The organism is Streptomyces sp. NPDC026589 (assembly GCF_040638385.1).
Classification (GTDB): Bacteria; Actinomycetota; Actinomycetes; order Streptomycetales; family Streptomycetaceae; genus Streptomyces.
Genome location: NZ_JBEZYG010000023.1, coordinates 1 through 57,671, shown reverse-complemented (window position 1 = coordinate 57,671; position 57,671 = coordinate 1). Strand labels below are relative to the sequence as shown.

Here is a 57,671-nt window from a genome sequence, read left to right as displayed (position 1 = left end):
GGGGCCAACGGCGGTACAGGGCGCGCAGGGAGCCTGCGTAGCCGGCGACGGAGGCCTCCCAGGCCGCGGGGTCGAGCGGGGGCGGGTTCCAGGAGGTCAGCATCAGGTCGACGGCCAGGCTGACGACTTCCCCGCGATCCTCGACGTAGTTGTACAACGCCCTCACGGTCACGCCCAGTTCGGCGGCGAGAGCCCGCATCGTGAGAGCCGGGAACCCTTGTGCGCCTGCCATCTCCAGAGCCTTGGCGGCGATGATCCCGCGAGTGAGGACGGGGCGGCCCTTGCGTGTGACGGGTCGGCGGCGAGGCGTGGCAGGCATGGCGACAGGGTACGGCCCGCTTGAACTACACGTGTGTTGACTTTAGTGATGGGGGGAGCCAGGCTGGCCATGTCACGGGCCGCAAGGGCTCGTTCGCCTGCTCTCGCCGTGCGGGCCGTCCACGCCCGTTCGAGCCCGGAGGCCGATTTCGCATGCCTGCTCAGAAGTCCCGACGCCTTCCGCCGCTGAGCGGGGTGCTGGTGCTCGTGATGGCCTCCACGGGCCTGGTGGTCGTCGACCTGACGATCGTGGCCATCGGGCTCCCGCTGATCAGCGCCGACGTCGCGGACGGAGCCTCGGCCGAGTCCGTGGTGGTGACGTACATGGTCGCCATGGGCGCGCTCACCCAGGTCGTCGGAAGCCTGTCGGACCGGTGGGGCCGACGGGCCCTGTTCCTCGCCGGGATCGCCGTGTTCACCCTGGCCTCCCTGGCCGCGACCGTGGCGCCGGATCTGCTGTGGCTCAACGCCGCACGTGTGGTCCAGGGGGCGGGGGCCGCCGCGATCATGGTGAACGGCATTCCGCTGCTCTCCGACCGCTATGAGGGCGAGGAGCGCGACCTCGCGATCGGCGCCTGGGGCTCGTTCGCGACCGCGGCGGGCCTGCTCGCGCCGACCCTCGGCGGGGTGCTGGCCGAGACCTTCGGCTGGCGTGCGGTCTTCGCGGTCAACCTGCCCCTCGGCGTGGCCGCCTGGGTGCTGGCCGTACGCGTGCTGCCCCGCTCCCCGGGGGCGCCGGGGGCGGGGCGGACGGACTGGCTCGGCAGCCTGCTGCTCATGCTCGGCCTCGGCGCGGCGACGCTGCTGATGCTCCGCTCCGGCGACGCACCCTGGTCCGGGCGGGAGACCGCCGTGCTGCTCACCGCCTGCCTGGCGCTGGCCGCCTTCCTGGCCGTCCAGCTCCGGGTGCCCGCGCCGACGCTGGAGCTGCGGATGTTCGGCCGGCCCGCGTTCTCCGGTGCGATGCTGGCCGTCCTGCTCAGCCGCGTCCTGACCATCGGCGGCTCGGTCTACCTGGTGCTGTACTTCTCCGACGGCCTCGGATGGGGCCCGACCGGGGCGGGCCTGCTGATGACCCCGATCTTCCTCGCCCAGATCGTCATGGGCCTGGTCGGCTCCCGACTGATCGGCCACTCGGCACCCGGCCTGGTCATCGGCGCCGGCTACGCGCTCAAGGGCGTCGGCCTCGCCGCTCTGGCGCTGCTGATCACCCCCGACACCCCGTGGTGGGCGCTCCTGGTGCCGCTGCTCGCCTGGGGAGCGGGCGGCGGCATCGCGGGCGCACCCGTCATGGCCGTCGCCGTGCGGGTCACGGCCCCCGAACGGGTCGGCATGGTCGCCGGGACCGTCGCCACCCTCGCGTCCCTCGGCGCGGGGGTCGGAACCGCGGCGCTCGGCGCGGTCTTCACCCTCCACGGCGGCCACGGCGCCCAGGCGGTCACCGACGGGGCCCGAGCCGTGCTGGGCGTGTCCGCGGCGCTCGCGATCGTCGCCGTGCTCACCACCGTCACGCTCATCGGACCGCGCCGCGTCCCCGGCCCGCGACCCGCCCCCACCCCCGCCCCGGCCTCGGCGGAGGAAGACGGCGGTCCTTCGGCCGCCCGGACCTGAGGACCGCCGGAGGCGTCTGCCAAGGGCCCGGCAGCCGGGCAGCCCTCAGGCGGCGTCCTGCCGGCGCACCATCTCGGCGATCCAGACGGGGGCGAACGGGGACGTGCAGCCCGGAGAGGTCGGATAGTCCTTGAGCACCTCCAGCCGCTCACCGATGCCGACGGCGCGGGCGCGGAGGCCGGGGTGATCGATCCCGATCCGTGCCAGGCAGTGGTTCATCGCCCATTGCAGACGGTCCGGAGCGTCCTTCATGCGTGCCTCGATGACGTCGAGCAGCCCCGGGAGGTCGACGTCATCGGGCTTCTTCCCGACGCGCTCGGTGGTGAGCGCCCAGCCGGCGCTCTCGACCACGGGTTCCGGGTCGGCGGTCCAGGCCAGGCGCAGCTCCTCGGCGTGCGGGCTCTTCTTCACCACGTAGTTCACGAGCCAGTCGTGCACCTTGGGCGCGCGGGCCTCACGCACCATCGCGTCCAGGGCGTCACGCTCGAACGCCTTCGGCCGGCAGATCAGGACGGCCAGCAGCATCGCCGCGGTGTCCTCCGTCTCCCACAGCCGGCCCGCGAGTTCCTGCCGCGTCCTCAGCCGCTTCGCGAGGGCACGCAGCTTTCCGAGGTTCACCCCGTGATCGTCGCCGTGCTTCTCGTTCACCGCGCGCGCCCTCGGATCCTCCAGTGCGGCCAGTTCGGCCATCACCTCGGCCACCGTCGCGTCGGCCGGCGTCTCTGCGGCCACCTCGGCCTCCTGTAGCTCCGCTCGTCCGTTCCCCTGCCGGTCCGAACGTCGGATTCAGCGTACGACGGACCTCCGGCGCACGGCCGGTGCCCCCGGTGCGGCGAGCGCCGCAGGTTTGGCGGGGCCGTTCGGGGTCACTCCAGTACAGCGGCGCGAGCCACCGGGAACAGACACGCCCGGATAGCGGACCCTGAGGGGCGCGCCGGGGGCGAGGAGACCTGAACCGATCGATGGTGGAACCACCACTGACCGCACAGGAGGAACACGATGCGTGACGTACGCAGGATCTTGCGGGCCAAGGTGCTGAAGGCCCGCGGACTGGCCATGGAATCGGACGGCAAGGCGCTCGACGACCAGGACCGCAAGGAGGAGGGCCGACGCCGGCAGGCCGAGGCGCGCCGCCAGGAGCAGCGGGACCGGCCCGACGGGCGTACCGGCCGTTGAACGGGCCGGAGGTTCGGGTACCCGAGGGCGAGGACGGCCCGATGGCGCGGCCGACCCTGCCCGACGAGTCCGGCAGGGCCGGGCGGCAGGCCGCGGAAGCTCCTCGGCCGGGCCGGGTCGTGCGGCTGCCCGGCGTCTACCGGCCACAGACCGACACCCTTCTCCTCGCCCTGGCCATGCGCCGCGAGGGGATCGGCCCGGGCACGGACCTGCTGGACCTCTGCACCGGGAGTGGCGCGCTGGCCCTGCACGCCGCCCGGCTCGGGGCCCGCGTCACCGCGGTGGACATCAGCCGCCGGGCCGTCGCGTCCGCACGGCTGAACACCGCGCTGGCCCGCCTGCCCGTCACCGTACGCAGGGGTGACCTGCTCGGGGCCCTGCCCGGCCGCACGTTCGACGCCGTGGTCAGTAATCCTCCGTACGTTCCGGCTCCCGGCCTGTCGGTGCCACGGCACGGGCCCGGCCGCTCCTGGGACGCGGGCCCCGAAGGGCGGGTGATCCTCGACCGCATCTGTGACGACGCCTTCACCGCGCTGCGCCCCGGCGGGCTGCTCCTGCTGGTCCAGTCGGGGCTGAGCCGCCCCGAGGAGACGGTCGGCCGGCTTTCCGCGGCCGGACTGGACGTCACCGTGACCGACCGGGTGACGATCCCGTTCGGCCCGGTCACCCGACGCCGGGCGGCCTGGCTGCGGGACAAGGGACTGCTGCGGGACCGTCTGGACAGGGAAGAGCTGGTGGTGATCCGTGCCCGGAAGAAATGAGACGCCCCGCCGCGTGGTGGTGAACCGGGAAGGCCCGATCCTGGTGGAAGGGCCGGTCGAGGTCGTGGGCGACGACGGCACGACGACCCGGTCCGACCGCTTCGTCGTCGCCGTCTGCACCTGCCGCCGCAGCCGCGCCTACCCCTGGTGCGACACCAGCCACCGCCGCCGCAAGCCGGCTGGGCCCTCCGGGGCGCCGCCCGGCGGCCGACAGCCCCAGGAGGGCGAGGAGGAGTCCCGACCGTGACGACCCCGGACACCACCATCCACAGGAGCCCCGTGGCGTCTCCCGGACTTCCCCGGGCGCGCGGCCCCCTGAGCGAGAGCGTCCTCGCCGTGCTGGCGGGCGGCGGAGCACCTCTGCCCGAAGCCGGTGCGGTCCGCCGCTCCGACCCGTACGGGGACGACCTCCAACTGCTCCTGTACGTCCTGTACGAGCTCCACTACCGGGGCTTCGCGGGCGTGGACGAGCGCCTGGAATGGGATCCCGCACTGCTCGCCGTGCGCGCGGCGGCCGAGGATGTCTTCCTGGACGCGCTGCGCCGCGACAGCGGCCCCGGCGGGAAGGACGTGGCGCAGGCGGTCGACGCGCTCCAGTTGGAGCCCGTGGGGGACGACGGCCGCAGCGTCAGCCACCACCTCCGGCGGGAGGGGGCGCTGTGGCAGCTGCGCGAGTACGCCGCCGTACGCTCTCTCTACCACCTCAAGGAAGCCGACCCGCACCTGTGGGTGGTGCCCAGGCTCCACGGCCGGGCGAAGGCGGCGATGGTCGCCGTCGAGTTCGACGAATTCGGCGCGGGCCGGGCCGAGGACATCCACGCCCAGCTCTTCGCCGACCTGATGACCGACCTCGGCCTCGACGCGCGGTACGGCCGCTACCTCGACGCCGCGCCCGCCCAGGCCCTGGCCACCGTCAACCTGATGTCCCTCTTCGGTCTCCACCGGCGGCTGCGCGGCGCGCTCGTCGGGCACTTCGCCACCGTGGAGATCACCTCGTCCCCCGGGTCGAGAAGGCTGGCCGAGGCCCTGCGCCGCGCGGGCGCGGGCCCCGCCGCCCAGCGGTTCTACGACGAGCACGTGGAAGCCGACGCGGTCCACGAACAGGTGGTGCGCCACGAGGTGATCGGCGGCCTGCTGGACGACGAGCCCGGCCTGGCGGCGGACGTCGTCCTGGGCATCGAGGCGACCGGCCACCTGGAAGACCTCCTCGGGGATCACCTGCTGGCGGCGTGGCGCGAGGGCCGCTCGGCCCTGCGCACACCGCTGACGCCCTGAGGAGGGGCGGGGCCGAATCGGCTGTGTCCCACACCGCCACACCGTGCCCCCTCCACGAACACCGCCTGTGCCGCGCTGACTCCGGCCGGCCGGTACGCCGGCTCCACGGGCTCGGGAGAGGGCGTGCCCCGGTCGACGTCGTCCGAACGCGCCGTGGCCCGGATCGCCGCGTCCGCGTCCACCGCCCGCTGCGGTGCCGCGAGCTCCGCCCCGCCCGCGGCATCACCGGCGAGGCCCCGCCCGGGGGTCGCACGAGGCCCCGGGCCTGACACCCGCCCCGGCCCCCGGCCTCGGGTGACTCCGTTTGAACACAGGCACACGGGTAGACGGCGCAAGTCCCCGCCGATCGACCGAAAGAAGAGCCCGTGTCCCGAGACCAGCGCAAGAACATCTTCGTCGTCGGAATGGACGAGGCGAACCTGCGAACGCTGGAAGCCGTTCCGGACGCCCGCCACCACCGCCTCCACCCCCTGCTCAGCATCAAGGAGTTACAGGAGGACGAGACGAGACCACCGTCGACGAACTGATGACCCGCGCCCGCGCCGTCCTCGACGCGCACGAGGGAGGCATCGACGCGATCGTCGGCTACTGGGACTTCCCCGTGAGCACGCTCGTACCCATGCTGAGCAGGGAGTACGGCACGACGAGTGCCGACCTGGAATCCGTCGTCAAGTGCGAGCACAAGTACTGGAGTCGGCTGGAGCAGCAGAAGGTCATCGACGAGTACCCCCGCTTCGGCCGGGTGGATCTGGAGAGCGACGATCCCCGGCCGCCGGACGGCGTGAACTTCCCCATGTGGCTCAAGCCCGCCCTGGCCTACTCCTCCGAGCTGGCATTCGGCGTCTCGGACATGACGGAATTCCGGTCGGCGGTCACGGAGATACGCGAGGGAATAGCCAGGGTGGGAAAGCCCTTCGAAGCCATACTCGATCTTCTGGAACTCCCGCCGGACATGGCAGGGGTCGGCGGGCAGGTCTGTCTGGCCGAAGAGGCCATGACGGGTATCCAGGTGGCTGTCGAGGGGTATGTCCACCGTGGCGAGGTCACCGTCTACGGCGTGATCGACTCGATCAACTACCCCGGCTCCTCGTCCTTCCTGCGCCACCAGTACCCGAGTACCCTCCCGGCCCCGGTGATCCAGCGGTTGCACGAGGTCAGCGAACGCACCATGCGGCAGATCGGCATGGACGCGGCGACCTTCAGCATCGAGTACTTCTACGACCCGAAGACAGCCGACATCAGCCTGCTGGAGATCAACCCCCGGCACTCCCAGTCGCACGCGGAGATGTTCGACTTCGTCGACGGCGTGCCCAACCACCATCGGATGTTCCGGCTCGCCCTGGGCGGCGACCCGGCCCTGCCGCCCGGCGGCGGCCGCTACAAGGTGGCCGCCAAATGGTACTACCGCTGGTTCGGCGAGGGCCGAGTCCACCAGGTGCCGACCGCCGAGGACATCGCCGCCATCGAGCGGGAGATCCCGGGTGTCCGGATCGACATGGTCCCCTCCGAGGGCCAGCGGCTCTCCTCGGTCAGCGGCCAGGACAGCTACAGCTACGAGGTCGCCCACATCTTCACCGGCGGGGACGACGAGGACGACCTGCGCCGCAAGTTCGACGCCTGCGTCGCGGCCCTCGGCCTGAGCTTCGACGAGACGCGCCCGGGCGGGCGCGGCCGGAATTCCTCGTGACGCCCCGGGTACCCGCCCCCACCGGACCCGACGCCAGGAAGGACCCTGCCACCCGTATGCGATGTGTCGAACACCTTCCGTACGAGACGGGGGAAGAGGACCACGTCACCATCACCATGGCGGACGGAGTGCGCCTGTCGGCCAGGATCTGGCGGCCCACCTCGTCCGACGGGGACCCGGTCCCCGCGGTCGTGGAGTGCATCCCCTACCGCAAGAACGACCTCACCTCGACCCGCGACGCCATCCACCACCCGTACATCGCAGGCCACGGCTACGCATGCGTACGCGTGGACCTGCGAGGGACGGGGGAGTCGGAGGGCGTGCTCCTGGACGAGTACCTGGAGCTGGAGCAACGCGATGCCGAAGAGGTGCTGGCCTGGGTCGCCGCGCAGCCCTGGTGCGACGGGAGCACCGGCATGATGGGCATCTCCTGGGGCGCCTTCGCCGCGCTCCAGACGGCGGCCCGGCAGCCCGAGAGCCTGAAGGCCATCGTCATCGCCTCGTTCACCGACAACCGGTACGCGGACGACATGCACTACCTCGGCGGCGCCATGCTCTCCGACAACCTCGCCGAGGCCGGCACGATGTTCGCGTACGCCACCTGCCCGCCCGACCCCGCCCTGGTGGGGGAGCGGTGGCGCGCCATGTGGCGGGAGCGGCTGGAGGCCGCCCGCCCCTGGGTCCTGGAATGGCTCCGCCACCCACGCCGCGACGCCTACTGGCAGCACGCGTCCCTCAACGAGGACTACGCGCGGCTGCGCTGCCCCGTCCTCGCCTCCAGCGGCTGGGCGGACGGCTACTCCAACGCCGTCACCCGGCTCCTGGCCAACGTGGACGTCCCCCGCAAGGGGCTGATCGGACCCTGGTCCCACACACTGCCGCACCTCGGCGAGCCCGGACCGGCCATCGGCTACCTCCAGGAAGTCGTCGCGTGGTGGGACCACTGGCTCAAGGGTATCGACAACGGGGTCATGGACGGGCCGATGCTCCAGGCCTGGATGCAGGAGAGCGTCCCGCCGTCCACCTCCTACGAGGAGCGCCCCGGCCGCTGGGTCGCCGAGCCCTCCTGGCCCTCGCCGCACATCAAGGAAGTGGCGCACCCGCTGCGGGGCTCCACCATCGTGACGCCGGACGACGAGGAGCCGCTCCCGCGAGGCCGGACCCGTACCGTCCAGTCGCCGCTCTCCGTGGGCCAGTTCGCCGGCAAGTGGGCCTCGTACAACGCTCCGCCCGACCTGCCCTACGACCAGCGCGAGGAGGACGGCGGCTCCCTGGTCTTCGAGACCGAACCGCTCACCGAGCGGCTGGAGATCCTCGGCTCGCCGTCCGTCGCCCTGGAGGTCTCGGCCTCCGCTCCGGTCGCCCAGATCACGGCCAGGATCTCCGACGTCGCACCCGACGGCCGCGCCACCCGGGTGACATACGGAGTGCTGAACCTGACCCACCGCGAGAGCGACGAGCACCCCGAACCACTGGAGCCCGGCCGGCGCTGCCGCGTCCGCGTCCCGCTGAACGGGGTCGCGCAGGCGTTCCCGCCCGGCCACCGGGTCCGGCTCTCCCTCTCGACCTCGTACTGGCCCCTGGTGTGGCCGGCGCCGGAACCCGTCCTGCTCACCGTTCATGAGGACGGCGGTGAGCTGACCCTGCCCGTACGCCCCACCGAGGAGCCGGACGGCATGCCCCAGGCGGAATTCGGGGAGCCGGAGGGGTGCCGACCGCCGCCCGTCACCCGGCTGACCGAACCCGAGCAGGCCTGGAACGTCTCCAGGAGCCTGGTGGACTACCACTCGGCCCTCGACATCGTGAAGGACCGAGGAACGCAGCGGTACGAGGAGAACGGCATCGAGGTGGGGCTGCGGGCGTGCGAGAGGTACACCTCCGTGGCCGACGACTTCACCTCTCCGAGCGGCCGGTCCGCGTGGACCATGCGGTTTTCCCGGCCCGGCTGGGATGTGCGGGTCGAGACGAGCACCGTCCTGACCGCGAACGCGGACGAGTTCATCGTCGACGCCACCCTGGACGGCTATGAAGACGGCCGCCGGGTCTTCTCCCGCACCTGGAACGAGACCGTTCCCCGCGATCTGGCCTGACTACACGACAGGAGGGTGACACCGCACGTGTCGATCACCACCGAAGGCGCGGTGTACGCGTGCCTCGGCATCGGAGCCTTCCTCGCCGCGGTGCTGCCCCGGCTGCTCTCCCGTCTGCCGGTCTCCGTGCCGATCGTCTTCCTGGCCGCCGGAGCGACCCTCTACCTGACGCCGCTGCCGCTGCCGGAGGTCGACCCGGTCGCCGACCGCCTCTGGGTGCACCACCTCAGCGAGCTCTGCGTGATCGTCTCGCTGATGGGAGCGGGGCTGGCCATCAACCGCCCCTTCGGGTGGAGGTCCTGGGCCTCGACCTGGCGGCTGCTCGGGCTGGCGATGCCACTGACGATCGGGGCGACGGCGCTGGCCGTGTGGGGGCTGCTCGACTGGCCGGTGTCCGTGGCGCTCCTGGTGGCCGCGGTCCTCGCGCCGACGGACCCCGTGCTCGCCTCCGAGGTGCGCGTGGGGGAGCCGTCCGCCGAGAAGAACGACGAGGACGAGGTCCGCTTCGCGCTGACGAGCGAGGCCGGACTCAATGACGGCCTCGCCTTTCCGTTCGTCCTCGCGGCCATCGCCCTGGCCGCCGCGGGGGAGAGCGGGGCCGGGGGCTGGCTGACGCACTGGCTCTGGAGCGACGTGCTCGTCCGGGTCTCCGTGGGCGTGGCCGTGGGCCTCGCCATCGGCCTCCTGCTGGGGCGGGTGCTCTTCCGGTCCCGCGCCAGATCGCTGCGGCTCGCCGAACAGGGCGAGGGGTTCGTGGCGCTGGCGGCGACCTTCCTGGCCTACGGCCTCACCGAGGCTCTGCACGGCTACGGCTTCCTCGCGGTCTTCGTCACCGCGTGCGCCCTGCGCCGGTCGGAGCACAGCCATGGCTACCACCAGGTGATGCACGCCTTCGTCGAGCAGATCGAACGCCTGCTGATGGCCCTGCTGCTGTTCGGCGTGGGCGCTTTTCTGGCATCGGGCGGTCTGGCCGCGCTCACCTGGAGGGGCGCGGCGGTCGGCGTGCTGCTGCACCTCCTCATCCGCCCGGCCGCGGGCTGGCTCGCCCAGCTGCGGGGCCCGGGCCGCCCGGAGGAGCGCGCGGCCATCGCCTTCTTCGGGATCCGGGGCATCGGCTCGCTCTTCTATCTCGCCTACGCCTTCGGGAAGGGGGACTTCGGGCCGTACGAGAGGGAGATGTGGGCGGTCGTCGTCTTCTCCGTCCTGATCTCCGTGGTGGTCCACGGGGTCGCGGCGGCCCCGGTGACCTCCTGGCTCGACCGGCGCTCGGCCGAGTCCTCCCGACGCGACGCCCGGACACGCCCCGGCCCCGGGTCCGGGTGAGCCGTGTCTCACCGGGGCCCCACGACTTGTCTATGCAACGAGTTGCATAGAAGGATCGCGGTATGGCCCTCGACCACGCGATCCTCGTCTCCCTGCTGGAGAAGCCCGGCTCCGGCTATGAGCTGGCCCGGCGGTTCGAACGGTCCATCGGGTACTTCTGGACCGCCACCCACCAGCAGATCTACCGCGTGCTCGGGCGGATGGTGACCGAGGGCCAGCTCCTCGTCCGCGCGGTGGAGCAGCAGAGGCGGCCGGACAAGAAGGAGTACTCCGTGACCGGGACCGGCCGCGCGGCCCTCGCCGCGTGGCTGCACAAGCCGATCGAACCGGAGAGCCTCCGGCACGACCTCGCCGTGAAGATCCGGGGCGCGGCCTTCGACGACCCGGCCGCCCTGATCCGCGAGGTCGAGCGGCACCACCAGGCGCACCGGGACCGGCTCGCGCACTACCTCGCCGGGGAACTGCGCGACTTCACCGGGCCCGATGCCCCCGCGCCCGCGGACGCGGGCCAGGAGCTCCAGCACGTCGTGCTGCGCGGCGGCATCGCGTTCGAGCGCATGACGATCGCCTGGCTCGACGACGTACTCGACACCCTCAACCGGCTCGCGGCTCCGGGGCCGGACGCCTGAACGGCGCCCCGACCGCCCCTCCGCAACCACCACGACCCCACCCTTCCCGGAAGGCACCGCCATGGCTGAGTCCTTGCTGTTCAACCCGCGTACCTACGACCCCGAGCACTTCGACCCGGAGACCCGCAGGCTGCTGCGCGCCACCGTCGACTGGTTCGAGGAGCGCGGCAAGCGCCGGCTGATCGAGGACTACCGCTCCCGCGCCTGGCTGGGCGACTTCCTCGCCTTCTCCGCGAAGGAGGGGCTGTTCGCCACCTTCCTGACCCCCGCCTCCGCCGCGGTGGACGGGGCGGGGACGGACCGGCGCTGGGACACCGCCCGGATCGCCGCACTCAACGAGATCTTCGGGTTCTACGGCCTGGACTACTGGTACGCCTGGCAGGTGACCATCCTCGGTCTCGGCCCGGTCTGGCAGAGCGACAACGCCGCCGCCCGCGACCGGGCGGCCGGACTCCTCTCCCAGGGCGAGGTGTTCGCCTTTGGTCTCTCCGAGAAGACCCACGGCGCCGACATCTACTCCACCGACATGCTGCTGGAGCCGGACAGCGAGGTCGACGGCGCCTTCCGGGCCTCCGGCTCCAAGTACTACATCGGCAACGGCAACGCCGCCGGTCTCGTCTCCGTCTTCGGCCGGCGCACGGACGTCGAGGGCCCCGACGGTTACGTCTTCTTCGCGGCCGACAGCCGCCACGAGGCGTACCACCTGGTGAAGAACGTCGTCGACTCCTCCAAGTACGTCAGCGAGTTCCGCCTCGACGGCTATCCGGTGGCCCCCGCCGACATCCTGGACACCGGCCGAGCCGCGTTCGACGCCGCGCTCAACACCGTCAACGTCGGCAAGTTCAACCTCTGCACCGCCTCCATCGGCATCTGCGAGCACGCGATGTACGAGGCCGTCACCCACGCGAGCAACCGCATCCTCTACGGCCGCCCCGTCACCGCCTTCCCGCACGTGCGCCGCGAGCTGACCGACGCCTACGTCCGGCTCGTCGGGATGAAACTGTTCAGCGACCGCGCCGTCGACTACTTCCGCTCGGCCGGGCCCGAGGACCGCCGCTACCTGCTCTTCAACCCGATGACGAAGATGAAGGTGACCACGGAGGGCGAGAAGGTCATCGACCTCATGTGGGATGTCATCGCCGCCAAGGGCTTCGAGAAGGACAACTACTTCGCCCAGGCCGCCGTCGAGATCCGGGGCCTGCCGAAGCTGGAGGGCACGGTCCACGTGAACCTCGCGCTGATCCTCAAGTTCCTGCGCAACCACCTGCTGAACCCGGTCGACTTCCCGGCCGTCCCGACGCGCCTGGACGCCGCCGACGACACGTTCCTCTTCCGGCAGGGACCCGCCCGCGGCCTCGGCTCCGTACGCTTCCACGACTGGCGCCCCGCGTTCGACGCGTACGCCGAGGTGCCGAACGTCGCCCGCTTCCGCGAGCAGGCGGACGCGCTGTGCGCCTTCGTCGAGACGGCCGCCCCCGACGAGGAGCAGAGCCGCGACCTCGACCTCCTCCTCGCCGTCGGCCAGCTGTTCGCGCTCGTCGTCCACGGCCAGCTGATCCTGGAGCAGGCCCGTCTGACCGGCCTCGACGAGGAGCTGCTCGACGAACTGTTCGCCGTGCTCGTGCGCGACTTCTCGGCACACGCCGTCGAGCTGCACGGCAAGGACTCCGCCACCGAGGACCAGCAGAGCTGGGCGCTCGGAGCGGTACGCCGTCCCGTCGTCGACGCGGCCCGTTCGGCGCGGATCTGGGAGCGCGTCGAGGCGCTGTCGGGGGCGTACGAGATGGCGGAGTAGCCCGCTTCCGGCGGGGCGACGGCCGGGGCGGCGGGCCGGGCCCGTTCCGTTTGCGAAGGAACTGGCCGTCGACGGCGGCGTCGCGCGCCGGCCTGGTCAGCCACGGCACCAGCATGGACCCGGTACAGGGGAGCGACAAGGCCCTCCGACGGGCGGGCGGGAGGGCGCCGGCCCCGATCCCGTACGGGTCGTGCACCGCCGCGGTACGCCTCCGATGCGGCCACGCCAGGCCCTGACCCTCGCCCCCGGCATTGGGTACGCTCTCGTCTGATCTTCGGGGCGTGTGCAGGCTCCGGACTGCCGTGACCAGGGGGATGGTTTCTCATGAGCAGTGCACCTTCGACCGACCCGTTCCAGCCGCTCAAGGCCGACGATCCGGCTGTTGTGGGGGGTTACCGGCTGGCCGCCGTGCTGGGCACGGGCGGGATGGGGAAGGTGTACCTCTCGTACACGCCGGGCGGTCGCCCTCTCGCGATCAAGGTGATCCGGGCGGAGTTCAGCGAGGATCCGGAGTTCCGGCGGCGGTTCCAGCAGGAGGTGCGGGCCGCGCAGCGCGTGCAGGGCCTGTACACCGCACCGGTCATCGACTCGGACACCGAGGGGGCGCAGCCGTGGCTGGCGACGGCGTATGTGCCGGGCCCGTCGCTCGCGCACGCGGTGGCCCGGCACGGCGGGCTGCCGTTGCGGAGCGTCCTGCTGCTGACCGTGGGGGTGGCGGAGGCGCTCGGTGTCATCCATGGTGCGGGCATCGTCCACCGCGACCTGAAGCCCGCGAACGTGCTGCTGGCCGCCGACGGGCCCCGGGTGATCGACTTCGGTATCGCCCGGGCCGCCGACACCACCGCCCTCACCGGCACCGGCGTCAGCGTCGGCACCCCGGCGTTCATGTCGCCCGAACAGGCGGCGGTCGGCACCGTCACCCCGGCCACCGACGTCTTCGCCCTCGGCCAGATCGCCGCCTACGCCGCGATCGGCGCACCTGCCTTCGGCGACGGCCCCTCGCACGCCGTCCTCTACCGCATCGTCCACGAGGACCCCGACCTCAGCCGGCTGCCCGACGCACTGCGCCCCCTGGTCACCCGCTGCCTCAGCCGCGACCCCGCCGACCGCCCCACCCTCACCGACATCATCCGCATGTGTCACGAGATCTCCCCCGAACCCCTGCGCCAGGGCGAGGACTGGCTCCCGCAAGCGGTCGCCGGCTCCATCACCGAACGCCACCAGCTCCCCGCCCCCGCACCCACCCCGCCGCCCCGGCCCACCATCGGGCCCATGCCCACGCCGACGCGGTACGCCCCGCAGCCCCCGGCACCGGGCCCCGCCCAGCCGTACACCCCGACCGGTTACGCCGTGGCCGCCGCACCCACACAGACCGGACCCGCCGCACCCGGAGCGCCTGGGGCGCCGGGAACCGTGCCGGCCGGTCACTGGCAGCAGAACACCCACCCCCAGGGCTACACGACCCCGCCGCCCCACTACCCGTCCGGGTTCGCCCAGCCCGGCTACCAGCAGCCCGGCTCCCAGCCGACCGGCTGGGGCTCGCCCGGTTTCCAGTCCGCCGCGCCGCGCCCCAAGCGGACGGGGCTGATCGTCGCCGCTTCGGTCGTCGGCGCGCTGGTCGTCCTCGGTGTCATCGGCGCCCTGTTGCCGGAGGACCCCGACACCTCGGCCAAGGGCGACCGGTCCCAGACTTCCTCCAACGGCGGTTCGAGCGGCAGTGGTTCCGGGGACAAGGCCCGGCAGAAGCCGGTCGACCCCAGGCCCGTCTCGTATGAGGGCATCGACGTGACGGCGAACTACGCCCTGCAACTCGCCGACCATCCGCCCCGACCGCTGGAGGACGAGGACAGCGGCGTCATGTACGGCAAGAAGGACTTCTACTTCTACCGGGACTCCCTCTTCGGCGACGAGCAGATGGGCAGCGCCAACGGAAAGCTCGTCGTGCTGAAGAACTCCCAGAAGGGCTCGCTGAAGGTCTGCCGCGAGGAGACCCGCTACACCGAGAAGATCGGGCTCGACCAGCTCACGTCCGGATCGCAGATCTGTGTGCTCAGCAAGGCCGGGCACATCGCCGTGGTGACCTATCGCGGCAAGTCCGGTGCGAACGACCCCAGTCGCTACATCACCATCGACCTGACGGTCTGGCGCAACGCCGAAGAGGCGCAGCAGAGCTGACGGTCCACCAGGTCGACCGCCCGTCCTCCTCACCTGCCGCCCGTCGGCGCGACGGGGGCGGGCAAGGGCGTCAGTGACCGCGGGCGTCCTGCGGGTGGCGGCGGTCGACGATCCGCTCCCGGACCGCGTCCCGCGCGCGGGCGCTGAGCGACGTGCGCTCCGGGCACCCGCCCGCTCCCACGACCGTCAGGCCGCGCCCGGGGTCCGCCCGTCCGGCAGGAAGAGCACCGAGTTGATGTACCGCTCCCGGTGCGGGATGAAGGCCCGGCGCAGCAGACCCTGGTGCACCAGGTGCTCCGTCCGCGCCTGGTGGGCCACCAGGTCGAACCCGTCGAGCGTGATCCAGCGCCGGCCCGCCAGCAGCCAGCCCGCGTAGCCCTGGCCGGTCAGCAGGTCGACCGCCGGTGCGATCGGGCCGAGCCGGCTCTCCAGCTCGATGAGCAGGGCCGGGCGGTCCTTGCGCAGCAGCTCCGCCGCACCGAGCAGCGCCGCCCGCTCGCCGCCGTCGACGTCCATCTTCACGAAGCCGACCCCGCTCAGTCCGAGACTGTCGACGGTGATCGACGGAACCTCCAGGCAGTGCGCGTGGATGTCGCGACGGGCCAGCGACGACACCCCCCGGTCGCCGCTGTCGCCCTCCGGGAACCACAGCTGCGCCGTGCCCGCCCGGTCGGACGCCGCGCCCTGGACCACCCGGGCGTTCGACGGCAGCGTCCGGCGCAGGTGGTCGGCCAGATGCGGCACGGGCTCGATGGTGACCACCTCGGCGCAGCGGGCGGCGAGCCGCCGCGACCAGGGGCCGTACCAGCCACCGATGTCGACGGCGATACCGTCCGGCGGACAGAAGTCGGCGAGCCGCCGGAGCTCGGGCTCGAAGCGCGGATACAGGGCGACGGCGGCCGAGCCGACCAGGCCCCCGGGCAGGCGGGACGCCACCGCCGCGGCGAACGTGGTCACGTCGCCGAGGCCTTGAGCCGGGTGAGCAGCCGCTCGTGGTCGTCCGCCCCGACCTTCCTGCCCGACGAGGGCAGCAACTGCGGGATGCCGTCCACGATCGGGTAACTCAGGCGCAGCCGGGGGTTGTAGAGCGCCTCCTCCGCCTCCTCATCGGCCACCAGGGACAGTGGGCCCTTGTCGAGCGGGCAGGCCAGCAGGGCCAGCAGCGGGTCATCGGGGTTCATCGGGTGGCTCCTCGGTGTCGGAGGTGTCGGAGGTGTCGGAGGTGTCGGAGGGCAGAGGTGGCAGGGGTGGCAGGGGTGGCGGGAGTGCCGGTGGTGCCGGATCCGGGGTCAGGACGGGGCCGCGGGCCGAGGGTCGTGGCGCGGCATGGCCAGCAGGACGGAGAGGGCGAGCGCCGTGCCGCCCACGCGCAGGGCCAGCAGCAGCGGATCGTCGGGAAGCGTCTCGCCGAAGGCGAGCGTCCCGAGGACCGCGGTGAACAGGCTGGTCACCGTGGTGCACACCGGCACGATGAGGGAGGCCCGGCAGCGCTGCAACGCCGTCTGCGACATCACCAGACCGGCCCCCGCCGTGAACAGCAGCAGATACGGATACGGGGACGCCAGCAGCGACCATGCGGCCTCGCCGAGACCGGGGCCGGTCAGGCGGCTGGACGTGCCCTTGATGGCCAGCGAGCTGACCCCGTAGAGCAGGCCCACCGCCACCCCGTACCCGATGCCGCTGGTCGGGACCCGGTGCCGTTTGGCCGCCCGGCTCTCGACCCGTACGTACAGCCAGACGCCCGCCCCCAGCGCGGGCACGCAGACCAGGAGCACCAGCGCCCACGGAGCGCCGCCGCCCACCACGTCCTCGCCCTCGCGCACCGAGGCGACGACCATCAGCAGGGCGATCAGCACCCCGCCGAGCGCGTAGCGTTCGCGGCCCGTCGACTCCTCACCGAGCACGGCCGACGACAACAGCAGGAGCAGCACCAGACCGGAGACGAAGATGCCCTGCGCCGCCGCGATCGGCAGCGCCCGGTAGACGATCAGCTGGGCCCCGAACCCGGCGGCCAGCGCCAGCGCGCCGACGATCCACAGCGGACTGGTCAGCAGTACCCGGATCACCCGCAGCGGCCGGCCGGCGGAGAGCGCGGGCAGCGAGCCGAGAGCCCGCTTCTCCACCACGAACCCCACGCTGTACAGCGCGTTGGCGACCAGCGCCGCGCCGACACCCCACCACATCGCGCTACCTCCGCCGCGCGTGGGCCAGCAGGATGGAGGCGGCCCCGGGCACGGCGCACGCCGCCCGGTCCAGCAGCCGCAGCGGACGCGGCACCCCGTGGAAGGGGGCGCCCGTGATCCTCACGTCGTCGAAGCCGGACGCCGCCAGGAACGAGCGCAGCGCACGGGCCGTGTACAGCCGCAGATGCCCGACCACCTCGGAGCCGGGGCGGCCGTGGATGCCGCGCAGACTGACCTCCGAGAACACCGGCTGCACCCCGGCGAGCAGCAGCGCCCGGTTGTACCAGGCCGCCAGGTTCGGGGTGGACAGCATCAGATGGCCGCCGGGCCGCAGGACCCGCCGCAGCTCGTCCAGCGCCTGGTCCGGGTCGACCAGATGCTCCAGGATCTCGCTGAACAGCACCGCGTCCGCGCACCCGTCGGCCAGCGGCAGCCCGCCGTGCTCCAGCTCGCCGCGGACCACGAGACCCATCCGGGGCCGGGCCCTGCGCAGCGCGTCCTGCGACCAGTCGACGCCGATCAGCCGGTGACCGGCCAGGACCGGGGCCGCCGTGGCCGCTGCCGTGCCGTCGCCGCACCCGATGTCGAGGATCACCTGCCCCGGGGCGCCCAGCGCGTCGGCCAGCAGCCGGGCCTGCCGCAGGGTGCGCCCGTCGCCCGAGGCGACGGGAACGGCCGGGTTCTCGTAGAAGTCCCGCAGCCCGGGCGGGGGAGAGGCGGTGCCGGTCATACGGTCTCCGAGGACGTCGAGGCCAGGTGACGGGTGAACAGCTCGCGCAGGCGTACGCCGTCCTCGTCGCCCAGCAGGGTGCGCGACCAGCGCAGCGTCAGATGCAGCCGGCCGCCCGTGGACGCCGTGGTGAACGTCAGCCCCCGGGGCATCCGGGCGGGCGCGGAGAACCACACGGCGGTGGCCCGGCCCGCCTCCCCGAAGTCCAACGGGTACGGCACCCGGCCGATGTTGCTCAGCAGCGTCGTCGAGGTCCACGGCCCCGCCAGCACCCGCAGCCCCCGGGTGAGGGCGGCGCGGGCGGCCACCGGCAGCAGCGGCGCGGTCAGCAGGGAGGCGGAACGCCCCAACGGCGGACGGGGGCACGCCTTGAGCGCCCGGGTGCGCTCCGCGGTCGCCCGCAGCAGTGCCGGGATGTCGGCCCCCCGCGCCGGTTCGGACGCGGCGAAGCCGACCTCCACCAGCCGGGTGCCGTTCCCGATCGGCATCTCGGGGCCCCGGGTGCGGTCGTCGACCGGCATGGTGATCCGCAGCGGCCGGCGGTCGGCCCCCGGCCCGCCCCGCTCCCGGTTCCAGTCGGCCACCGTGAGCGCGGTGGCCACCATCAGCTGGTCGTTCACCGTGTACGGCGCGCCGGACTCCCGCTTCGGGACCGGCAGTTCGACCAGCAGCATGGCGTTGCCCGGTACCGGCGAGGGCCCGGGCGAGCCCGCCGCGATCCGGGTGGGCCGGGCCAGCGGCGCCGCCGGGGACTCCCCGACGGACGGCTCGGACGTCGGCCGCGCGGGTGCGGGGGCCGGCGGGGTGCGGTGCGCCCCGTAGACCTCGGCGGCCGTCGCCGCCAGCCGCATGCAGGCCGGGCCGTCGAGGGCGGTGTGGTGCACGGTGAAGAGCAGCACACACCCTGCGGCGCCCGGCTCCTCGACCACGGCGAGCCGCAGCGGCGGCGACGCCGTCAGCGGAGGGGCCTCGTCCAGCGCCCGCGCCCGGGCCCGGGCGAGCGCCCCGGGCGCGGACGGCGGGAAGGAGACCGGATCCGTGTCGGGACTTCCGGTCAGCTCCCACTCGTAGCGCCGGGCGAACGGGGTCCGGGGGCGCTCCCGCATCAGCGCCCGGGGGTGCCGGGCGAGCGCCTCGGCGAACGCGGAGCGCAGCCGCGCCTCGTCCACCCGGCCGGGCAGATGGATCTCGATGTGCACGGTGTTCGGCTCGGTGTCCTGCGCACAGTGCCGGGCCACCTCGTCGACCACGGGGAACGGCACCCGGGCCGGGGCCCCGGGCCGGGACATGCCGCCCCGTGCCCGGGGGTGCTGCGTGGTCGCCATCAGGTGCCTCCTCCGGGACGGGACGGCGGCGGCTGCTGACCGCCGGGCTGCCGCGTCGGACCGTCACCGCCATGGCCGTCACCGCCATGGCCGTCACCGCCACGGCCGTCGCCGTGGCTGCCGCCTTCGCCTTCGCCTTCGCCTTCGCCCGAGCCGGATCCGTACCCGAATCCGGGCGCGGGAGGCGGAGTTCCCTGCGGACGCTTCGGGTCGGTGGACAGCGTCCGGCCCGAAGCGGCGGCGGCCTGCGCCGGCACCGTGGGCGCCTCGCCGCCCGCCGCGCCCCGGCCCCCGGCGGCCCGCCTGCCGAGCGGCTCGCGCCCGACCGTGACCAGGGCGGCGAACAGGCCGACCACCGCCAGGAACTGGGCTGTCGCGCCGAACGCGCCCTCTCCCGCCGCCGTGGTCTCCCCGGTGCCCACCGCCGCGACGACACCCGCGGCGGCCATCGCCGCGAACGCGACGGGCGCGAGCAGCCTCGGCCGGAAGTGGGCGAGCACGGCGAGGACCGGCACCGCCAGGGCGAGCGGCCCCGCGATCACCACCCCCACCAGGGTGAGCGCCACCGTGCCCAGGACCAGACCCGGACCGGGCGCGACGGGCTGCTCCTCGGCCGCGTACGGCTCCGCCCCCCGACGCCGCACGAACGCGAGCCCCACGAGCGCCAGGAGCAGGACCCCGGCGCCGATCAGACCCACCTGGTAGATCCGGGCCGGCTCGTACTCCAGGGTGACCTTGCCGCCCTCGCCCTCCGGGATCAGCCAGGCCTGTTGCCAGCCGTCGATCCGCAGCGGCGTCAGCTCCTCGCCGTCCAGGGTGGCCTTCCAGCCCTTGTTGTGGTTCTCGTGGATCTGGAGGTAGGAGGCCTCGCCCGCGCCGACGGCGATCGTGCGCCGGTCGCCGTCGCCCCGCTCGACGTCCACCGAACGCGGCGTGCTCGCCGCGGCCTCGGTGGTTCCGTTGCTCAGCGTGACGTCCGTGATGGCGAGCGGTCCCGCGTCACCCGCCTCCACGGTGGTGGACGAGGCGGCCAGCTCCACCGTGCCGCCCTCGGTGCACGGCGTGACCTCGATGGGCCGGCGCTGCGTCAGGTCCCGCACCAGGCCCTCGGCGCGGGTCTCCAGGAACGTACCGCCGACGGACAGGACTGGGCCCTTGCCGCAGGCCAGGCTGAAGGTCTTGTCCGGCTTGGGCTGCGGCGAGCGGTACTCCTCCAGGGCCGGGACGTAGACCTCGCTCAGCCCCACCGGCAGCTGCAACTGGTCGCCGGCGACCGGGTTGTGAACGGTCAGCGGCGCCTGACGCGAGATGGTGATGTCCATCCGGTCGGTCCTGATGGGCGAGAAGCGCGCCATGCCGTTCTCGTCCACCGAGGCCACCGCGGTGCCGTCGGGGGAGCTGATCTGCACCTGCTCGGGGCGGGTGGACAGGCCGCCGGCCGCCGCGAAGACGATCTCCCCGACCTCCTTCTTCTCCGGCCAGGACAGATGCAGTACGGGGCGTTCGCCCGCGATCCACGCCGTGGTCAGATCGCCGTCGGTCAGATTGCGCGGAGTGAGGCTGGTGCCCAGCCGCGCCGTGGAGTCGGCGCTCACGTCGATCTTGTCCCGCTCGCCCGTCAGCTCGAAGAGCAGCTTGTCCAGGGCCTCGCCGGGCACCGGCACCGCGCTCGCGGACACCTTGTACGCGCCCGCCTCCTGGGCGGTGAACTGCCGGTGCAGGCCGACCTCGGCCGCCACCGACGACAGACCGCCCGGGTCGCTGCCCCGCCGCAGCGAGTAGAGAGTGGAGTCCGCGCCCTCGCGCGGCGCGTCGGAGGGCAGCTCCAGCATCCGGGTCACCTGCACCCCGGGGATCGCGATGTCGGTGAAGCCGGCGCCGGTGAGCCCGGGACGCCCCTGCTGGGACTCCAGGATCGTCACCTTCAGCCAGGAAGCCTGCCCGGCGGGCGCGGCCACCGGCTGCGCCGATCCGTCCGTCTTCAGCGGGCTGTCCTTGAAGCCCCGCTCGGTCTCGACCCGGACGACGGTCGGCGCGGCCCGCACGTTGGCGCTGGGCAGCGGCGTCACCTGGAGCGAGCCCGGAAGCTCCGTCGGAGTGGTGAAGTCGATCCGCACCCACTCGTCCTCGGGAGAGCCCGGGGACCCCTCCGCCCAGCCGGTGTCCGGGTTGCCGTCGAAGGCGTTGACCGGGTCGTACTGCGGAAGATGGAACAGCCAGTTCCCCACCGACGAGGCGCTGACCTTCTTGGCGCCCCGCAGCACGGCCGTCGTCTGGTGCTCCGCGCCCGAGGTCGGCAGGATCTGCCGGGGGCTCCGGTCCGGGTCCTGCGTGGCCTCCACCGCGTTGCGCTCATCAGCGGTGTACGTGTACGAGGTGTTGGAGTTGACCAGACCGAACCGGGTGTCGGCGCGCCGTAGCCCGTCGCCCGCCGCGTACAGCGACGGGCGTCCCAGACCCGGGTGCGCGTCGCCGGCCAGCACGGCCGGCCGGCCGTGCAGCGCGCCGCTCGCCGACAGCGGCAGCAGGGACTCGGGCCCGCCGCTCACGACGGCCGTCGAGGCCACCGGGGCCGTGGTCGCCCGCCCCGGACGCTCGGTCCCGGCGGGCGGTTCGTAGATCTCCACGGCCCGCTGCCGCGGATAGAGGCCCTCGACTTGCACGGGGGTGTCCGCCGCGATCCGGCCGCCGGTCATCACGGGACCGAAACCGGTCACGCGCCGGTACCCGGACGCCTCCAGGGTGCGCTTCACCGTGGCCGTGGGGACGTACCCCAACTGGTCGGGATCCAGGTCGTTGCGGACCACCACATAGTGCAGCCCCGCCCGGTTGAGGTACTCGCTCAGCCCTGGCACCTGGCCGCCGGTGGTCAGCGCCTGCTCGACGGCGTCCATCGCCCGCCGGTTGCCCGGCGTGCCGAACGGCACGTAATCCCGTTGCGCCCAGGGCGAGTTCGCCAGCACGTCCAGCGGCTGGTCGATCGGGGAACCCCAGGTGTAGATGCCGTGCGCGGTCGCGGGGACCACCAGGGCGCGGTCGTCGGCCGAGTTCTTCTTCAGCCAGCTCCCGGTCGTCTCCCAGTACGCGGGCAGCTGCTGGAACGAACCCGTCTGGAGGATCGAGCCGTTGACGTACGGCCAGGCGAGACCCGGCAGCACGAGCGCGGCGGCGATCACCGGCACGAGCCGGCGGGCGCGCACCGCGCTGCCGCCGCCCCGCGCCGCCGCGGCGACGGAGGCCACCGCCGTGAGGTGCGCGAGACCCAGGGCCAGGGCCAGCGCCAGACCCGTCTGGAACTTGTAGATATTGCGGAACGGCACCAGCCAGCCGTCCAGCCAGTCCTGCACGGTCCCGTGGAACAGCCCGCCCAGCGCACCGCCGTAGCCGGCGAGCGTGATGAGCGCGACGCTCAGCACGGTCAGCACCAGCCAGCGGCGCTCGGGCAGATCACGGCGCGCCAGACCCGCCAGGCCCAGGGCGGCGGCGAGCGCCGAGCCCAGGATGGTGACGGTCGCGGTGGCGACGGTCCAGCCGGCGGGCAGCCAGGCCTCGCCGAAGTTCAGATAGCCGACCCAGTTACCGCCCCCGCGCAGCACCTCGGTCGCCGACATGGTCGTCGTGGTGGTGTACGAGGACTCCACGTACGGCATGAAGTTCTCGCCGTAGATCCCCAGCAGCAGCAGCGGAACGATCCACCAGGCGGTCGCCAGGATCACGCCCGGAATCCACCAGGCCAGCAGGGCGCGCTTGCGCGGCCCACCGGGACGGGACAGCAGGTACAGCCCCACCGGCAGCAGCGAGGCCAGCGTGGACGCGGCGTTGACGCCGCCCATCAGCGGGATCAGCAGCGCGGACCGGGCCGCCGCGATCCTCGGTGAGAGGCGCGGGTCCGTCAGCGGCAGCAGCACCCACGGCAGCAGGGCGCCCGGCAGGGCCGCCGCCGAGGTCGAGCCCACGACGATGGTGTACGTCGGCCACAGCGCGTACGCGACCGCGGCCGGCAGCCGGGTGGCCGGGGAACCCACGGCCAGCCGCTCCGCCAGCCGGAGCGCACCCCAGAAGGCGGTCGCCACGATCAGCGACAGCCACAGCCGCTCCGCGAGCCAGACCGGTAGGTGCAGCAGGTCGGCGGCCCCGTAGTACGGCAGCATCGGGATGGCGTAGCCGACGTACTGGTCGGCGATCCCGCCGAACCCGGCCCGGCTGTGCCACAGCTCGCCCAGGTCTCCCAGGAAGCGCCAGGGGTCCGCGACGACGCCGAGCTTGGTGTCGAACGTCATCCGGCCGGGCGACACCGCGAGGAAGGCCGCGAACACGGCGGCCCAGAAGCCCAGCAGCCAGCGCCGTGAGCGGGGCGTGGGCGGTCCGTCGGCGGGACCGGACGGCGCGGGACCCGCGCCCTCCGGGACCGTGGACCGGGGTGGGTGGACAGCGCTGGTCATGAACACCGCCGGAGGATGAGGAGGAGGTTCCAGGTGGCGAATTCCCGCAGTACGGGGATGCGCGGCACGAGCTGGGGAAGGACGGGCCAGTAGCGCGAGCGTGCTGAGACGACGGCCACGTCGGAGCGGCTCCGGACGTGGCTCAGGGTCTCCCCGACGCCGATCTTGAAGAGGTTCTCGCCGAGCCGGTGCTTGGCCGGGCCACCGGTGCGCCGCTCGTAGCGGCTCCGGGCGCGGTCGGCGCCGAAGTAGTGCCAGGGCGCCCACTCATGGCCGCCCCACGGGGAGAGCCAGTTGGTGTACGAGACGTAGATGAGGCCGCCGGGGCGGGTCACCCGCGCCATCTCGCTGAGGAAGGTGTGCGGGTCGGCGACGTGCTCCAGCACGTTGGAGGAGAAGCAGACGTCGGCCGCGCCGTCGGCGAGCGGCAGCAGATAGCCGTCGGCGACGACGGTGTCCGCGCGCTGCCCGGGGCCGATCTCGGTCGGATCCGGTTCGAAGAGGTAGCTGTGCGCGCCGCGTCGCCGGAACTCGCGGGTGAAGTAGCCGTCGCCGCCGCCGATGTCCACGACGACCTTGTCGCGGAGCGGCCCGTGCCGCTCGACCTGGTCGGCCGCGTCACGGGCCAGCAGGGTGTACGCCGTGGCGGGGTCGCCCTGTTCGCGCAGGAAGGCGCGGAACAGGGCGGCCGACCGCCGGAACGAGGGGTCCTTCACGCGCTCGCGCCGATCACCGGGGCGCTCGGGCCGCTCGCGGACCCGGCGCTCGCACCGGCGGTCGCCTCGGCGGCGACCGCGGCGAACCGGCGCACGCTGGCGGCCCACCGGTAGTCGGCGGCCCGTTCGCGGGCCGCCCTGCCCATCGCCTCGCGCCGCTCGTCGTCCAGCGCGAGCGCGCACCAGGAGGCGGCGAAGGACGACGCGCCCGGGGCGAGGATCCCGGTGACACCGTCCTCGACGGAGTCGCGCAGCCCCGGCACGTCGAAGCCCAGGGTCGGGGTGGACCGGGCCGCGGCCTCCGTGACGACGAGACCCCACCCCTCCACGGCCGCCGGGTGCAGCAGCATCCACGCGGCGCAGAGCAGCCGGTGCTTCTCCGCCTCGGTCACATGACCGGCGAACTCCACTCCAGGACCGGCGAGTTGTTCCAGCCGGGCCCGCTCGGGGCCGTCACCGACGATGACGAGCCGACCGCCGGTGACCGGCCGGACCCGCTCCCAGAGCTGGAGCAGCAGATCGATGCGCTTGTAGTCGACGAGCCGGCCCAGCGCCACGAACAACGGTGTGGCGGACCGCGTGCCCTGCGGGCTCGGCTCCTGGACGCCGTTGTGCACCACCCGGATCCGCCGGTCGGGCACGCCCAGTTCGCGCAGGGCGCCCGCCGTGGACGGGGACACCGCGATCATCAGGTGGTCGCGGTAGGCCCGGGACAGGGCCCAGTGTTCGAGCTTGCGCCCGGCACGGGCCACCGGCGTCGGGAAGCGCATGTCCCACAGATCGGTGTGCACGTGGTTGACCAGGCAGACCGTGGGTCCTCGGTGCCACAGCGGGGCCAGGTACGGCATGCCGTTGCAGACCTCGACGAGCAGGTCGCAGGTGCCGATCCGCCGGGCGAAGGCGGACCGCGCGCCGACGTAGTGCCCCAGGGCGGAGCCTGCCGAGACGACCCGGTAGGGCCGGCGGGCGGCCGGTCCGCCGCACAGCAGCGTGACGTCGTGGCCCTGCTCGGTGAGGCCCAGGGCGAGCTGGTCGACCAGCAGCTCGGAGCCGCCGGCGGCCGGATTGCCCAGGTCGCGATGGGCGAGGAAGACGATGCGTCGGGGGGTCGCGGGGATCGTTGCGGGCGCCGGGCCCTGACCCGGACGCGCGACGGCGTCAAGCAGTGGGGGAGGGACGTGCTGGGGCATGGGTGCTCCAACTCGGCTCGGGGGGCGGGGACGGGGGTGCGGCCCTCGGTGCGAGGGCCGCTTGGAGCGGGGACGTACCGGGGGGCCGGGACGGGGGCGCGCCGGGCCGGGGAACCCGGCTGCGGGGCGAGGGATCGAGAAGAGGGTGATGAGGGAGAAGAGAGGGACTGGGTGATGAACGTGATGAGGGTGATGAGAGTGATGAACGTGATGAGGAAGTGAAGAGGAGAAGGACGGACGGGACGAGACCGGGGGGCCGTGCTCTGGTGGGGATAGACAGTTTTCGGCACGGGTACGCGCCCGGCTACTCACCGGTGCAACAACTTGCCGGTAACTCAGGTGTGCGGAATCGTCATCATGTGAGTATTCGGCGCTTCCGGCTCCGTCCGGCGGCCCCGGACGACGAGCACGACGCCCGCCACGGCGAGCACACCGCCCAGCCCCGCCGCCCCGGCCGGCGCGGTCGTGCCGAGCATCGCCAGCCGGTCGCTGTCCGCCGATGCCAGCTCGACCTGCTTGAGCTGGGTCTCCTCGGTGAACTCCACCCGCCTGCTCTCCAGGAGCACGACGGCGTCCTTCTCGGAGCCCGGGGCCCGCAGCGTCTTCCTCGGGCCGATCGCCGCGTTCATGATCCGCCCGGTCCGCCGGTCGACCACCAGCTCGATGCCGCTGTTGGAATACCACTCCTCGGCCAGCACCTGGGGGATCTTCTTCTTCCCCACGAGCAGCCCGGGCACCTGGCGCACCCCGGTCCTGGTGGGCTCGACCTCACCCTTGAAGAGCAGGCCGGAGTAGCCCTGAACCTCCTGCTCACCGGCGTAGGAGAGCCGCACGACCCCGCCGAGCGTGCTGTCCCACCAGCGGTAGGAACGCTTCTCGACGTCGAAGGGGAACTTCAGATAGGCCTCCCCGTCGAACGTCGGGGATTCCTCGCAGCAGTGGACCGGCTCGTTCGTGACCCGGTCGGTCACCCAGCGCTCCAGCGTCCACTGGAGGGCGTCACGGGGGTCCGAGGCGGGCAGGGTGTCCTGGTGGTCGACCGAGGTGGAGACGTCCCACACGGCGTTGCCGCTCTTCTCACTGTCGGCCACGTCACCGCGCACCTGGCGCGTGATCGTGATCGTTCCGCCCTCGACCGTCTCCACCTCGGACGTGTCGAAATAGCTGCCCGTCCCGGTGAAGACGGTGGTGGTGTCGATGTCGATGGGGGTGCGCTTGGCATGCGGCTGGACGTACCAGACGAGCAGCGGCGCGAGGACGAGCAGGAAAACCCCTGCCCCCAACAGGACAAGCGACAGGGGTGAAGCGTTGTGGCGCATCCGGGCACTCCTGGGTCGAATCTCTTCGCGGAGGTGCACGGGCCCGGGCCGGTCAGCCCTTGATTGGCGTGAACAGTAAGCAAGCCCTTGACGGAATGTCAATGTGCTGTCGACACTGTGTCCCAGCCGGAGGGGCCCGGCTGACGGGGTGGGGATCGCCTCCAGCAAGGAGCTGACCCGACCATGCGCAGACTCATCGCCGCCGCAGTCACCGTTCTGGTGGCCGCCACACTCGCCGTTGGTGCGGCGGTCGGTGTCGTGGCACTGCTCGACGCCACTCCCGACCAGCCCAATACGCCCCTGATCAGCTATGACACCGCCCCGGCGGTTCCGTGACCCGCCCGGCCTGGCAGGACGTTCCCCGGTCGAAGCTCGACCGTTTCGAGGCGATCGCCCGGTCCGAGGCCCCCGAACTCGCTCAGATGATCCTGTACCAGATTCGCCAGGAATATCCCTATCTGCAGCTGGTCGAGGACGAGTCCGGGGAGCCGCTGGCCCTCGTCGGCATCCGCCGCGCCATCGAAGGCTTCGTCCACAACCTCACCGCCGGCGCCCACCCCCGGGTGCCGCCGGAGATGTTCCAGGAGTTCGGGCGCGGCGAGGGCCTTGAGGGCCGCAGCCTCGACGCGCTCCAGGCCATCTACCGCCTCGGGGTCCGGCTCACCTGGCGCAGGCTCGCCGAGATCGGCCAGCAGGTCGACATCCCCGCGCCCGCCATGTACGAGCTGGCCGAATCGGGATTCGAGTATCTGGACGGGCTCGTGGAACAGTCGGTACGGGGCTACGCCGAAGCGGCGGCCCGGCGCGCCAGCGAACGGCTCCGCCTCCAGCGCCAGCTGATCGAGCTCCTCCTGGTGGAACACCGGGGCGATGTGTCGGTGGCCCTGTCCGAGCGGGCCGCCCGCATCGGCTGGGAGCTCCCGGAGACGATCGCCGTGGGTGTGCTCATGCGCCCGGCCCGCGAGGCCGTGGCCCCGGCGGTCGGGCAGGGCATTCTGCTGGAGATGGAGAGCGAGCAGCCACGCATCGTCATCCCGGACCCGGACACGGCGGGCCGTGCGGAGACCCTGCGGCGCGCCACGGCCGGCTGGTCCGGGGCGATCGGCCCGGCGGTCCCGCTGGCGGCCGCGGCGACCTCGCTGCGGTGGGCGGAGACCGCGGTCCAGCTGATCAAGAAGGGTCTGCTGCCGCAGGGCGAGGTGCTGTACTGCACCGAGCGGACGGAGGAACTGCTGCTGCTCCCCGCCCAGGAGCTGATCGACGCGTCCGCCCGCCGCTGCCTCGCCCCGCTGGAGGGCCTCAGCCCGACCCAGGCCCGGCGCCTGGCCGAGACGCTGCTCGCCTGGATCGAGACCCCCGGCGGCGCCCCGGAGGTGGCCGCCCGCCTCGGCATCCACCCCCAGACGGCCCGCTACCGGCTGCGGCAGATCCGTGAGCTGTGGGGTGACGCCATCGACGAACCCGATCAGCGCTTCGAGATGCTCCTGGTGCTCCGCGCCCGGCGTCTGCGGGGTGATCCGGCCGCCACCGCGGGCTGAACGGCGACCGGGGGCCGCGACCGGGCGGCCGGACGTCCGTGAACGTCCGGCCGCCGGTGCCGTCGGCAGACCGCAGGGACGGCCGGCACTCTCCGGATCAGACCGGGGTGACGTACGCTCCGGCGATCCCGCCGTCGACCAGGAAGTCCGTGGCGTTCACGAACGAGGAGTCGTCGCTCGCGAGGAACGCGACGGCGGCGGCGATCTCGGTCGGCTCGGCGAACCGACCGACCGGGATGTGCACCAGACGCCGGGCGGCCCGCTCCGGGTCCTTGGCGAACAGCTCCTGGAGCAGTGGGGTGTTGACCGGGCCGGGGCACAGGGCGTTGACCCGGATGCCGTCGCGCGCGAACTGCACCCCCAGCTCGCGCGACATCGCCAGGACCCCGCCCTTGGACGCGGTGTACGAGATCTGCGAGGTGGCCGCGCCCATCCGGGCCACGAAGGAGGCCGTGTTGATGATGGAGCCCTTGCCCTGCTCGCGCATATAAGGGATCGCCGCCTTGCAGCAGAGGTACACGGAGGTCAGGTTGACCTCCTGCACCCGACGCCAGGCCTCCAGGCCGGTGTCCAGGATGGAGTCGTCGTCCGGCGGGGAGATCCCCGCGTTGTTGAACGCGATGTCGACCGAGCCGTAGGTGTCGAACGCGGCCTTGAAGAGGGCGTCCACCTGGTCGGCGTCGGTGACGTCGGTACGGACGAAGAGCCCGCCCGCCTCCTCGGCGGCCGCCTTGCCGCTCTCCTCGTCGACATCGGCGCAGACGACGTGCGCACCCTCGGCGGCCAGCCGCCGGACGGTGGCCAGGCCGATCCCGCTGCCGGCTCCGGTGACGACGGCGGTGCGGCCTACCAGGCGGCGGCAGACGGAAGAAGTGTCGGTCATGGTGCTCAGGCCTCCGTGCTGATGAAGACGTTCTTGGTTTCGGTGAAGGCGGCCAGCGCGTCGGGGCCGAGCTCGCGGCCAAGACCCGACTGCTTGTAGCCGCCGAAGGGGGTCGCATAGCGCACGCCGGCGTGCGAGTTGACGGAGAGGTTGCCGGCCCGCAGCCCCTGGCTCACGCGCAGCGCGCGGCCGACGTCCCGGGTCCAGACCGAGCCGGCGAGTCCGTAGTCGGTGGCGTTGGCGAGGCGCAGCGCGTCCTGCTCGTCCTCGAACGCCAGGACCACGGCGACGGGCCCGAAGACCTCCTCGACTGCCACCGGCGCCTCGGGCGAGACCCCGGCGAGGACGGTCGGCGGGTACCAGAACCCGGGACCCTCGGGGGCCGTTCCGAGGATGGTCCGGCCGCCGTCGGCTCCCCGGCCACCGTCGACGAGCTCCCGGACGCGTTCCCGCTGGACGGCCGAGATCAGGGGCCCCATCTGCGTCTTCTCGTCGGCCGGGTCGCCCACCACGACGGCGGCCACGGCCGGGACGAGCGAAGCGAGGAAGCGGTCGTACACGGACCGCTCGACCAGGATCCGGGTGCGGGCGCAGCAGTCCTGACCGGCGTTGTCCAGGAAGGACATCGGCGCGGCCGCCGCGGCGGCCTCCACATCGGCGTCGGCGAAGACGATGTTGGGGCTCTTGCCGCCCAGCTCCAGGGTGAGCCGCTTCACGCGCTCCGCGCAGCGGGTCATGATGTGCTTGCCGGTCCGGGTGGAGCCGGTGAACACGATCTTCGCGACACCCGGGTGCTCGACCAGGGTGCTCCCGGCCACCGGCCCCTCGCCGGGCAGCACCTGGAAGAGCCCCTCGGGAAGCCCGGCCTCCAGGGCGAGTTCGGCCAGCCGGAGGGCGGTCAGCGGTGTCGTCTCGGCGGGCTTGAGCAGGACGGCGTTGCCTGCCGCGAGGGCCGGGGCGAGACCCCAGGCGGCGATCGGCATCGGGAAGTTCCACGGGGCGATGACCCCGACGACGCCCAGCGGCTCCAGGATCGTGAAGTCGATGCCGCCCGCCACCGGGATCTGCCGGCCCAGGAGCCGTTCGGCGCCGCCCGCGCTGTAGTCGAGGAGATCCCGTACGTTGCCGGCCTCCCACCGGGCGTTGCCGATGGTGTGTCCGGCCTCGCGGACCTCCAAGCGGGCCAGTTCCTCGATGTGTCCGTCGACGACGACGGCGAAGCGGCGCAGCAGCCGCGCCCGGTCGGCGGGCGCGGCGGCCGCCCAGCGCCGCTGGGCGGCGGCGGCACGGGTGACGGCGGCGTCCACATCGGTGGCGGAGGCCGCCGGGACGGTGGCGATGACCTCGGCGGTCGCCGGGTCGAGGACGTCCAGGGTGGGTCGGGACACGTACGGACCTCGTTCGGGAAGTGGTGGTCAGAGGCGTTCGAAGGAGCGGCGCAGTTCCCAGTCGGTCACCGCGGAGTCGTACGCGGTCAGTTCGACGCGGGCCATGTTCAGATAGTGGGCGACGACCTCCTCGCCGAACGCCTCCTTGGCGATGGGGCTGGCCTCCCACAGCTCGGCGGCCTCGCGCAGGGTGGTCGGCACCTGGTCGTAGTCCCCGGTGTAGGCGTTACCCGTACAGGCCTCGGGCAGCTCCAGCCCGTGCTCGACCCCGTACAGTCCGGCGGCGACAAGACCGGCGACGGCCAGGTGCGGGTTGACGTCGCCGCCGGGCAGCCGGTTCTCGAAGCGCATCGACCGCCCGTGGCCGACGACCCGCAGGGCGCAGGTGCGGTTGTCGACGCCCCAGGCGACGGCGGTGGGGGCGAAGGAGCCGGGCTGGAAGCGTTTGTAGGAGTTGATGGTGGGCGCGTAGAGGAGGGAGAAGTCCCGCAGGGCTGCGAGCTGCCCGGCCAGGAAGTGCCGCATCAGCTCGGACATGCCGCCCTCGCCCTCGCCCGCCATCATGTTCGCGCCGTCCGCGTCGGTCAGCGAGAGGTGGATGTGGCAGGAGTTGCCCTCGCGCTCGTCGTACTTGGCCATGAACGTCAGCGAGACGCCCTCCTGGGCCGCGATCTCCTTGGCGCCCGTCTTGTAGACGGCGTGCTGGTCGCAGGTGGTGAGCGCCTCGTCGTAGCGGAAGACGATCTCGTGCTGGCCGGGACTGCACTCGCCCTTGGCGGATTCGACGGTCAGCCCGGCCTCCTGCATCTCGTTGCGGATCCGGCGCAGCAGCGGCTCGATGCGGCCGGTGCCGAGGATCGAGTAGTCGATGTTGTACTGGTTGGCCGGGGTCAGCCCGCGGTAGTCGCGGTCCCAGGCCTCCTCGTAGCTGTCCCGGAAGACGATGAACTCCAGCTCCGTGCCGACCTGCGCCGTGTATCCGAGCTCCGCCAGCCGGTCGAGCTGGCGGCGCAGGATCTGACGCGGGGCAGCCACCACCGGACTGCCGTCGTGCCAGGCGAGATCCGCGATCAGCAGGGCGGTCCCCTCGTGCCAGGGGACGGGGCGCAGGGTGGCGGGATCGGGGACCATGCCGAAGTCGCCGTAGCCGTTCTCCCACGAGGACATCGCGTAGCCGTCGACGGTTCGCATCTCGGTGTCCACGGCCAGGAGGTAGTTGCAGCCCTCGGTGCCGTGCTCCAGCACCTCGTCGAGGAAGAACCCGGCCGCGAACCGCTTCCCCTGGAGCCTGCCCTGCATGTCCGGGAAGGCCAGCACCACGGTGTCCATCGACCCGTCCGCGACCCGTGATCGGAGCTCGTCGACGCCGAGCGGGGGTGTGCGGTCTGCCACGGGATGCCTCCTTGGGTGAACCGGGAGGCTTAAGGTATGACAGGGAACCATTGCTTGGGAAGGGGATCGGTCAGTGGCCACCAGGAGAAGAGCGGACGACACCCGTTCGGCGGTAGCGGCGGTGGCCGCGACGGAGGTGGTGCCCGCGGCGGCGGTCGACGCCGCCGGGGGTGTCGGAGGTGACGCCGTGATCGGCCCGCCGGCCTCCGTGCTGCGGCCCGTCCGTGCGGGCAACGGCTTCGAGGAGGCGCTGGAGCAGCTCCTCCAGCTGCTGCGACTGGGGCTGGTTCCGCCGGGCGAACGGCTGCCCTCCGAACGCGAGTTGTCCCAGCACCTGAGGATCAGCCGGGTGACGCTGCGTGAGGTCCTCAAGGTGCTCCAGGACCAGAACATGGTCGAGAGCCGCCGGGGCCGCTACGGAGGAACGTTCGTCCTGCCGCGCACCGCGGCCCCCGACAGCGATGGCGAACTGCGCCGCCGCATCGCCGCCGTCGACGTGGAGGACACCCTGCGCTTCCGCGAGGTGCTGGAGGCCGGAGCGGCGGGCCTGTGCGCCGAAGGGCTCCCGGCGCACGGCGGGGCCAGGCTGCGGGCCGTGCTCGACGCGACACGGGGCGCCAGGCTGGAGGACTATCGCCGCCAGGACACCCTGCTCCACCTCACGCTCGCCGAACTCTCCGGCTCCCGCACGCTCGCCGCGCAGTACGCCGCGGTCCGGGCCACCCTCAACGAACTGCTCGACTGCATCCCGCTGCTGGTGCGCAACCTGGAGCACTCCCAGCAGCAGCACGCGGCCGTCGTCGAGGCGGTGCTCGACCGGGACGCGGAAGCGGCCCGCGAGATGATGCGCGAGCACTGCGGAGGCACGGCGGCCCTGCTGCGCGGCTTCCTCGCCTGAGCCGGCCTGATCGACAGGGCGTCCCCCGGTGGGTGTCCGGCGCGGAGGCGAATCCGTAACCACGATCCGAATCCTTGACCACTCTTCAACGCACGCCCCTTGCGATTCCCCCGGCGTTCCACAAAGGTGTGCCGACGGACCTTTGATCGACGCAGTTCCAACGATGAAGTCGACACACATCTGGAGCGCCTCATGGCTCAGGGAACCGAAACACCCGCCGGACCACCCGGTGACGCGAGCCCGGGGGTGTCCGGCACGGACGCGTATCTGCACCGCAGGACCCTGCGCCGGGGCAGTGCCGGCTGGCTCCTGCTGACCGGGCTCGGCGTCGCCTACGTCGTCTCCGGCGACTTCTCCGGCTGGAACATCGGCCTGTCCAAGGGCGGCTTCGGCGGACTCGCCGTCGCCATGGTCCTGATGGGCGTCATGTACGCGTGTCTGGTCTTCGCGCTGGCCGAACTCTCCGCCATCCTGCCCACGGCGGGCGGCGGCTACGGCTTCGCCCGGCGGGCGCTCGGCACCTGGGGCGGCTTCCTCACCGGCACGGCCATCCTCATCGAGTACATCCTCGCGCCCACCGCGATCGCGCTGTTCATCGGCGACTACGTCGAATCGCTCGGCCTGTTCGGCCTCACCTCCGGCTGGCCCGTCTACCTCGCCTGCTTCGCGATCTTCATCGGCATCCACCTCTGGGGGGTCGGCGAGGCGCTCCGCTTCAGCCTGGTGGTGACCGCCATCGCGGTGGCCGCGCTGCTGATCTTCGCCGTCGGCGCGTTCACCGAGTTCGACGCGGGCCGCCTCAACGACATCCCGGCGGACCCCTCCGCCTTCGGCTCCTCCTCCTGGCTGCCGTTCGGACTCCTCGGGATCTGGGCGGCCTTCCCGTTCGGCATGTGGTTCTTCCTCGGCGTGGAGGGCGTGCCGCTCGCCGCCGAGGAGGCCAAGGACCCGGTCCGCTCGATGCCCAAGGCCCTGGCCATCTCCCTGGCCGTGCTGGTCCTCCTGGCCGTCATCACCTTCATCTCCGCCACCGGCGCCCAGGGGGCCGACGCCATCAAGGAGGCCGGGAACCCGCTCGTGGTGGCCCTGCAGGGCACCGGTGAGCCGACCGCCCTGAGCCGCTTCGTGAACTACGCGGGCCTCGCCGGACTGGTGGCCTCCTTCTTCTCCCTGATCTTCGCCGGATCCCGCCAGCTGTTCGCCCTCTCCCGGGCCGGCTACCTGCCGCGCTTCCTCTCGCTGACCAACCGCCGCAAGTCCCCCTACCTCGGCCTCCTGATTCCCGGAATCATCGGGTTCACGCTCGCCGCCTGGAGCGGGGACGGCGGCCGGATGCTGAACGTCGCCGTCTTCGGCGCCACGATCAGCTACGCCCTCATGGCCCTCTCCCACCTGGTGCTGCGCCGCCGCGAACCGGAGCTGCCCCGCCCCTACCGCACCCCCGGCGGCGCGCTCACCTCGTCCGTGGCCTTCGTTCTGGCATGCTCGGCGCTGGTGGCGACCTTCCTGGTGGACCGCGACGCGGCGTTCATCGCGCTGGGCGTGTACGCGGTGGCGCTGGCCTACTTCGCCCTCTACAGCCGTCACCGGCTGGTCGCGGGGGCCCCGGAGGAGGAGTTCGCCGCCCTGGCCGCGGCCGAGGCCGAACTCGCCCGCGACTGAGCCCCGCACCCCTTCCATCCGGCCCCCACCGATCCAACGAGGAGCACGTCCCATGTCCCGGCCCGTCATCGGTATCAGCACCTACCAGGACCCGGCCCGCTGGGGGGTGTGGGAGATGCCCGCGGTGCTGCTGCCCGCCGGCTATCCCCGCCTCGTCCGGGCGGCGGGCGGGCTCGCCGTGCTGCTGCCGCCCGATGACGCGCGGGACGCGGCCCGGGACACCGTCGCCGCCCTCGACGGGCTGGTGATCGCCGGGGGAGCGGACGTCGAACCGGCGCGCTACGGCGCGGTCGCCGATCCCCGTACCGGCCCCCCGGCCCGCGAACGCGACGTCTGGGAGCTGGCGTTGATCCGGGCCGCGATCGAACGGGAGGTCCCGCTGCTCGGCATCTGCCGGGGCATGCAGCTGCTGAACGTCGCCCTCGGCGGCACCCTGCACCAGCACCTGGACGACCACACCGGCGGCCCCGGCGTCTTCGGCAGCCACCCGGTGACCCCCGTGCCCGGCACCGCGTACGCGGACGCCGTCCCGGAGACCGCCGTGGTGCCCTCCTACCACCACCAGGCGGTCGACCGGCTCGGCGGCGGCCTGGTGGCCTCCGCACACGCACCCGACGGGACCGTGGAGGCCCTGGAACTCCCCGGGCACGGGAGCCTGGTGCTCGGTGTGCAGTGGCACCCGGAGATGGGCGAGGACACCCGGGTCATGGCCGCTCTGGTCGGGGCGGCCGGGGCGCGGGCGGCGCTGAGCCCTCGAACCCCGGACCGGAGAAGTCGGGCCCCGCGAACGCCGGTGAGCTGAAACGGGAGCCGAGGCCCTCGCCCGCACCCGGCGTGGGCGTCGCCGCGCCGGCCAGCTCCTGGAGGAGGAACGGCCTGATCCCCCGGTCGCGCAGCGCCGCGAGCCACGTCTCACGGGCGTCGTCGACGGCGGGGAACCGGTCGGGCACGGTCGCCGCGCCGTCGGCCGACTGCTTCGCCGCCGTGCGGTACAGGGCGACGGCGCTGACCAGGGCCGTGACCGCCGCGACCACCAGACTGAACCAGCCCACGCCGACGAGGGTGCCCGCCAGGGAAGGCAGCGCCCCGGCGAGTCGCAGACCGTAGCCCAGCAGCAGGAACGTCGCCGCGGCCACGGCGGCGAGCACCGGCGTCAGCACCCCGAGGACTGCCAGCACCCCGGCCCCCGGCCGCTCCTGATCGCCCGGTCCGGAGAGCGGCGAGCCTCCGGCGTTCTGCCGTCCGCCCCGGGCGCGCCGCCGCAGGGCCGCGTAGCGCAGGTACTCGGCGTCTGCCGCGGGCGTCGTGCGTGCCACGGCCGCCAGGCCCCGGACGCGCAGCCGGCCGCCGGGTACTCCCGAGCGTTCGAGCAGGCGTTGGATCTCCGGGGAGGCGATCACCTCGTCGAGTGCGCGTCCGTAGTCGGCGCTGTCCTCGTCCCCGAGCCGGGTGGGTCTGCCCATGCTGTCCCTCGGTCGACACAGGTGTGCCGACACCTGTGTGATGGATGTTCCGCCCACCGCACCGCGGGGGCGCGCACGTGCCGCGTGCGCACCTCCGCGGCTGTCCGGTGAGGCGTTCGAAGCGTGCTGGAAGGGTGTTCCGGGAGGGTGGTTCCGGAGGGGCTAGAGGTGCTGCGCGACCGCGGGCATGAGGTCCTGGAAGGTCCGCCCGTCCGCCGGCGCCCCGATCGCGGTCATCTGCCAGCCCGAGCCGGACCGCTGGACCTTGGCCATGATCTGGGCGGTGTGCCGCCCGCCGCCGGTCAGGGTGTACCGGGCCAGCTCCTGGCCGTTGCTCTCGTCGACCAGACGGCAGAAGGCCGCCTCGACCTCCTCGAAGGTCTGGCCGGTGAAGGAGTTCACCGTGAAGACGATCTGGTCCACATGGACCGGTACACGCCGCAGGTCGACGACGATGGACTCGTCGTCCCCGCCCTGGCCCGCTCCGCCGACCCGGTTGTCCCCGGTGTGCTGGACCGAACCGTCGTCACTGGTCAGGTGCTGGAAGAAGACCACGTCCTGCGGGGCCTGGCCCGCGAAGAGCACCGCCGAGGCGTCCAGGTCGATCTCGCGGGCGGTCAGCCGCGCCAGGAATCCCTTACGGGGAGCGGACTTCCAGCCCAGTCCCATCCGTACGACACCGAGCTCGCCGCCGCCGGACTTGGTGAGGCTGACCTGCTGGCCCTTGGTGAGGTTGATCGTCATCGTTCCGCCTTCGGTGACTGGGGACTGGAGTGCCTACGGTAGGGGGCGTGCGCGCCGAGGATCCCGACGGCTCAGAGGCTGACGCCGAAGTCGGCGACGATGCCGCTGAGGCCGGAGGCGTAACCCTGCCCGACCGCACGGAACTTCCACTCGGCGCCGTGCCGGTACAGCTCGCCGAAGACCATCGCGGTCTCGGTGGAGGCATCCTCGCTCAGGTCGTAGCGGGCGATCTCCGCGCCGCCCGCCTGGTTCACCACCCGGATGTACGCGTTGCGCACCTGGCCGAAGCTCTGCCCCCGGCTCGCCGCGTCGTGGATCGAGACCGGGAACACGATCTTCGCGACGGTCGCGGGCACCGAGGCGAGGTCGACCTTGACGATCTCGTCATCGCCCTCGCCCTCACCGGTGAGGTTGTCGCCGGTGTGCTCGACCGACCCGTCGGGGCTCCTGAGGTTGTTGTAGAAGACGAAGTGCTCGTTGGACAGCACCTTGCCCGCCTCGTCGCAGAGCAGCGCGCTCGCGTCCAGGTCGTAGTCGGTGCCGGTGGTCGTGCGGACGTCCCAGCCGAGACCGACGAGGATCGCGGTCAGCCCCGGGGCCTCCTTGCTCAGCGAGACGTTTCCGCCCTTGGCGAGGCTCACGCCCATGATGTTCTCCCTTGTGCGGTGACGGGTGTTCTTTTGTTCTTTGTGCGGTGACGGGTGTTCACGTGGTGGCGGCCACGCCACGGGTGACGGCGCGGACACTCTGCGACTACGAGAAAAATCTACAGCACTGTAGATTTCTGGCGCCAGGCAGTGTTCGGTCCGCCCCGGCCGGTCGCCGGTGCCTCCGCCGGCTGGATACGATTTCCCGACGCCCGGCAGGCGAGACGCCGCAGCAGGGCGGCCGAACGGACAAACCGGGCGGACGGACGGAGAGAGGGGTCGGGCCGTGGACGCCGAAGGAGCCGGTGGCGAGCGGGAATCGCCCGCCCGCAGGCGTGGCCAGGGCGAGCTGGAGGCCCAGGTGCTGTCGGTGCTGGGCGGGGCGAGCGAGCCGGTGACCGCCGCTTGGGTGCTGGAACGGCTCGGCGCGGGCCTGTCGTACAGCACCGTCATCACGATCCTGACGCGTCTGCACGCCAAACAGGCGGTCACACGCACCGGACGGGGCCGCCCCGTCCTGTGGGAGCCCGTGGCGAACGAGGCGGGGCTCGCCGCCCTGCGGATGCGCCGGCTCCTCGACAAGCAGAGCGACCGGGACGCGGTGCTCTCCAGCTTCGTCTCCGTCCTCTCCTCGCACGACGAGGACTTGCTGCGGGCCCTGCTCGCCGAGAGCGGTTCCGACGACACCGGAACGCCCCCGGACCGGCCGGAGCGCTGACGATGGGCGTCTTCGTCTACCTGCCTCTCGTGCTGCCCCTGACCGCGTTGCCGATCGCACGCCTGGTCGAACAGCACCTGCACCCCCGCAGGGCCGCCCGGCTGCTGACCACGGTCGCCGTGATCCTCGCCTCCTGCTCCCTGGTGTGTCTGGGACTGCTGGTGGTGGTGGGCACGGCCCAGCTGCCCGGCAACCCGCTGCCCGACGGCTGGTCCGACGCCGAGGTCCGCGAGGCCGTGCCGCACGACGCGTTCGCGGGCAAGGCGTCCATCCTCGCGCTCGTCGTCGTGACGGCGGCCTGCGCGGTCACCGTCCACCGCCACTACCGCTTCCGGGCGCGGGCCCACCGGACGCTCGCGGGCCTGCCGGGCGGCGATGTCGCTGTGCTGCCGGACGACGTCCCGTACGCCTACGCGCTCCCCGGCTCCCCGGGGCGGGTGATGGTCTCCACGGCGCTGCTCGCCTCCCTCGAACCGGCCGAGCACCGGGCGCTGTTCGCCCATGAACGCGCCCATCTGGCGGGACGCCACCACCGGCTGCTGCTCGCGACCCGGCTGGCCGGCTGCGTCAATCCGCTGCTGTGGCCGCTGCTCGGGGCCCTGGTCTACAGCACGGAGCGCTGGGCGGACGAGGAAGCGGCCCGGGTCACCGGCGACCGCCGGCTGACCGCACGCGCGGTCGGCAAGGCGGCGCTCGTCTCCCGCCCGGTGCCCGGCGGCGCGGCCTTCGCCGCCTTCGCCGCGGCGGGGCCCGTACCGCGACGGGTGGCGGCGCTCCTGGGCCCGGTACCGCCGGACGGGGGCTGGCCCCCCGCCCTCACCCCGGCGGGTGTCGCCGCGCTCGTCGCCGCGGCCGGGACGACCGTCTCCGCGCTGTCCGCGCTGAACGCGGCCGTCGCACTGTTCCTCGTCCTGGAGGCGGCGACACCGCTGTAGCCCGCCCCTCGGGCGGGCACCCGGTCCGGAGTCGCGAAGAGCGCCCCGACGCCTGTCGCTACAGGGCTGTAGAGTTCATCAGCCGCGGAACGCGGGCCCCGTCGACGGCGGTTCCTCACCCGCCCGGCATGCAGAATCATGCCCGGGTGCTCACCTCCCGCCGGAGTGCGTCCCACTCGAACCCATGGCTGGAGAACCCAGCCGGACAGGAGCCACGCGTTGTCCGCCAGTCCGGGCCCCTCAGGGCCCGACCCCCACAGTCACCGACCCGCGGCCCCGGGCAGGGCCGCCCGCCGCCTCCCGCGCGGGGCGGGTGACCGATGACCTCCGCCCTGCTCGGTCTGCTGGCCGTGTTCGTCCTCACCGCCGGGACCGGCTACTTCGTGGCCCAGGAGTTCGCGTACGTCTCCGCGGACCGGCTGACCCTCGGCCGGGAGGCGGCCGCCGGGGACAAGAGAGCCGCCCGCGCCGTGAAGGTGCTGGAGCGGCTCTCCTTCATGCTGTCCGGCGCGCAGCTCGGCATCACCGTCACGGGACTCGTCGTCGGCTTCCTCGCGGAACCGTCCGTCTCCGCCCTCCTGCGGCCCGCCCTGAGCGGCACCGGCCTCTCCGACGGCCTCGTCTCGGGCATCTCCGTGGCGCTGTCGTTCGTGGTGGCGACCGTCATCCAGATGGTCCTCGGCGAACTCGCCCCCAAGAACCTCGCTCTGGCCGTGCCCGAGAGCATGGCGAAGTCCCTCGCCTCCTCCACCCTGATCTACCTGCGGATCGTCGGCCCCGTGGTCCACGTCTTCGACGGCGTCGCCAACCGGCTGCTGCGCCGCATCGGCATCGAACCGGTCGAGGAGCTCCACCACGGCGCGACCCTGGAGGAGCTGGGTCACCTCATCGGTGAATCCCGCGAACAGGGCGAACTCCCGGCCGCCACGGCCGAGCTCATGGACCACGCGCTGGAGTTCTCCGAGCGGAACCTGGGCGAGGTGATGATCCCGCGCGCCGACGTGGCGTTCGTCCGCCGGGACGCCCTCGCGGCCGAGGCGGTCGAGCTGATCGCCCGGCACGGGCACTCCAACTACCCGGTGCTCGGCGACCACCCGGACGACCCCGCCGGAGTCCTCGGTGTGCGGGAGCTGATGCGGCTGCCCGCGGCCGACGTCGGGCGCACCACCGTCGGCGCCCTGGCCCGCCGCCCCCTCCTGCTGCCGGAGCTCCTCAGGCTCCCGGCGGCGGTCGCGCAGATGCGCGAGCGCGACGACGAGTTCGCCGTCGTCCTCGACGAGCACGGTGGCCTGGCCGGGATCGTCACGTACGAGGACATCGCCGAGGAGCTCGTCGGGGACATCGCCGACGAGTCCGACACCGTCGTCGAACTCGCGGTCGCCGACGGCTCCGGCTGGATCGTGGACGCGGGCCGCCGCCTCGACGAGATCGAGGAGGCCACCGGCGTCGCACTGCCCCAGGAGAGCGAGGACTACGACACTCTGGCCGGGCTGATCATCGACCGGCTCGGACGCTTTCCCACCGTGGGCGACCGCCTCACCGCCGGCGCGATCCGCATCGAGGTGCGCACCCTCGACCGGCACGTCGCCGAGTACGTCCGCATCGAACCCACCGAACCCACCGAACCCACTGAACGTGTGGAACCCACCGGACCCACCGGACCCACCGGACCCACCGAACAGGAGCCGCAGGCATGAGCTTCCCCATGGCTCTCTTCGTGACGGTCCTCCTCCTGATCGGCAGCGGATTCTTCGTCGCCGCCGAATTCGCCCTGGTCGCCTCCAAGCGACACCGCATGGAACAGGCCGCCGCCCGGGGGCAGCGCGGGGCCAAGGCCGCGCTCGACGGGATGCGCGAGCTGTCGCTGATGCTCGCCGGAGCCCAGCTCGGCATCACCATCTGCACCCTGGGCCTGGGCTCCGTGTCCAAGCCGGCGATCTCCCACGAGCTGGACCCGCTGCTGGAGCGGCTCGGACTGCCCGCGGCCCTCAGCTACGGCATCGCCTTCGCACTGGCGATGACCGTCGTCGTCTTCCTGCACATGGTGATCGGCGAAATGGCCCCGAAATCCTGGGCCATCGCCCACCCGGAGCGCTCCGCGATGCTGCTGAGCCCCGCCTTCCGCGCCGTCGTGGGCGCCGTACGCCCGCTGATCCGCGTGCTGAACGCGATCAGCAACGCCCTCGTGCGGCTGTGCCGGGTCACCCCGCGCGACGAACTCGCCTCAGTGCACAACCGCGACCAGCTCACCCACCTGATCGAGGAGTCCGAGCGCCTCGGGCTGATCAGCAAGGGCGACTCCGGACTGATGACCAGGTCTCTGACCGAGCCGGGGACCCCGGTCTCCGCGCTCCGGACCCCCGTGGAGCGGATCGCGACGGTTCCGGCGGACGCCGGGCTCGACCGGATCCTGGCCACCGCCGCCGAGGCCGACCGCACCCGCCTGCTGGTACGCGACGGGGAGGAGATCCTCGGATCGGTGCACGCCCGGGACGCCCTTGTGGCCCGCGCCGGAGGCCGGGACGTCCTCGCCCGCGACCTGGCCCGTCCCGTACCGGAGCTGGCCCCCGACGCGACCGCGGCACACGCCGTGGAGCAGTTGCGCGAGCGGCGGGCCACGATCGCCGTCGTACGCGACGGGGCGGGCGGGCTCACCGGGCTGGTGAGCCTGGACGACCTGCTCGCCCGGCTGCTGCATCCCCCGACGGCACCGGGGCGGGCCGGGAAGTAGCTTGGAGGCATGGACGAGGCGGCGGACCCGGTGGCGGCGGCCGACGACCGGGGATTCCCGGCGCGGCACGCGCCCGCGTGCACCGGGCTCGCCGAGCTGGACGTCCTCGTCCCCCACTGCCGGGCCTGTCCGCGGCTCGTGGCCTGGCGGGAGGAGGTCGGCGGGGTCAAACGCGCCGCCTTCCGGGACCAGGACTACTGGGCGCGACCGGTGCCGGGCTTCGGCCCGACGGATGCCAAGGTGGCGGTGGTGGGGCTGGCGCCCGCGGCCCATGGCGGCAACAGGACCGGGCGGATGTTCACCGGTGACGCGACCGGCGACTTCCTCTTCTCCGCGCTGCACACGGTGGGCCTCGCCTCGCAGCCGTCCTCGGTCCACGCCGAGGACGGGCTCCGTCTGCGTGGCGTGCGACTGACCTCGCCCGTGCACTGCGCGCCTCCGGAGAACCGGCCGACGCCCGAAGAACGCGACACCTGTCGTCCCTGGCTCGCGGCGGAGCTGGACCTGCTGAGTCCGGGGCTGACCGCGGTGGTCGTCCTCGGCGGCTTCGGCTGGCAGGCGCTGCTTCCGGCCCTCGCGGAGGCGGGGTGGGAGGTTCCACGTCCGCGCCCCGCCTTCGGTCATGGCGCCCGGGTCGTGCTGCCCGCCACCGGGCGTCGACAGGAGCTGCATCTGCTGGGCAGCTACCACCCCAGCCAGCGCAACACCTTCACGGGCCGGCTGACCATGCCCATGCTGGTCGACGTGCTCCAGGAGGCTGCCACTGTCGCTGGGATCGCCACCTGAGACAGTCACTGTCGCTGGGACGGCCACCTGAGACAGCCACCGCCGCTGGGATCGCCACCTGAGACAGCCCGGACGTCCGGCCCCGTCGCGGGTCCGCGTCGCCCGTCCTTCGCCCACCGCCCCGTCAGCGCTTATGGGCCCTCTGCCGCGCGGGCCCCGGCCTCGGCCTCGGGGCCGGGACGAGGCGGAACGCCGGGGGTCCCGCTCCAGCCCCAGTGCCAGGGCGAGGCGGGCGGAGGCCCCGTCGGCGGCGATGACGACCGGCGCGCGGAAATCGACCGGCTCCGGTACGCCCGGGGAATCCGAGGACGCGGCGACCCCCGTGACCCGGCCCGCCCGGTCCGTCAGCGGGCGCTCCGCCTTCCAGCCGCTGTACAGCCGGGCCCCGGCCGCCACGGCGTGCCGGGCCAGGATGTCGTCGAAGTCGTGCCGGCTGCGGGAGACCCGACGTCCGGATAGCGACCCAGCGCGGGCCAGTCGATATGCATGCGGTGCTCCCCGGCCACTCAGCGCATACCGCGGACACGCGTCCAGCCCCGTGCGGTGATGTCGACGCCCATCCGGATGAGCTGGTGCACCGCGCGCGGGGTGAGACCGTCACCGCACACCTTCTCCCGGGGGATGCGGGCCTTCTCCAGGAGGATCACGTCCACTCCGGCCCGCGCCAGGTGATACGCGGCCGAGGAGCCGGCCGGCCCCGCCCTCACCACGATCGCCTGGGCGTCCTCTCCCGTACGGGACGCCTCCCGCGCGTCTTCCGTACGGGGAGTCTCCCGCGGGGCTCCCGTACGGGGAGTCTCCCGTGCGTCCGTCGTCGGGTCCGGCGGCAGTTCGCGCATCACCACCCCTTTCGTCCCACGGGCCGTTGCTCCTGCCAGGGCGGCGGCCCAGGGCAACATCATCGATCAGGACGGGCCGACGCGGAACCAGGCGTCGGAAAACCTCGGGCGGCCGGGTGACCAGGCCGTCTACGCTCCGTCGGTGACCACTGCGCCGGACGAAACGATCATCGACGCCCTCGACCGCGCCGACGCCGCTCGCCTCGCCCGGCGCCTCGACGCCCGCACCTGCCCGCCGGAGCTGCTCGGCCGGATGGTCCGGCACCCCGCGCCCCGGATAAGGCACCTCGGCCTCACTCTCCTCACCGAACGTACGGATATCCCGGGCATCCCGGACTCCGGGGGCGGGGAAGAAGACGCGGCCGGAGCAGGTCATCTTGCCCTGGTGGCCCGCCTGTTGCCGGATTCCCCCGGGGCGTTGCCCGAGGAGTCCCTTCTGCTCGCGGGGATCCACACCCGGCTCGCGGCGCGGAAGCCGCGGCCCCGGCTGCCCGACTGGCGTGCGGTCGCGCTGCCCGCCCGGGTACGGATCGCCTGGCTGCGGGCGGAGATCCTCGGCGATCCGACCGTCCTCCGCACGGAACCGACGGGCGAACTCCTCTACCGGGCCGTGCGGGAGAGCGAAGCCGCCGGGGCGCGCCGCCCCGACCGGCTGGTGGCCGAACTCGTCGACACCGGGGACCCGGTCCTGGGGACCGAGGCGCTGCGACTGGCCCGCGACGGGCTGCACGCCGGACTGCTCGCACCGGCGTTCGTACGCGGCCGGCTGGTGCGGCTGCTCGACTCGCCCGACCCCTACGTCGTCACCGATGTGCTGCGCGAACTCGCCGAGCCCTGGGCTGCGGTCACCCCCGTGGACGCACAACCGCTGACTCGCTCGACGAGGGCCCTGGACGGCCGGTCCGCAGGCCGCGACGGGGCGTCGGCCGCGCTCGCGGCCGCCGCTCTCCTCGCCGCGGCCCGGCACGATCACCCCACGGTGCTGTGGAGCACGGCGGAGGATCCGGCCGAGGCTCCGGCCCTGCGCGGGCAGGCCGTGGAACTCCTGGGCGAACGGGCGGGACGCGCCGATGTCGGCCGCCTGGTGGCCCTGGCCGCGACGGACCCCCTCCTGCTCGCCGGGCCCGTGCTGACCTGTCTGCGGGCACTGCACCGGCGTGGCCACTTCCCGGCGGACCCGCACGTCGGCCCGCTCCTCTCCCTGGCCCTGGCCGACCACACGCTTCCGGCGGAGGACCTCGCCACGGTCCTCTACACCTCCCGTCGCCCGCTGTTCGACGCCCTCACCGACGCTCCGCCCACCGCCCCGGACTGGCCACGCCGCCTGGAGCTGCTCATCGCCCTGTCGCGGCAGGGGGCCGCGGACGTCCCCATCGGCGAGGCCGTCACGCGACTCCTCCCGGCGGCCCGAGCCCCGCGCCCGTTCCTCGCCGCGATCCGCGTCCTGCGGCCGGCGGCCGCCGAGGAAGCGGTGCTGGCCCTGCTTCCCACGGCCCCGTCCGCCGCCCTGGACGCCTTGGAGGCCATCGGCGGCGACCGTACGCGATCGGCGCTGGCCCGCGCGTTCGGCATCGGCGGCCCGGCGGACGGACCGCCCACGGCCACCGACGGCCCACCACGCCTCCCGGTCGCACCCGAACTGCGCCCCGTACGCGACCGGCCGCTGGCACTCCTGTGGCACCTCACCCGCCGGCCCGGGCAGCGGCAGGAGCTGCTCGCCCGGCTCGCCCCCCAGGACCTCCCGCGCGCCGTCGAGGCCGATCTCGGAGCCCCCGACGAGCGGGAACTGGCCGTCCTGCGCGCTCGTGTGGACGTGGACGACCCCGTGGGGGCCTTCTGTCGGATCGCGGCACACGCCGGTACGGGAACCGTGCCCCTGGAGGGTGTCCCCCTCGCTGACCTGCTCCTGCGCATCGTGCGCGACCTCGCCGCCGGCCGACTCCGGCCGGGGACGGTCACCCCGGGCCCCGGCTTCGCAACCGCGGGACCGGCCCGCCCGGACGGCGAACCGGAGCTGCCGCCCGAGGTGCTGGACGCGATGCGCGCCCACGGGAGCCGGTTGTGGAGGCGGCGGCGGATCAGGCCCGTCTGTCTGCTCGACGCACCGGACGAGACCGGAGCGGGTCACGCGTACCTCACCGCCACGGTGCTCGGCCTGCTGGAGCGGCCCGGGCTCACCGGCGGCGAACGGGCGGTGCTGCTCAAGGCGTTGCTCCAGGTCCCCGCGACCCCGTCCACCCGGGCCCGGGTGCACCGTCTGCTGCGCGACCGCGACCCGCACGTGCGCAAGCACGTCATCGCCCTGCTGGCCCACGACGCCTCGGGCCAGGACGCGCGGGCCCTGTCCGCGACCCTCGTCCCGCTCACCCGCGACCCCGACATCCGCACCGTGCGCGCGGCCCTGTCGGCGCTGGGCGCGGCACGGGCACGCTGGGCGGCCGAGGCGGTCGCCGGCTGTCTCCACCACCCGAACATGAACATCAGGAAGACCGCGGCGGCCACCCTCGTCGAAGCGGGCGCGCCCGCCGCCGTCCCGCATCTCCTGCGGGCGCTCGGCCGCGACGACAACCCGGGGCTGCGGTCCGCGCTGACACGGGCGCTGCGCACCGTCGTGGGCCACGCCTACGCCGCGACCCTCCTCGCCGCCGCCGAAGCGGCTCGCGACGAGCGCAGCCGCCGCCTCCTGCTCCGCGCCCTCGACCACGAGGTGACCGCCCGCGCCGTGCTCGCCCTCGACGTGGGGGGATCGCCGGTCGTCCCCGCCCTGCTGGCGCTCGTCGCCGACGGCGGGGTGCGGCTCGCCGCCGGCTCCGTCCAGGACCTCGCGGAGCCACTGGCCCGGCACGGTGTGCCGACGCCGCCGTCCGCCCCGGGCGGGCCCCCGGACGGGGCCGGCCCCGAGGTGGCGGCTCTGCTGCGCTCCGGCTGGGACCCGGCGACCGCCCTGAGCGTCGCCCGGCGGACCACGCCCCCGGAGACCGTTGCCGCCCACGAACGCCCGGCGGCCCGCGCCCTGTTGGGCCACTGGCTCGGCCTGGCCGACAGCACCGTCGAGGCCGGGCTCCGCGGCCGCCTCCTGCGGTGCGCCCTGCGCCTGTGCCCGGGGCCGTGGTCCGCCGACGAGGTGACGGTGCTCGCCCGGCACGCCGATACGGTGACCGACGCGTTCGACGCCGCCACCTGCGGGGGAGCGGCGGGCCGGCCTCCCCGGGCCGCAGCCGCGAGGCCGGAGGCATGGTCGGCCGGAGAGCTGACCGACCTGATCGAGGTCCTGCACGCCGTCGCACCGCACCTGTCCGCCGGCCGGCGTTTCACCGTCGTCGAAGGACTTCGCGCCCTGCCGCCCGCCGGCCCGGACAGCCTGCCCCGGCCCGGAACCGCCGCCTCCGCCCTCACGCTGCTCCGACAGCTGGGCGCGGTGCTCGTCCGCGCCGATCTCGACCGGGCCCTGGACACCGCCCACCTCGGCGCCGACCCCTGGAGCGCCGCGCCCGCCGTGCTCCGGGAGGCGTTCGGCGTACCGGATGAACCGGCGTACGTCGACATATCAGCTTCCTGGCGCGCCGAGTTGGCCGAGTCGGTACGGACGCCCGAAGCACTGGCGGAGTTCCGGGGACGCGATGTCTCCGCCGGTGTCCGGCCCCGGAGTGCCGCAGGTGCGGACAGTGTCGGGCGTGCTCCTGCCGCGACCGAGTCCCGAGAACTGCTCTCCGCGCTCGTCGAGGCGTACCCGAAGGCCGCGCCCGATGCGCGCGGGCGGCTCGTCGACTGGATGACCGAGCTCCAGCCGATCGACGCACCCGAATGGACCATCGCCGAGACCAGGGCGGCGCGCACGGCCTCCGGCGCCTCGTCGCGCCCGGTGCGGGCGGACGATCTCGACCAGCCCCGGTCGGCCGCCCAGCGGACCCGGCTGCTGGCCATGCTGGACGCGAAGCGGCCGGAGCGCCGGACCGCCGCCGCGCGGGCCCTGCTCGACCGGCCGGAGCCGGGTGTGGCGCGCGCCGTGCTGCGGGCCTATCTGCGCGGCCGGATCGACGTGCTTCCCGACACCGCCGCCCTGGATCTCCTCGCGCACCCGGAGGGCCACGCCGGGGCCCACCCCGCAGAGGGCTGCGGCCGGCATCCCGCCGTCGTGGAACTGACCTCCCGAGGGGTGTTGCCCGAGCGGGCGTTGCGCTGGGCGGCGCGGCTGCCCGAGGACGAGCTGCCCCCGCTCGTCCCGCTGGTCGTCGGGTGGTGGGAACACGGTCCGCCCGCTGTGCACGAGGCGGCCCGCACCACGCTGCGCAACGTTCCCGCGGACGTCCTCGCCCACCACCTGGCACCGCGCGTCGAGGCGGGCGACCTCGGGCTGCTCGACCTGCTGATCGGGCGGCCGCTGCTCCGGACCCCCGTGCTGACCGGGGCCGGGCGTCGGCTGCGTGCCGAAGGCCGTGATGCCCTGGCCGACGCGCTCGTCCTCGTCGACGGCCCGTTGCGCACACCCGGGGCCGCACACGAGGACGTCGTCGCGCTCGACGCTCTGCGCACCCCGTTCCGGAGCCCGACGGCCGCCCCGGCGGGCCCTCCGTCGCTGCCGGAGCTGCTCGACCTCGCCCGTACGGGAACGCCCGAGCGGACCCGCCAGGCCCTCACCCGCCTCGTCGAGGAGCGCGGACCCGCGCCCGGAGCCGGTCCGGACCCGGAACTGCGCGCGTGGATCGAGGAGTTGCTGAGCCACCCGACCGCCGGAGTACGCCTCCACGCACACCGGACCTCGCGCGCCCTGTTCGACCCGGACACCCATGCCCGGCTCACCGCGCTCCTGCTGTCCGACCCCTCGCCCGACGTGGTGCGCATGGCGGCGCGGACGCTCGGCCGCGCCGGCTGGAAGCCCGCGCTGCCCGACCTCGCCCGGCTCCTCGACCACACGAGGCCGGGGGTCCGGAGAGCGGCCCGGGACGCGCTCGTCGGCTTCGGCGACGTGGCGGTCCCGGTCCTGCGCCGGACGGCGGCCCACGCCCGGCCCGACCGGCGGCCGCTCTACACGGACGTGCTCGCCGAGATCTCCGGCGCGGGGGCCTGACGGGGCGCCCGGGCGTCACCCGGGGCGTGCGGTCAGCCTCCGGCCCTCCGGGACGCCGCCGCGGCGACCTGGTGCAGCGTCCGCCCCGTACGGGCGGACCTGGCGTGGTACGGGTCGGGGGAACCGGGCCTGCCGCGAACGGCCAAGCGGTCGTTCGCCTTGATCAGCAGCCACGCCTCGTGGCCGCCGCTGTCCGGCTCGTCGCCCTTCCGGATGCGGGTCAGCGCGAACTCGCCGTGCAGTTTCGACCCGTACAGCCAGAACGTCGCATGGCCGAGCGCCAGGGACTCGGAGAAGGGGACGGAGTCGCCCTGCCCGTCGTGCCCGAGCGGCCGGTAGGTGCCCTGGTCCCAGACGATGACCGTGCCGCTGCCGGACTCGCCGTGGGGGATCACCCCTTCGAACTCGCGGTACTCCAACGCGTGATCCTCCGTCGGCACGGCGAGCCGGCGGTCGCTGGGGTTCTCCGACGGCCCGCGCGGCACAGCCCAGGACTTCAGTACGCCCTCGACCTCCAGCCGGAAATCGAAGTGCAGGCGTCGCGCGTCATGGATCTGCACGACGAAGTGGGGCCGCGGTGTGCCGTCGTTCTCCACGTCGTGCTCCCTTCGTGCCCCGGCCCGTCGCACCGGCCCGTGTTTCCACTCTGCGGCTGCCCGGCACGAACCGCACGATGAGCCGGCCGCCTTCAGACGCATATGCCCATGGGGCATGCCGTTCCCCTTCCGGTCCGGACCGGGTTATTGACGGCTCCTGCGGCACTCCCTTAAATCAAGTAGTGAAGTATGTGCCCGAGGTGATCGCCCCAACCGTTCATCTCTCGGCGCCGATCTGTCATGCACATGCCCCCCACGTGAAGTGATGTGATGACCGTGCACCCCACGCACCCCACGGCGCGCAGCGTTTCCCGCCGCCGCCGCGTCGCCCTCTGCGCCGCCTCGCTGCTCTGCTGTTCCGCCATCCTGACCGCACTCCCCGGCGGGGCGTCCGCCGCACCGGCCGCCGGCTCCCCGGCCTCCGGACCCGGGGCGCGGGCCGTCGCCTTCGAGGACCAGTTCGACGGACCGGCCGGCGCCGCCGTGGACGGCGGCAAGTGGCAGACCGAGACCGGCGACAACGTCGACAACCACGAGCGGCAGTACTACACCCCGGGCAACGACAACGCCGCGCTCGACGGCCGGGGCAACCTCGTGATCACCGCCCGGAAGGAGAACCCGGGCAGCTACCAGTGCTGGTACGGAACCTGCGAGTACACCTCGTCCCGGCTCAACACCTCCGGCAGGTTCGCCGCCGCCTACGGTCACGTCGAGGCCCGCGTCAAGATCCCGCGCGGCCAGGGCATCTGGCCCGCGTTCTGGATGCTGGGCGACGACTTCGGCAACGTCGGCTGGCCGAACAGCGGCGAGATCGACGTGATGGAGAACGTCGGTTTCGAACCCGGCACCGTCCACGGCACCCTGCACGGACCGGGATACTCCGGTTCCGGTGGCATCGGAGCCGCGTACACGCTGCCGAACGGGCAGGCGTTCGCCGACGACTTCCACACCTTCGCCCTCGACTGGGCGCCCGACTCCATCACCTGGTCCGTCGACGGTCAGGTCTTCCAGCGCCGCACCCCGGCCGACCTGGGCGGCAACCAGTGGGTGTTCAACAAGCCGTTCTTCCTCATCGTGAACCTCGCGGTCGGCGGCTACTGGCCGGGCGACCCCGACGCCAGCACACGGTTCCCGCAGCAGATGGTCATCGACTACATCCGGGTGACGACCGACTGATCACCGGCCCGCCCCGGGGCGGGCCCCGAAACGTGGACGGCGGCAGAGGTGCTCCTGCCGCCGTCCACCCACCCCCGGCCCGCGAGCGGAATAGTGTGATCCTCATGGAACAGCGCACACTTGGCAGGACCGGCCGTGACGTCTCGGTCGTCGGACAGAGCACCTGGCAGCTCGGGGGCGACTGGGGCGAGGTCGCGGAGGACGACGCGTTCGGAGTCCTCGACACGGCCGTCGTATCCGGCGTCACCTTCTTCGACACCGCGGACGTGTACGGGGACGGCCGCAGCGAACAGCTCATCGGCCGCTACCTCAAGAACCGCCCCGACGCCCACGTCCTCGTCGCCACCAAGATGGGCCGCCGCGCCGACCAGGTCGCTGAGAACTACGTCCTGGACAACTTCCGTACCTGGAACGACCGTTCCCGCGCCAACCTTGGGACCGACACGCTCGACCTCGTACAACTGCACTGCCCGCCCAGCGGCGTCTACTCCTCCGACGCCGTCTACGACGCCCTGGACACCCTGGTCGCCGAGCAGCGGATCGCCGCCTACGCCGTGAGCGTCGAGACCTGCGCCGAGGCGCTCACCGCCATCGCGCGTCCCGGCGTCGCGAGCGTGCAGATCATCCTCAACCCGTTCCGCCTCAAGCCGCTGGACGAGGTGCTCCCGGCGGCGGCAGCTGCGGGCGTCGGCATCATCGCCCGGGTGCCGCTCGCCTCGGGCCTGCTCTCCGGCACGTACACCCAGGACACGGTCTTCGGCCCCGAGGACCACCGTACGTACAACCGGCACGGCGAAGCGTTCGACCGGGGCGAGACGTTCTCCGGCATCGACTACGCGACGGGCGTCGCCGCGGCCGCCGAGTTCGCCGAACTGGCCCCCGAGGGCGCCACCCCCGCGCAGACCGCGCTGCGCTGGATCATCCAGCAACCGGGCGTGACCAGCGTGATCCCCGGCGCACGCTCGGTGGAACAGGCCCGCGCCAACGCGGCGGCAGCCGCCCTGCCGCCGCTGCCGCAGTCCACGCTGGACGCGGTGCGGGACCTGTACGACCGGTCGATCCGCGCAGAGGTCCACGACCGCTGGTGACGGCGGGCGGGGCCGGCACGATCGGGGCCCCGGCGGGTGAGGAGGAGCGGGAGCGGGCGGGACTCAGTCGTCCTGCTCGTCGTCCCCGCCCTGCCGACCACCGTCCTGCTGGTCCTGTTGGCCCTGCGGGTTCTGCCCGCCTTGTCGGTCCTGCTGCTGCCCGCTGCCGTCGCCGACGTCCTGCGAGGGGCCCGAGGACGGACTCTGATCCGGTGTTCCGGCCGAGCTGGAGTCCGGGGAGAAAAGGATCATTCCGAGATACACGGCGGCCAGGAACGTCGCCGTGCCCGCGATGACACTGGCCACCCTGGGCCGACGCCGTATCGCCTCACGGGTACTGCGACGACGAGCCGGAGCCGATCGGGCCGACGCCTGCCGTCTTCGCCCCGTGGGCCCCGGAAGCCGGTACGTCGTCGGGCCGACCGGCGCCGGCGGCCCGGCGGGGGAGGGCTTCGGGGCCATGGGGGCGGTCGCCCGGTGGGACGTGGGCGTCTGCAAGGGGAGGGGCTCCGGCCGGCCGCGCCAGGCGTCGGTGCGGAACCAGTCGGAGACCTGCTGCGCGGTGGGCCGCTCCTCCGGTTGCTTGGCCAGCAGCCCGAGGAGATACGAGTCGAAGGCGGCGGAGATCTCCACGCCCCGCTGCCGCAGCGGGACCGGCGGGGTATCGACATGCTGGTACAGCGTCGCGGTCGCCGTGTCGGAGCGGAACGGCGGCTGCCCGAGCAGCAGTTGATAGACGACGCAGCCCAGGGAGTACATGTCGGACGCGGAGTCGGCGGTACGTCCCAGCGCCCGCTCGGGGGCCAGGTAGAGGCTCGTGCCGACGATATGGCCGGCCGTCGTCAGCGCGGTCGAGGGGTCGTCGACGAACTGGGCGATCCCGAAGTCGCCGATCTTCACCGAACCGTCCGCGTCCAGCATCAGGTTGCCCGGCTTGATGTCACGGTGGACGATGCCCTGGCGGTGCGCGGCGGCCAGCCCGGCGGCAGCCTGACCCGCGATCAGGGCGACCTGTTCGGGATGGACCCGCTCCTGGGCGGCCAGCAGGTCCCCGAGGCTCTGCCCCTCGACCAGCTCCATCACGAGGAAGAACCGGTCCTCCCAGGCCCCGAAGTCGAACACGGCCACCAGGTGCGGATGGCTCAACCGGGCGGCGGTCTGCGCCTCCAGCCGGAAGCGGGCGGTCGACGAGGCGTCCGCCTGGTCCCCCAGCAGCAGCTTCACGGCCACGGCGCGTCCCAGCACCTCGTCCGTGGCACGCCACACCTCGCCCATGCCGCCACGACCGATGGGGGATACCAATCGGTACCGACCAGCTACCAGCACCTGTACACCTATCTCGAATGGCGGCCCGCTCCGGCTGCCGGGCCCCGTGGTTCCCGGTCTCCGGCGGAGCCCGGGGCGGAGCGGCGAACGACATGATCAGGATATCGGTCCGGCGGGGTCCCGATGCCCCGACGGGCCTTTCGCCGGGCTCTGCTGACGGCCCGGTACTCCTCCGCGCCCGCCCCGGCGCCGGGAGCGCCCGCCGGGCCCCGGTTCAGTCGAGCAGCCGACGGTACGCGGCATCGGCCGTGAACGCGGACTGCCCGCCCCTGAAAAGCAGTTCGGCGGTCCCGAACGCCGGGTCGGACGCCGTCCCCGGCACATAGGGGACGGCGAAGCACCGCATGCCCGCCGCGTACGCGGCCGCCGCTCCGGGAGGGGCGTCCTCCAGCACCACGCAGTCCGCCGGCTCCGCCCCCATCCGTCGGGCCGTCTCCAGGAACACGTCCGGCTCGGGCTTGCCGTGCGCGACCTCCTCGGCGGAGACGTACAGCGGGATGTACGCGTCGAGCCCGGTCACCGCGAGGACCGCCCCGATCGCGGCCCGGGACGAACCGGAGGCCACAGCCATCGGCACCCCGGCCGCGTGCAGGCGCTCCACGAAGACCCGCATCTGTGGGAAGACCTCCGTCGACGCCCCGGCCAGCTCCAGATACAGGGCGTTCTTCCCGGCGAGCAACTCCTCGACCGGGGCGTCGATCCCGTACTCCGCGCGCAGGACCGTCAGCGTCTCCCGGGTGCCGATGCCGATGAACCGGGTGTGGGCCTCCCAGTCGAAGTCCCGCACCCCGTACCGGGCGAGCAGCCGGCGCCCCGCCTCGAAGTAGTTCGGCTCGCTGTCCACCAGCGTCCCGTCGAGATCGAAGATCACGTGCGGGCCGGGCGCGGTCACGGGGCGGGACGTCATGGCCCCAGCATGCCGCAGTCCCCAGTGGCGGGTCCGGTCACCCCCGGCCGGGTGCGGGGCCCGGCCGGTCCCGGCCGCCCGCCGCGCGTCCCACGGATTCGACCAGCGGCAGCATCCGGTGCGCCACCCGCTCGCGGAGCGCCACATCGGTCCGGGTCCTGACGACCCCCGGGAGCTGGATCAGCCGTTGGATCACGTCTTCCAGATGCCCGGCGTCCCGGGCGACGACGCGGGTCAGCAGATCGCCCCCGCCCGTCGTCGAGAACGCCTCGATGATCTCGGGCACGGCCGCCAGGGCGTCGCCCACCTCGACCAGATGCCCCTGCGTGACCTCCAGGTGCACGAAGGCGAGCACGGGATGGCCGAGCGCGGCGGGGGAGAGGGTCGGCCCGGTACCGGTGATCACACCGTCGCGCTCCAGCCGGTCGAGCCGGGCCTGCAGCGTGCCGCGGGCCACGCCGAGGATGCGCGCGTACTCCCGGACGCTGGTACGCGGCTGCTCGATCAGCAGGCGCAGGATCCGGGTGTCGAGAGCGTCCACCGCCATGATCCGCAGATCTCCTTCCGAGCCGTCCGGTGCGGCCCCGACTGTACCCAGGGCGAGGGCCCCGCGCCGCCGGGGCGGTACGACAGCGCCTCACCCGTAGAACGACAGCAGCCAGGCCATCAGTACGGCCGTCAGGACGAACTGGGCCACGGCGGCGCCCCAGTACCGTCCCCAGCACAGCGCCGGCCCCACAGCCGCCAGCACGCCGCCGCTCACCAACAGCTCCGTTGCCGGAACGGCGGCTTCCGCACCGTTGTGCGCGGCGGCCCAGCCGCCGATGCCGACCACGAGCCAGGCGTAGCCGCCGACGAGCGCGTCGAGCGGCAGCAGAGCCAGGAACACCAGGAGGTTCGCCCCTCCGCTCCGTGGTTCGCGTTCCTCCCGGGCCCCGTCCGCGTGCAGGTCCATGTCCATGGCGGCATGGTGTGCCGCCCGTCCCGTCCGGGGGATGAGTACGCGTACTCATCCCCCCGTTCCCCCCGAACCGGAGCCAGGCCGTCCGGTGCGTTCGTCCGCCGCGCGTGCGGTGGTGCCCGCCCCGGGTGGTCCGTTGGTACGCCGGTGGCCGAACGTTCACGCGATCTGCTGGGCCATTGGTGCAAGGTTCTCCTCCCCGTTTGATCCAAGAGCCCGATAGATGCTGCAATGGATCCATCGATGGCGCTGCGGACTTCCGCGGCGCCTTTTTCATGCGAGTCCTGCGGAGACGCGGAAGGGGCGGAAGTGTGCTGAAGAGGGTGTTCGTGGCGCCGGACCCGGGGCGGGTGCGGCTGCGCTTCGCCGGCCGTGGGGTTCTCGGCATCAGCCTCGCGGTCGCGCTGTGCGGCCTCGCCGGGCACTCGCTCGTGGCGGCCATCACGGGCGGCCTCGCGGCGCTGCTCGCCCTGTTCACCGTGACCGACCCGACGGTGCGCGGTCAGGCGGTCACCACCGTCCTGCTCCCCGTCGTCGGCCTGCCCGTCCTCGCCGTCGCCGCCGTGCTGCACGACCAGCCGGTCGCCCGCGACCTGATCTTCCTCGCCGTGATGGGGGCGGGCGTGTACGCCCGGCGCTGGGGGCCACGCGGGCACGCGCTGGGCGTCTTCGCGTTCATGATGCTGTTCGCCGCCCAGTTCCTGCACACCGTGCCCGGTCAGCTTCCCGAGCTGTACGTCGCCGTGCTGCTGTCCCTGGGGGCCTCGTCCGCCGTGCGCTTCGGCCTGTGGTGCTACGAGCGGCGGCTGCCCGTCGCGGCCGCTCCCGCTCCCCCGGAGGGCCCGGGCCCGCTGCGCATCACCACCCGGCAGGCCGTCCAGGCCACCCTGGGCGGGGCCTTCGCGCTGGGCCTGGGGCAGATTCTGTCCGACCAGCGGTGGTACTGGGCCGTGGGAGCCACCTGGTGGGTCTTCGTGAACACCACGTCGCGCGGAGAGACGCTCGTACGGGGATTCCGGCGGGTCCTGGGCACCGTGATCGGGATCGTCGCCGGCTTCGCCGTGGCCATCCCGCTCGACGGCGCGGGAGCCCCGACCGCCGCCATCGTCGCGGTCAGCGTCTTCGGCATCTTCTACACGGCGGCGGTCTCGTACAGCTGGATGATGTTCTTCGTGACGGTGATGGCCAGCATGCTCTACGGGGCGCTGGGAGTCCTGGACGCCGCCCTGCTCTGGCTGCGCGTCGCGGAGACCGCCGTCGGCTCCCTCGGCGCGGTCCTCGCCGTGCTGCTGGTCCTCCCCGTCACCACCCACGCCATCACCGACGCGTGGATCCAGAAGGCCCTGCGGTGCGTCCACGCCTGCACGGCGGAGGCCGCCGACCGGCTCGCCGGCTCGACGGTCGCCGACCCCGGCCCCCGCGTCGCCGAACTGGAGGTGCTGCTCGGCCGGGTCCGGCTCTCGCTCGCGCCGCTGGTGCACCCCCTGAGCCCGCTGCCGGCCCGCAAGGCGCGAGCCCGCCAGGTGATCGCGCTGCTGGACGACTGCGTGACCGAGGTCCGGGGCCTGGCCTCGATCGCCGCCGACCCGGACGCCTCGCACGACGCACGGCTGTCCGCCGCGTGCTCCCGCGTCGAGATGGCCGTCGAGGCGCTGACCGCGCCCGAAGGCTCCCGCGGCTTCCACCTGCCCGAGCTGCCCGGGGCCGCCGCCGACCCGGCCCTGGCCCACCTGCACGGCCTGGAGCGCGCACTAGCCGCGCTGGCGGCACCGCTCCAGGGCCGTGGCGGCCGGGCGCCGGCCGTGGCCCCCGAACCGGCCTGACCACCGGGGCCGCGGGCCGGCGCCGGCCGAGTCCTTCCGGCCGCATTGGTCTGGACCGCGGCGGGGTGCCTGCTACCGTCGGCCGTGAAGATCGCGGCGACGGTGAAGAGGGGTAGCGCGATGATCGGCAACAGCGCCGGGCGGGCATTCATAGGGTCGTTCACCTCGGCGGGCGGGCGCGGGATCACCGCCGCCGCCGTGGACCGGGACACCGGCGCGCTGACGGTGCTGGGGTCCACGGACGCCGTGCCCGACCCCTCGTTCCTCACGGTCGGCCCGGGCGGCGCGGTCCTGTACGCGGTCGGAGAGAGCGCCCCGGGCGTCGCCGCCGCCTTCGCCCTCGACGGCGAGGTGCCGGCGCTCCTGGGGCCCGTCCGCGCCGTCGACGGCGATGCGCCCACCCACCTCGCGCTCGCCGCGAACCACCTGGTCACGGCCAACTACACCTCCGGTAGCGTCACCGCCCTGCCGGTCCTCGCCGACGGCTCGCTCGGAGCGGCGGCCTCGGTGCTCCAGCACGAGGGCAACGGCCCGGACACCGGCCGCCAGGAAGCCCCGCACGCCCACCAGGTGCTCGCCGACCCCTCGGGTAACTGGGTGGTCAGCGTGGACCTCGGCACCGACTCGGTACGCGTCTGCGCCCTGAACCCCGCCACCGGCGTCCTGCGCCTGCACAGCGAGACCGCCGTGCGCCCCGGCACCGGTCCGCGCCATCTGGCCTTCCACCCCTCGGGCTCGTTCGCCTACGTCCTGGGCGAGCTGGAACCGACCCTCACCGTGTGCCGCTGGGACGCGGCCGCGGGCCGTCTCGACGTGCTCGGCGAGACACCGGTGCTGCCCGAGCACGAGGCGGCCGACGACGCGGCGCGCACCTACCCGTCCGAGGTGGTCGTCGCGCACGACGGGCGCTTCCTGTGGACCGCCAACCGGGGCCACGACAGCATCTCCGTGCTCACCCTCGACGAGAGCGGCGAGAAGGCGGCCCTGGTGGCCACCGTCGGCTGCGGCGGCCGTTGGCCGCGCGACCTCACCCTCGACCCGAGCGGCCAGTGGCTGTACGCGGCCAACGAGCACTCCGGGAACGTCAGCTGGTTCGCCGTGGACGCCGAGACGGGCGTCCCGCGGCACGCGGGCTCCGTCGAGGTTCCCGCGGCTTCCTGCGTCGTCCTCGTCTGACGGCGGTCGCCCAGGGGCAGCACGTTCGGCAGCGGTCGCCCGGGACGGTCGTGTCTGACGGCGACCGCCTCGCACGGCGCACCCTACTGCGGCTGCCCCGGGCAGGTATCCGACACCGGCCACCCCCGGACAGCGCGGCGGGCCCGGACAGGAGATCTCCTCCTGTCAGTCCAGCGAGAAG

General features: G+C 73.2%; 47 protein-coding genes and 3 pseudogenes (1 of these 50 running past the window's edge). 26 read left to right on the top strand and 24 right to left on the bottom strand.

The window, feature by feature from the left end; genetic code table 11:
* Positions 1–319: the 5' end (the start) of a TetR/AcrR family transcriptional regulator gene (locus AB0F29_RS31705; protein WP_361879312.1), read on the bottom strand. Its footprint begins 371 nt before the window's first position; the window shows 319 of its 690 coding nt (coding positions 1–319); it begins with the start codon at positions 317–319; its stop codon lies beyond the left edge, outside the window.
* A 152-nt stretch (positions 320–471) separates the two neighbouring features.
* Here AB0F29_RS31705 and AB0F29_RS31700 point away from each other — a divergent pair, with 152 nt between their 5' ends.
* A complete protein-coding gene (locus AB0F29_RS31700) occupies positions 472–1,929 on the top strand; it encodes an MFS transporter (RefSeq protein WP_361879309.1) in 1,458 nt (485 codons plus the stop codon).
* Positions 1,930–1,974: 45 nt separating this feature from the next.
* Here the strand turns inward: AB0F29_RS31700 and AB0F29_RS31695 are convergent, their stop codons facing one another.
* Positions 1,975–2,661, bottom strand: coding sequence for a DNA alkylation repair protein (locus tag AB0F29_RS31695; RefSeq protein ID WP_361879306.1), 687 nt, complete (start codon positions 2,659–2,661; stop codon positions 1,975–1,977).
* A 267-nt stretch (positions 2,662–2,928) separates the two neighbouring features.
* On the opposite strand from AB0F29_RS31695, the gene AB0F29_RS31690 reads away from it, so the two are divergent.
* Genes AB0F29_RS31690 through AB0F29_RS31675 form a run of 4 tightly spaced genes read left to right on the top strand, consistent with a single transcriptional unit; the run spans position 2,929 to position 5,141 of the window.
* Positions 2,929–3,105, top strand: a complete 177-nt coding sequence (locus tag AB0F29_RS31690; RefSeq protein WP_361879303.1) for a hypothetical protein — start codon at positions 2,929–2,931, stop codon at positions 3,103–3,105.
* A gap of 41 nt (positions 3,106–3,146) precedes the next feature.
* Positions 3,147–3,866 carry a HemK2/MTQ2 family protein methyltransferase gene (locus tag AB0F29_RS31685; RefSeq protein WP_361879302.1) on the top strand — a complete coding sequence of 240 codons (720 nt, stop codon included), beginning with the start codon at positions 3,147–3,149 and terminating at the stop codon, positions 3,864–3,866.
* A gap of 13 nt (positions 3,867–3,879) precedes the next feature.
* Positions 3,880–4,113: a CDGSH iron-sulfur domain-containing protein gene (locus tag AB0F29_RS31680; protein ID WP_361879485.1), complete on the top strand. Its 234-nt coding sequence runs from the start codon at positions 3,880–3,882 to the stop codon at positions 4,111–4,113.
* Positions 4,110–5,141 (top strand): iron-containing redox enzyme family protein, encoded by a 1,032-nt coding sequence (locus AB0F29_RS31675; protein WP_361879299.1) that lies wholly within the window; start codon positions 4,110–4,112, stop codon positions 5,139–5,141. Before AB0F29_RS31680 ends, AB0F29_RS31675 begins: the two co-directional genes overlap by 4 nt.
* Positions 5,142–5,194: 53 nt before the next feature.
* Here AB0F29_RS31675 and AB0F29_RS31670 read toward each other — a convergent pair.
* Positions 5,195–5,362, bottom strand: a pseudogene (locus AB0F29_RS31670) (HAD family hydrolase); the annotation flags it as partial.
* Between the two features lie 144 nt (positions 5,363–5,506).
* Here AB0F29_RS31670 and AB0F29_RS31665 point away from each other — a divergent pair.
* From AB0F29_RS31665 to AB0F29_RS31640, 6 genes and pseudogenes are all read left to right on the top strand, one after another.
* Positions 5,507–6,828, top strand: a pseudogene (locus tag AB0F29_RS31665) (ATP-grasp domain-containing protein).
* A 56-nt stretch (positions 6,829–6,884) separates the two neighbouring features.
* Complete coding sequence (locus AB0F29_RS31660) at positions 6,885–8,918, top strand: CocE/NonD family hydrolase (RefSeq protein ID WP_361879296.1); 2,034 nt, start codon at positions 6,885–6,887, stop codon at positions 8,916–8,918.
* A 27-nt stretch (positions 8,919–8,945) separates the two neighbouring features.
* Entirely contained in the window at positions 8,946–10,241 is a 1,296-nt protein-coding gene (locus AB0F29_RS31655) for a cation:proton antiporter (RefSeq protein ID WP_361879293.1), read from the top strand.
* Between the two features lie 62 nt (positions 10,242–10,303).
* Complete coding sequence (locus tag AB0F29_RS31650) at positions 10,304–10,870, top strand: PadR family transcriptional regulator (RefSeq protein ID WP_361879290.1); 567 nt, start codon at positions 10,304–10,306, stop codon at positions 10,868–10,870.
* Positions 10,871–10,931: 61 nt separating this feature from the next.
* Entirely contained in the window at positions 10,932–12,665 is a 1,734-nt protein-coding gene (locus AB0F29_RS31645; protein WP_361879287.1) for an acyl-CoA dehydrogenase family protein, read from the top strand.
* 324 nt (positions 12,666–12,989) lie between these two features.
* Positions 12,990–14,840, top strand: coding sequence for a serine/threonine-protein kinase (locus AB0F29_RS31640; RefSeq protein ID WP_361879284.1), 1,851 nt, complete (start codon positions 12,990–12,992; stop codon positions 14,838–14,840).
* Between the two features lie 186 nt (positions 14,841–15,026).
* Here the strand turns inward: AB0F29_RS31640 and AB0F29_RS31635 are convergent, their stop codons facing one another.
* The 9 genes from AB0F29_RS31635 to AB0F29_RS31595 form a co-directional block, all read right to left on the bottom strand.
* Positions 15,027–15,797, bottom strand: a complete 771-nt coding sequence (locus AB0F29_RS31635) for an FkbM family methyltransferase (RefSeq protein WP_361879282.1) — start codon at positions 15,795–15,797, stop codon at positions 15,027–15,029.
* Entirely contained in the window at positions 15,794–16,021 is a 228-nt protein-coding gene (locus tag AB0F29_RS31630) for a Trm112 family protein (RefSeq protein ID WP_361879279.1), read from the bottom strand. The genes AB0F29_RS31635 and AB0F29_RS31630 overlap by 4 nt, the downstream gene beginning before the upstream one ends.
* Positions 16,022–16,129: 108 nt before the next feature.
* Positions 16,130–17,023 carry a hypothetical protein gene (locus AB0F29_RS31625; protein WP_361879276.1) on the bottom strand — a complete coding sequence of 298 codons (894 nt, stop codon included), beginning with the start codon at positions 17,021–17,023 and terminating at the stop codon, positions 16,130–16,132.
* A 4-nt stretch (positions 17,024–17,027) separates the two neighbouring features.
* Positions 17,028–17,753, bottom strand: coding sequence for a class I SAM-dependent methyltransferase (locus AB0F29_RS31620; RefSeq protein ID WP_361879274.1), 726 nt, complete (start codon positions 17,751–17,753; stop codon positions 17,028–17,030).
* Positions 17,750–19,078 (bottom strand): condensation protein, encoded by a 1,329-nt coding sequence (locus AB0F29_RS31615; RefSeq protein ID WP_361879271.1) that lies wholly within the window; start codon positions 19,076–19,078, stop codon positions 17,750–17,752. The genes AB0F29_RS31620 and AB0F29_RS31615 overlap by 4 nt, the downstream gene beginning before the upstream one ends.
* Positions 19,078–23,520: an alpha-(1->3)-arabinofuranosyltransferase family protein gene (locus AB0F29_RS31610; RefSeq protein ID WP_361879268.1), complete on the bottom strand. Its 4,443-nt coding sequence runs from the start codon at positions 23,518–23,520 to the stop codon at positions 19,078–19,080. Before AB0F29_RS31610 ends, AB0F29_RS31615 begins: the two co-directional genes overlap by 1 nt.
* Positions 23,517–24,236 carry a class I SAM-dependent methyltransferase gene (locus AB0F29_RS31605; protein ID WP_361879265.1) on the bottom strand — a complete coding sequence of 240 codons (720 nt, stop codon included), beginning with the start codon at positions 24,234–24,236 and terminating at the stop codon, positions 23,517–23,519. The genes AB0F29_RS31610 and AB0F29_RS31605 overlap by 4 nt, the downstream gene beginning before the upstream one ends.
* Positions 24,233–25,426 (bottom strand): glycosyltransferase family 4 protein, encoded by a 1,194-nt coding sequence (locus AB0F29_RS31600; RefSeq protein ID WP_361879263.1) that lies wholly within the window; start codon positions 25,424–25,426, stop codon positions 24,233–24,235. Before AB0F29_RS31600 ends, AB0F29_RS31605 begins: the two co-directional genes overlap by 4 nt.
* A gap of 335 nt (positions 25,427–25,761) precedes the next feature.
* Complete coding sequence (locus AB0F29_RS31595; protein ID WP_361879260.1) at positions 25,762–26,745, bottom strand: DUF3068 domain-containing protein; 984 nt, start codon at positions 26,743–26,745, stop codon at positions 25,762–25,764.
* 183 nt (positions 26,746–26,928) lie between these two features.
* Here AB0F29_RS31595 and AB0F29_RS31590 point away from each other — a divergent pair, with 183 nt between their 5' ends.
* Positions 26,929–27,081 (top strand): hypothetical protein, encoded by a 153-nt coding sequence (locus tag AB0F29_RS31590; RefSeq protein WP_003970781.1) that lies wholly within the window; start codon positions 26,929–26,931, stop codon positions 27,079–27,081.
* A complete protein-coding gene (locus tag AB0F29_RS31585; RefSeq protein ID WP_361879257.1) occupies positions 27,078–28,283 on the top strand; it encodes a helix-turn-helix domain-containing protein in 1,206 nt (401 codons plus the stop codon). Before AB0F29_RS31590 ends, AB0F29_RS31585 begins: the two co-directional genes overlap by 4 nt.
* Before the next feature lie 97 nt (positions 28,284–28,380).
* Here AB0F29_RS31585 and AB0F29_RS31580 read toward each other — a convergent pair whose 3' ends face one another.
* The 3 genes from AB0F29_RS31580 to AB0F29_RS31570 are packed head-to-tail and all read right to left on the bottom strand — an operon-like array spanning position 28,381 to position 31,946.
* Complete coding sequence (locus AB0F29_RS31580) at positions 28,381–29,166, bottom strand: 3-oxoacyl-ACP reductase (RefSeq protein ID WP_018958030.1); 786 nt, start codon at positions 29,164–29,166, stop codon at positions 28,381–28,383.
* Positions 29,167–29,171: 5 nt separating this feature from the next.
* Positions 29,172–30,554, bottom strand: a complete 1,383-nt coding sequence (locus AB0F29_RS31575) for an aldehyde dehydrogenase family protein (protein ID WP_361879254.1) — start codon at positions 30,552–30,554, stop codon at positions 29,172–29,174.
* Positions 30,555–30,581: 27 nt separating this feature from the next.
* The gene (locus AB0F29_RS31570) at positions 30,582–31,946 is read right to left on the bottom strand and encodes a glutamine synthetase family protein (protein WP_018958032.1); all 1,365 of its coding nucleotides are present in this window, start codon (positions 31,944–31,946) and stop codon (positions 30,582–30,584) included.
* Positions 31,947–32,133: 187 nt separating this feature from the next.
* Between AB0F29_RS31570 and AB0F29_RS31565 the strand changes: the two genes are divergently transcribed.
* The 3 genes from AB0F29_RS31565 (at position 32,134) to AB0F29_RS31555 (ending at position 35,308) form a co-directional block, all read left to right on the top strand.
* Complete coding sequence (locus AB0F29_RS31565; protein WP_361879482.1) at positions 32,134–32,844, top strand: FCD domain-containing protein; 711 nt, start codon at positions 32,134–32,136, stop codon at positions 32,842–32,844.
* A 192-nt stretch (positions 32,845–33,036) separates the two neighbouring features.
* Positions 33,037–34,506 carry an ethanolamine permease gene (eat, locus tag AB0F29_RS31560; RefSeq protein WP_361879251.1) on the top strand — a complete coding sequence of 490 codons (1,470 nt, stop codon included), beginning with the start codon at positions 33,037–33,039 and terminating at the stop codon, positions 34,504–34,506.
* A gap of 52 nt (positions 34,507–34,558) precedes the next feature.
* The gene (locus AB0F29_RS31555; RefSeq protein ID WP_361879249.1) at positions 34,559–35,308 is read left to right on the top strand and encodes a gamma-glutamyl-gamma-aminobutyrate hydrolase family protein; all 750 of its coding nucleotides are present in this window, start codon (positions 34,559–34,561) and stop codon (positions 35,306–35,308) included.
* Here the strand turns inward: AB0F29_RS31555 and AB0F29_RS31550 are convergent.
* The 3 genes from AB0F29_RS31550 to AB0F29_RS31540 form a co-directional block, all read right to left on the bottom strand.
* Positions 35,211–35,969: a hypothetical protein gene (locus AB0F29_RS31550; RefSeq protein ID WP_361879246.1), complete on the bottom strand. Its 759-nt coding sequence runs from the start codon at positions 35,967–35,969 to the stop codon at positions 35,211–35,213. The genes AB0F29_RS31555 and AB0F29_RS31550 overlap by 98 nt on opposite strands.
* A gap of 162 nt (positions 35,970–36,131) precedes the next feature.
* Positions 36,132–36,713 (bottom strand): TerD family protein, encoded by a 582-nt coding sequence (locus AB0F29_RS31545; RefSeq protein ID WP_007451990.1) that lies wholly within the window; start codon positions 36,711–36,713, stop codon positions 36,132–36,134.
* 71 nt (positions 36,714–36,784) lie between these two features.
* Positions 36,785–37,360, bottom strand: coding sequence for a TerD family protein (locus AB0F29_RS31540; protein ID WP_361879243.1), 576 nt, complete (start codon positions 37,358–37,360; stop codon positions 36,785–36,787).
* Between the two features lie 286 nt (positions 37,361–37,646).
* Here AB0F29_RS31540 and AB0F29_RS31535 point away from each other — a divergent pair, with 286 nt between their 5' ends.
* The 5 genes from AB0F29_RS31535 (at position 37,647) to AB0F29_RS31515 (ending at position 42,530) form a co-directional block, all read left to right on the top strand.
* Complete coding sequence (locus AB0F29_RS31535) at positions 37,647–38,078, top strand: BlaI/MecI/CopY family transcriptional regulator (RefSeq protein WP_361879240.1); 432 nt, start codon at positions 37,647–37,649, stop codon at positions 38,076–38,078.
* A gap of 2 nt (positions 38,079–38,080) precedes the next feature.
* Positions 38,081–39,013, top strand: coding sequence for a M56 family metallopeptidase (locus AB0F29_RS31530; protein ID WP_361879237.1), 933 nt, complete (start codon positions 38,081–38,083; stop codon positions 39,011–39,013).
* A 320-nt stretch (positions 39,014–39,333) separates the two neighbouring features.
* Positions 39,334–40,710, top strand: a complete 1,377-nt coding sequence (locus tag AB0F29_RS31525; RefSeq protein WP_361879234.1) for a hemolysin family protein — start codon at positions 39,334–39,336, stop codon at positions 40,708–40,710.
* A complete protein-coding gene (locus AB0F29_RS31520; protein ID WP_361879231.1) occupies positions 40,707–41,744 on the top strand; it encodes a hemolysin family protein in 1,038 nt (345 codons plus the stop codon). Before AB0F29_RS31525 ends, AB0F29_RS31520 begins: the two co-directional genes overlap by 4 nt.
* 9 nt (positions 41,745–41,753) lie before the next feature.
* Complete coding sequence (locus tag AB0F29_RS31515) at positions 41,754–42,530, top strand: uracil-DNA glycosylase (protein WP_361879228.1); 777 nt, start codon at positions 41,754–41,756, stop codon at positions 42,528–42,530.
* A gap of 189 nt (positions 42,531–42,719) precedes the next feature.
* Here AB0F29_RS31515 and AB0F29_RS31510 read toward each other — a convergent pair.
* A pseudogene (locus AB0F29_RS31510) lies at positions 42,720–43,369 on the bottom strand (FAD-dependent monooxygenase); the annotation flags it as partial.
* A gap of 142 nt (positions 43,370–43,511) precedes the next feature.
* Between AB0F29_RS31510 and AB0F29_RS31505 the strand changes: the two are divergent.
* A complete protein-coding gene (locus AB0F29_RS31505; protein ID WP_361879225.1) occupies positions 43,512–48,437 on the top strand; it encodes a HEAT repeat domain-containing protein in 4,926 nt (1,641 codons plus the stop codon).
* Positions 48,438–48,469: 32 nt separating this feature from the next.
* On the opposite strand, the gene AB0F29_RS31500 is transcribed toward AB0F29_RS31505, so the two are convergent.
* A complete protein-coding gene (locus AB0F29_RS31500) occupies positions 48,470–49,033 on the bottom strand; it encodes a DNA polymerase ligase N-terminal domain-containing protein (RefSeq protein WP_361879222.1) in 564 nt (187 codons plus the stop codon).
* Between the two features lie 270 nt (positions 49,034–49,303).
* Here AB0F29_RS31500 and AB0F29_RS31495 point away from each other — a divergent pair, with 270 nt between their 5' ends.
* Positions 49,304–50,209 carry a glycoside hydrolase family 16 protein gene (locus tag AB0F29_RS31495; RefSeq protein WP_361879219.1) on the top strand — a complete coding sequence of 302 codons (906 nt, stop codon included), beginning with the start codon at positions 49,304–49,306 and terminating at the stop codon, positions 50,207–50,209.
* Between the two features lie 104 nt (positions 50,210–50,313).
* The gene (locus tag AB0F29_RS31490; protein ID WP_361879216.1) at positions 50,314–51,297 is read left to right on the top strand and encodes an aldo/keto reductase; all 984 of its coding nucleotides are present in this window, start codon (positions 50,314–50,316) and stop codon (positions 51,295–51,297) included.
* A 63-nt stretch (positions 51,298–51,360) separates the two neighbouring features.
* Here AB0F29_RS31490 and AB0F29_RS31485 read toward each other — a convergent pair whose 3' ends face one another.
* From AB0F29_RS31485 to AB0F29_RS31470, 4 genes are all read right to left on the bottom strand, one after another.
* Positions 51,361–52,572: a serine/threonine-protein kinase gene (locus tag AB0F29_RS31485; protein ID WP_361879213.1), complete on the bottom strand. Its 1,212-nt coding sequence runs from the start codon at positions 52,570–52,572 to the stop codon at positions 51,361–51,363.
* Positions 52,573–52,837: 265 nt separating this feature from the next.
* The gene (locus tag AB0F29_RS31480; protein WP_361879210.1) at positions 52,838–53,530 is read right to left on the bottom strand and encodes an HAD-IA family hydrolase; all 693 of its coding nucleotides are present in this window, start codon (positions 53,528–53,530) and stop codon (positions 52,838–52,840) included.
* Positions 53,531–53,567: 37 nt separating this feature from the next.
* Complete coding sequence (locus AB0F29_RS31475) at positions 53,568–54,077, bottom strand: Lrp/AsnC family transcriptional regulator (RefSeq protein WP_361879207.1); 510 nt, start codon at positions 54,075–54,077, stop codon at positions 53,568–53,570.
* Between the two features lie 90 nt (positions 54,078–54,167).
* Positions 54,168–54,491 carry a hypothetical protein gene (locus tag AB0F29_RS31470; RefSeq protein ID WP_361879204.1) on the bottom strand — a complete coding sequence of 108 codons (324 nt, stop codon included), beginning with the start codon at positions 54,489–54,491 and terminating at the stop codon, positions 54,168–54,170.
* A 311-nt stretch (positions 54,492–54,802) separates the two neighbouring features.
* Here AB0F29_RS31470 and AB0F29_RS31465 point away from each other — a divergent pair, with 311 nt between their 5' ends.
* Complete coding sequence (locus tag AB0F29_RS31465; RefSeq protein ID WP_361879201.1) at positions 54,803–56,314, top strand: FUSC family protein; 1,512 nt, start codon at positions 54,803–54,805, stop codon at positions 56,312–56,314.
* Positions 56,315–56,434: 120 nt separating this feature from the next.
* Positions 56,435–57,490 (top strand): lactonase family protein, encoded by a 1,056-nt coding sequence (locus tag AB0F29_RS31460; RefSeq protein ID WP_361879198.1) that lies wholly within the window; start codon positions 56,435–56,437, stop codon positions 57,488–57,490.
* Positions 57,491–57,671 lie beyond the last annotated feature (181 nt).

Coding starts and splice junctions, on each gene's coding strand:
- AB0F29_RS31545 (WP_007451990.1), bottom strand. CDS start 36,713: ATGACGATCAACCTCACCAAGGGCCAGCAGGTCAGCCTCACCAAGTCC.
- AB0F29_RS31555 (WP_361879249.1), top strand. CDS start 34,559: ATGTCCCGGCCCGTCATCGGTATCAGCACCTACCAGGACCCGGCCCGC.
- AB0F29_RS31515 (WP_361879228.1), top strand. CDS start 41,754: ATGGACGAGGCGGCGGACCCGGTGGCGGCGGCCGACGACCGGGGATTC.
- eat (WP_361879251.1), top strand. CDS start 33,037: ATGGCTCAGGGAACCGAAACACCCGCCGGACCACCCGGTGACGCGAGC.
- AB0F29_RS31595 (WP_361879260.1), bottom strand. CDS start 26,745: ATGCGCCACAACGCTTCACCCCTGTCGCTTGTCCTGTTGGGGGCAGGG.
- AB0F29_RS31625 (WP_361879276.1), bottom strand. CDS start 17,023: ATGTGGTGGGGTGTCGGCGCGGCGCTGGTCGCCAACGCGCTGTACAGC.
- AB0F29_RS31550 (WP_361879246.1), bottom strand. CDS start 35,969: ATGGGCAGACCCACCCGGCTCGGGGACGAGGACAGCGCCGACTACGGA.
- AB0F29_RS31685 (WP_361879302.1), top strand. CDS start 3,147: ATGGCGCGGCCGACCCTGCCCGACGAGTCCGGCAGGGCCGGGCGGCAG.
- AB0F29_RS31580 (WP_018958030.1), bottom strand. CDS start 29,166: ATGACCGACACTTCTTCCGTCTGCCGCCGCCTGGTAGGCCGCACCGCC.
- AB0F29_RS31470 (WP_361879204.1), bottom strand. CDS start 54,491: ATGGACATGGACCTGCACGCGGACGGGGCCCGGGAGGAACGCGAACCA.
- AB0F29_RS31645 (WP_361879287.1), top strand. CDS start 10,932: ATGGCTGAGTCCTTGCTGTTCAACCCGCGTACCTACGACCCCGAGCAC.
- AB0F29_RS31485 (WP_361879213.1), bottom strand. CDS start 52,572: ATGGGCGAGGTGTGGCGTGCCACGGACGAGGTGCTGGGACGCGCCGTG.
- AB0F29_RS31660 (WP_361879296.1), top strand. CDS start 6,885: ATGCGATGTGTCGAACACCTTCCGTACGAGACGGGGGAAGAGGACCAC.
- AB0F29_RS31620 (WP_361879274.1), bottom strand. CDS start 17,753: ATGACCGGCACCGCCTCTCCCCCGCCCGGGCTGCGGGACTTCTACGAG.
- AB0F29_RS31690 (WP_361879303.1), top strand. CDS start 2,929: ATGCGTGACGTACGCAGGATCTTGCGGGCCAAGGTGCTGAAGGCCCGC.
- AB0F29_RS31615 (WP_361879271.1), bottom strand. CDS start 19,078: ATGGCGACCACGCAGCACCCCCGGGCACGGGGCGGCATGTCCCGGCCC.
- AB0F29_RS31490 (WP_361879216.1), top strand. CDS start 50,314: ATGGAACAGCGCACACTTGGCAGGACCGGCCGTGACGTCTCGGTCGTC.
- AB0F29_RS31495 (WP_361879219.1), top strand. CDS start 49,304: ATGACCGTGCACCCCACGCACCCCACGGCGCGCAGCGTTTCCCGCCGC.
- AB0F29_RS31530 (WP_361879237.1), top strand. CDS start 38,081: ATGGGCGTCTTCGTCTACCTGCCTCTCGTGCTGCCCCTGACCGCGTTG.
- AB0F29_RS31520 (WP_361879231.1), top strand. CDS start 40,707: ATGAGCTTCCCCATGGCTCTCTTCGTGACGGTCCTCCTCCTGATCGGC.
- AB0F29_RS31700 (WP_361879309.1), top strand. CDS start 472: ATGCCTGCTCAGAAGTCCCGACGCCTTCCGCCGCTGAGCGGGGTGCTG.
- AB0F29_RS31650 (WP_361879290.1), top strand. CDS start 10,304: ATGGCCCTCGACCACGCGATCCTCGTCTCCCTGCTGGAGAAGCCCGGC.
- AB0F29_RS31480 (WP_361879210.1), bottom strand. CDS start 53,530: ATGACGTCCCGCCCCGTGACCGCGCCCGGCCCGCACGTGATCTTCGAT.
- AB0F29_RS31610 (WP_361879268.1), bottom strand. CDS start 23,520: ATGACCAGCGCTGTCCACCCACCCCGGTCCACGGTCCCGGAGGGCGCG.
- AB0F29_RS31600 (WP_361879263.1), bottom strand. CDS start 25,426: ATGCCCCAGCACGTCCCTCCCCCACTGCTTGACGCCGTCGCGCGTCCG.
- AB0F29_RS31540 (WP_361879243.1), bottom strand. CDS start 37,360: ATGGGCGTGAGCCTCGCCAAGGGCGGAAACGTCTCGCTGAGCAAGGAG.
- AB0F29_RS31630 (WP_361879279.1), bottom strand. CDS start 16,021: ATGAACCCCGATGACCCGCTGCTGGCCCTGCTGGCCTGCCCGCTCGAC.
- AB0F29_RS31640 (WP_361879284.1), top strand. CDS start 12,990: ATGAGCAGTGCACCTTCGACCGACCCGTTCCAGCCGCTCAAGGCCGAC.
- AB0F29_RS31460 (WP_361879198.1), top strand. CDS start 56,435: ATGATCGGCAACAGCGCCGGGCGGGCATTCATAGGGTCGTTCACCTCG.
- AB0F29_RS31525 (WP_361879234.1), top strand. CDS start 39,334: ATGACCTCCGCCCTGCTCGGTCTGCTGGCCGTGTTCGTCCTCACCGCC.
- AB0F29_RS31475 (WP_361879207.1), bottom strand. CDS start 54,077: ATGGCGGTGGACGCTCTCGACACCCGGATCCTGCGCCTGCTGATCGAG.
- AB0F29_RS31590 (WP_003970781.1), top strand. CDS start 26,929: ATGCGCAGACTCATCGCCGCCGCAGTCACCGTTCTGGTGGCCGCCACA.